46 protein-coding genes (1 of these 46 running past the window's edge) are annotated in these 57,671 nt (G+C 40.8%); 13 read left to right on the top strand and 33 right to left on the bottom strand.

What is annotated here, in order from left to right:
* Positions 1-339: 339 nt before the first annotated feature.
* Together ahpF and ahpC are read right to left on the bottom strand one after the other, a co-directional pair.
* Positions 340-1,932, bottom strand: a complete 1,593-nt coding sequence (gene ahpF / locus J3L16_RS07810; protein WP_207612342.1) for an alkyl hydroperoxide reductase subunit F — start codon at positions 1,930-1,932, stop codon at positions 340-342.
* Positions 1,933-2,017: 85 nt separating this feature from the next.
* Positions 2,018-2,581 carry an alkyl hydroperoxide reductase subunit C gene (gene ahpC / locus J3L16_RS07815; protein WP_207612343.1) on the bottom strand — a complete coding sequence of 188 codons (564 nt, stop codon included), beginning with the start codon at positions 2,579-2,581 and terminating at the stop codon, positions 2,018-2,020.
* A gap of 294 nt (positions 2,582-2,875) precedes the next feature.
* Here ahpC and J3L16_RS07820 point away from each other — a divergent pair, with 294 nt between their 5' ends.
* Positions 2,876-3,640 carry a hypothetical protein gene (locus J3L16_RS07820; protein WP_207612344.1) on the top strand — a complete coding sequence of 255 codons (765 nt, stop codon included), beginning with the start codon at positions 2,876-2,878 and terminating at the stop codon, positions 3,638-3,640.
* Between the two features lie 102 nt (positions 3,641-3,742).
* Here the strand turns inward: J3L16_RS07820 and J3L16_RS07825 are convergent, their stop codons facing one another.
* The 8 genes from J3L16_RS07825 to J3L16_RS07860 all read right to left on the bottom strand — a co-directional run bounded on the left by J3L16_RS07825 (position 3,743) and on the right by J3L16_RS07860 (position 14,136).
* Positions 3,743-6,727, bottom strand: coding sequence for a TonB-dependent receptor (locus J3L16_RS07825; protein ID WP_207612346.1), 2,985 nt, complete (start codon positions 6,725-6,727; stop codon positions 3,743-3,745).
* A gap of 287 nt (positions 6,728-7,014) precedes the next feature.
* Positions 7,015-7,284 (bottom strand): 30S ribosomal protein S15, encoded by a 270-nt coding sequence (rpsO, locus tag J3L16_RS07830; protein ID WP_207612348.1) that lies wholly within the window; start codon positions 7,282-7,284, stop codon positions 7,015-7,017.
* Positions 7,285-7,361: 77 nt separating this feature from the next.
* Entirely contained in the window at positions 7,362-8,297 is a 936-nt protein-coding gene (truB, locus tag J3L16_RS07835) for a tRNA pseudouridine(55) synthase TruB (protein WP_207612351.1), read from the bottom strand.
* Between the two features lie 9 nt (positions 8,298-8,306).
* Positions 8,307-8,708, bottom strand: coding sequence for a 30S ribosome-binding factor RbfA (gene rbfA, locus J3L16_RS07840; protein WP_207612353.1), 402 nt, complete (start codon positions 8,706-8,708; stop codon positions 8,307-8,309).
* Between the two features lie 71 nt (positions 8,709-8,779).
* Entirely contained in the window at positions 8,780-11,389 is a 2,610-nt protein-coding gene (gene infB / locus J3L16_RS07845; protein ID WP_207612354.1) for a translation initiation factor IF-2, read from the bottom strand.
* A 22-nt stretch (positions 11,390-11,411) separates the two neighbouring features.
* The gene (gene nusA, locus J3L16_RS07850; protein WP_207612356.1) at positions 11,412-12,908 is read right to left on the bottom strand and encodes a transcription termination factor NusA; all 1,497 of its coding nucleotides are present in this window, start codon (positions 12,906-12,908) and stop codon (positions 11,412-11,414) included.
* A 44-nt stretch (positions 12,909-12,952) separates the two neighbouring features.
* Positions 12,953-13,411, bottom strand: coding sequence for a ribosome maturation factor RimP (gene rimP / locus J3L16_RS07855; RefSeq protein ID WP_207612358.1), 459 nt, complete (start codon positions 13,409-13,411; stop codon positions 12,953-12,955).
* Between the two features lie 254 nt (positions 13,412-13,665).
* A complete protein-coding gene (locus J3L16_RS07860; protein WP_207612360.1) occupies positions 13,666-14,136 on the bottom strand; it encodes a GNAT family N-acetyltransferase in 471 nt (156 codons plus the stop codon).
* Positions 14,137-14,483: 347 nt separating this feature from the next.
* Between J3L16_RS07860 and J3L16_RS07865 the strand changes: the two genes are divergently transcribed.
* From J3L16_RS07865 to J3L16_RS07885, 5 genes are all read left to right on the top strand, one after another.
* Positions 14,484-15,293, top strand: a complete 810-nt coding sequence (locus tag J3L16_RS07865; protein WP_207612362.1) for a formate/nitrite transporter family protein — start codon at positions 14,484-14,486, stop codon at positions 15,291-15,293.
* An 82-nt stretch (positions 15,294-15,375) separates the two neighbouring features.
* On the top strand, positions 15,376-17,100 hold the full coding sequence (locus J3L16_RS07870) for a protein kinase (RefSeq protein ID WP_207612364.1): 1,725 nt from the start codon (positions 15,376-15,378) through the stop codon (positions 17,098-17,100).
* Between the two features lie 71 nt (positions 17,101-17,171).
* Positions 17,172-18,590: a 30S ribosomal protein S12 methylthiotransferase RimO gene (rimO, locus tag J3L16_RS07875; RefSeq protein WP_207612373.1), complete on the top strand. Its 1,419-nt coding sequence runs from the start codon at positions 17,172-17,174 to the stop codon at positions 18,588-18,590.
* A gap of 6 nt (positions 18,591-18,596) precedes the next feature.
* Complete coding sequence (locus tag J3L16_RS07880; RefSeq protein WP_207612375.1) at positions 18,597-18,833, top strand: FeoA family protein; 237 nt, start codon at positions 18,597-18,599, stop codon at positions 18,831-18,833.
* A gap of 3 nt (positions 18,834-18,836) precedes the next feature.
* Positions 18,837-20,657, top strand: a complete 1,821-nt coding sequence (locus tag J3L16_RS07885; protein WP_242698748.1) for a ferrous iron transporter B — start codon at positions 18,837-18,839, stop codon at positions 20,655-20,657.
* On the opposite strand, the gene kdsB is transcribed toward J3L16_RS07885, so the two are convergent.
* From kdsB to J3L16_RS07910, 5 genes are read right to left on the bottom strand one after another with little or no spacing between them, the layout of a single operon-like run.
* Positions 20,649-21,422 (bottom strand): 3-deoxy-manno-octulosonate cytidylyltransferase, encoded by a 774-nt coding sequence (gene kdsB / locus J3L16_RS07890; RefSeq protein ID WP_207612377.1) that lies wholly within the window; start codon positions 21,420-21,422, stop codon positions 20,649-20,651. The two genes, J3L16_RS07885 and kdsB, sit on opposite strands and share 9 nt — an antisense overlap.
* Positions 21,419-21,613 carry a Trm112 family protein gene (locus J3L16_RS07895; protein WP_207612379.1) on the bottom strand — a complete coding sequence of 65 codons (195 nt, stop codon included), beginning with the start codon at positions 21,611-21,613 and terminating at the stop codon, positions 21,419-21,421. The genes kdsB and J3L16_RS07895 overlap by 4 nt, the downstream gene beginning before the upstream one ends.
* The gene (gene lpxK / locus J3L16_RS07900) at positions 21,603-22,595 is read right to left on the bottom strand and encodes a tetraacyldisaccharide 4'-kinase (RefSeq protein ID WP_207612381.1); all 993 of its coding nucleotides are present in this window, start codon (positions 22,593-22,595) and stop codon (positions 21,603-21,605) included. The genes J3L16_RS07895 and lpxK overlap by 11 nt, the downstream gene beginning before the upstream one ends.
* On the bottom strand, positions 22,595-24,343 hold the full coding sequence (msbA, locus tag J3L16_RS07905; protein ID WP_207612383.1) for a lipid A export permease/ATP-binding protein MsbA: 1,749 nt from the start codon (positions 24,341-24,343) through the stop codon (positions 22,595-22,597). The genes lpxK and msbA overlap by 1 nt, the downstream gene beginning before the upstream one ends.
* A 48-nt stretch (positions 24,344-24,391) precedes the next feature.
* Positions 24,392-26,560 (bottom strand): DNA internalization-related competence protein ComEC/Rec2, encoded by a 2,169-nt coding sequence (locus tag J3L16_RS07910; protein ID WP_242698756.1) that lies wholly within the window; start codon positions 26,558-26,560, stop codon positions 24,392-24,394.
* On the opposite strand from J3L16_RS07910, the gene J3L16_RS07915 reads away from it, so the two are divergent.
* Together J3L16_RS07915 and J3L16_RS07920 are read left to right on the top strand one after the other, a co-directional pair.
* Complete coding sequence (locus J3L16_RS07915; protein WP_207612386.1) at positions 26,550-26,717, top strand: hypothetical protein; 168 nt, start codon at positions 26,550-26,552, stop codon at positions 26,715-26,717. The genes J3L16_RS07910 and J3L16_RS07915 overlap by 11 nt on opposite strands.
* The gene (locus J3L16_RS07920) at positions 26,710-27,228 is read left to right on the top strand and encodes a DUF2062 domain-containing protein (RefSeq protein WP_207612388.1); all 519 of its coding nucleotides are present in this window, start codon (positions 26,710-26,712) and stop codon (positions 27,226-27,228) included. Before J3L16_RS07915 ends, J3L16_RS07920 begins: the two co-directional genes overlap by 8 nt.
* A gap of 5 nt (positions 27,229-27,233) precedes the next feature.
* Here the strand turns inward: J3L16_RS07920 and J3L16_RS07925 are convergent, their stop codons facing one another.
* The 4 genes from J3L16_RS07925 to smc all read right to left on the bottom strand — a co-directional run bounded on the left by J3L16_RS07925 (position 27,234) and on the right by smc (position 34,673).
* On the bottom strand, positions 27,234-27,806 hold the full coding sequence (locus J3L16_RS07925) for a DUF2796 domain-containing protein (protein ID WP_207612390.1): 573 nt from the start codon (positions 27,804-27,806) through the stop codon (positions 27,234-27,236).
* A gap of 127 nt (positions 27,807-27,933) precedes the next feature.
* Positions 27,934-29,874, bottom strand: coding sequence for a BRCT domain-containing protein (locus tag J3L16_RS07930; protein WP_207612392.1), 1,941 nt, complete (start codon positions 29,872-29,874; stop codon positions 27,934-27,936).
* Positions 29,875-30,013: 139 nt separating this feature from the next.
* On the bottom strand, positions 30,014-31,180 hold the full coding sequence (gene zipA, locus J3L16_RS07935; RefSeq protein ID WP_207612394.1) for a cell division protein ZipA: 1,167 nt from the start codon (positions 31,178-31,180) through the stop codon (positions 30,014-30,016).
* A 22-nt stretch (positions 31,181-31,202) separates the two neighbouring features.
* Positions 31,203-34,673, bottom strand: a complete 3,471-nt coding sequence (gene smc / locus J3L16_RS07940) for a chromosome segregation protein SMC (protein ID WP_207612401.1) — start codon at positions 34,671-34,673, stop codon at positions 31,203-31,205.
* 129 nt (positions 34,674-34,802) lie between these two features.
* Here smc and cysZ point away from each other — a divergent pair, with 129 nt between their 5' ends.
* Entirely contained in the window at positions 34,803-35,546 is a 744-nt protein-coding gene (gene cysZ, locus J3L16_RS07945) for a sulfate transporter CysZ (protein WP_207612580.1), read from the top strand.
* A 1,321-nt stretch (positions 35,547-36,867) separates the two neighbouring features.
* Here cysZ and nlpI read toward each other — a convergent pair.
* The 13 genes from nlpI to moaB all read right to left on the bottom strand — a co-directional run bounded on the left by nlpI (position 36,868) and on the right by moaB (position 48,398).
* The gene (nlpI, locus tag J3L16_RS07950; protein WP_207612403.1) at positions 36,868-37,761 is read right to left on the bottom strand and encodes a lipoprotein NlpI; all 894 of its coding nucleotides are present in this window, start codon (positions 37,759-37,761) and stop codon (positions 36,868-36,870) included.
* A gap of 63 nt (positions 37,762-37,824) precedes the next feature.
* Positions 37,825-38,112: a DUF1244 domain-containing protein gene (locus J3L16_RS07955; RefSeq protein WP_207612405.1), complete on the bottom strand. Its 288-nt coding sequence runs from the start codon at positions 38,110-38,112 to the stop codon at positions 37,825-37,827.
* Positions 38,113-38,193: 81 nt separating this feature from the next.
* Complete coding sequence (pnp, locus tag J3L16_RS07960; RefSeq protein WP_207612407.1) at positions 38,194-40,320, bottom strand: polyribonucleotide nucleotidyltransferase; 2,127 nt, start codon at positions 40,318-40,320, stop codon at positions 38,194-38,196.
* 63 nt (positions 40,321-40,383) lie between these two features.
* Positions 40,384-41,292, bottom strand: coding sequence for a transcriptional activator NhaR (gene nhaR / locus J3L16_RS07965; protein WP_207612409.1), 909 nt, complete (start codon positions 41,290-41,292; stop codon positions 40,384-40,386).
* Positions 41,293-41,366: 74 nt separating this feature from the next.
* Positions 41,367-42,284 carry an alpha/beta hydrolase gene (locus J3L16_RS07970; RefSeq protein ID WP_207612411.1) on the bottom strand — a complete coding sequence of 306 codons (918 nt, stop codon included), beginning with the start codon at positions 42,282-42,284 and terminating at the stop codon, positions 41,367-41,369.
* Between the two features lie 31 nt (positions 42,285-42,315).
* Positions 42,316-43,344 carry a 5'-methylthioadenosine/S-adenosylhomocysteine nucleosidase gene (locus J3L16_RS07975; protein ID WP_207612412.1) on the bottom strand — a complete coding sequence of 343 codons (1,029 nt, stop codon included), beginning with the start codon at positions 43,342-43,344 and terminating at the stop codon, positions 42,316-42,318.
* Positions 43,345-43,389: 45 nt separating this feature from the next.
* Positions 43,390-44,286 (bottom strand): mechanosensitive ion channel domain-containing protein, encoded by an 897-nt coding sequence (locus tag J3L16_RS07980; RefSeq protein WP_207612413.1) that lies wholly within the window; start codon positions 44,284-44,286, stop codon positions 43,390-43,392.
* Between the two features lie 50 nt (positions 44,287-44,336).
* The gene (gene putP / locus J3L16_RS07985; protein WP_207612414.1) at positions 44,337-45,821 is read right to left on the bottom strand and encodes a sodium/proline symporter PutP; all 1,485 of its coding nucleotides are present in this window, start codon (positions 45,819-45,821) and stop codon (positions 44,337-44,339) included.
* Between the two features lie 82 nt (positions 45,822-45,903).
* Entirely contained in the window at positions 45,904-46,707 is an 804-nt protein-coding gene (locus J3L16_RS07990; RefSeq protein WP_207612415.1) for a thioredoxin family protein, read from the bottom strand.
* Between the two features lie 18 nt (positions 46,708-46,725).
* Entirely contained in the window at positions 46,726-47,172 is a 447-nt protein-coding gene (locus J3L16_RS07995; protein WP_207612416.1) for a molybdenum cofactor biosynthesis protein MoaE, read from the bottom strand.
* 2 nt (positions 47,173-47,174) lie between these two features.
* Positions 47,175-47,438 (bottom strand): molybdopterin converting factor subunit 1, encoded by a 264-nt coding sequence (gene moaD, locus J3L16_RS08000; RefSeq protein ID WP_207612417.1) that lies wholly within the window; start codon positions 47,436-47,438, stop codon positions 47,175-47,177.
* Positions 47,425-47,892: a cyclic pyranopterin monophosphate synthase MoaC gene (gene moaC / locus J3L16_RS08005; RefSeq protein ID WP_207612419.1), complete on the bottom strand. Its 468-nt coding sequence runs from the start codon at positions 47,890-47,892 to the stop codon at positions 47,425-47,427. The genes moaD and moaC overlap by 14 nt, the downstream gene beginning before the upstream one ends.
* The gene (gene moaB / locus J3L16_RS08010; RefSeq protein ID WP_207612421.1) at positions 47,889-48,398 is read right to left on the bottom strand and encodes a molybdenum cofactor biosynthesis protein B; all 510 of its coding nucleotides are present in this window, start codon (positions 48,396-48,398) and stop codon (positions 47,889-47,891) included. The genes moaC and moaB overlap by 4 nt, the downstream gene beginning before the upstream one ends.
* Positions 48,399-49,054: 656 nt before the next feature.
* Between moaB and J3L16_RS08015 the strand changes: the two genes are divergently transcribed.
* The 3 genes from J3L16_RS08015 (at position 49,055) to J3L16_RS08025 (ending at position 54,133) form a co-directional block, all read left to right on the top strand.
* Positions 49,055-52,105, top strand: a complete 3,051-nt coding sequence (locus J3L16_RS08015) for a TonB-dependent receptor (RefSeq protein ID WP_207612423.1) — start codon at positions 49,055-49,057, stop codon at positions 52,103-52,105.
* 163 nt (positions 52,106-52,268) lie between these two features.
* Positions 52,269-53,015, top strand: a complete 747-nt coding sequence (locus J3L16_RS08020; protein ID WP_207612425.1) for a HesA/MoeB/ThiF family protein — start codon at positions 52,269-52,271, stop codon at positions 53,013-53,015.
* Positions 53,012-54,133: a succinylglutamate desuccinylase/aspartoacylase family protein gene (locus J3L16_RS08025; RefSeq protein WP_207612427.1), complete on the top strand. Its 1,122-nt coding sequence runs from the start codon at positions 53,012-53,014 to the stop codon at positions 54,131-54,133. Before J3L16_RS08020 ends, J3L16_RS08025 begins: the two co-directional genes overlap by 4 nt.
* A gap of 14 nt (positions 54,134-54,147) precedes the next feature.
* On the opposite strand, the gene J3L16_RS08030 is transcribed toward J3L16_RS08025, so the two are convergent.
* Complete coding sequence (locus tag J3L16_RS08030) at positions 54,148-56,544, bottom strand: zinc-dependent metalloprotease (protein WP_207612429.1); 2,397 nt, start codon at positions 56,542-56,544, stop codon at positions 54,148-54,150.
* Positions 56,545-57,251: 707 nt separating this feature from the next.
* Between J3L16_RS08030 and J3L16_RS08035 the strand changes: the two genes are divergently transcribed.
* Positions 57,252-57,671, top strand: partial view of an EAL domain-containing protein gene (locus tag J3L16_RS08035; protein WP_207612431.1) — the 5' end (the start) only. The gene runs 1,851 nt beyond the window's last position; only the first 420 of its 2,271 coding nucleotides appear in the window; the start codon lies at positions 57,252-57,254; the stop codon falls past the right edge of the window.

The following is a 57,671-nucleotide window of genomic DNA, read 5'->3' on the forward strand; positions in this document are numbered from 1 at the left end:
GACTGTTTATTGGGTTCGCTACGAGTATATTTCTCTAGGTCTTAACGCTCGTACCGTATAACAATTTATTATACACCTACCTGTGGATAACAATTTTATCATTTTGGTCGGTATAGATTTTGTTTATAAATTTAATATATTGCTTCGGTGTATGTATGGCAAGGGTTTCGTACTTATGCCGTGTTTCACCAATGTATGAAAAGCGGCAAATGTCCGAAAAGTGCTGTTATAGGTACTGGGATAACGTTTATTATCAAATAACGCAGAAAAATCTAAATAGGATGGAATTATTGATGTGAAATAAAAAAGAGCCAGTAAAGATACTGGCCCTAGGGTAAATTATGCAACCTTCTCAGCGTCGCCTTCTTCGCTGTCTGCATCAAAAGCAAGTAAATATTCAAATGCTGACAACGATGCCTTAGCGCCCTCGCCCATTGATATTACAATTTGCTTATAAGGCACTGTGGTTACGTCACCGCAAGCATAAATACCTGGCTCAGATGTAATGCTCTTATGGTCAATAATCACTTCGCCGTGGTTAGACAAATCGACTACACCTTTTAAGAACTGGCTATTTGGTACCAAACCAATCTGAACAAATACACCGCTAAGCGCAAGTTCTTTTACTTCTTCAGTTTCGCGATCTTGGTACTCAATCCCATTTACTTTACCATCAGCCGCCTTAATTTCACGAGTAGCAACATTTTTCAAAATAGTAATGTTGTCGCGCTTCATCGCTTGGTTAACTAACACTTGGTCAGCTTTAAGTTCAGGTAAGAACTCAAATACCGTTACCGATTTCACTATACCGGCTAAATCTAGCGCAGCTTCGATACCAGAGTTACCTCCACCAATTACCGCAACATCTTTACCTTTAAAGAAAGGGCCATCGCAGTGTGGGCAGTAAGCTACGCCGTTACCTACGTTTTCTTTTTCACCAGGAACACCTAACTCTCTCCATCTTGCACCTGTTGCCACAATGATAGTTTTAGTTTTAATGGTTTCACCCGAAGACAGCGTTAACGTTTTAATTTTCCCACGTTGAATATTGTCTACTCGAACATGCTCTTTTAACGTAATGTCGTAGTCGTTCATGTGTTCCATCATATTCCCTACAAGCTCTGGGCCTGTAGTTTTTGGCACTGAAATTAAGTTTTCAATACCCATGGTATCTTTCACTTGGCCACCAAACCTGTCTGCCACTACAGTCACACTTAAGCCTTTACGGGCACTGTATATCGCCGCTGCTACACCAGCAGGGCCAGCACCTACAACAGTCACGTCTTGCAAGGGTAACTGTGCACCAGCATTGGCTTCTTTCAGCGCTGGATAGGTTTGAATTAATTTATCTAATAATGATGCGGCATCTACTTTACCGTTGGCAAATAACTCGCCATTTAGGTACACACTAGGTACACCTTGAATATCACGGTCTTCAATAAGCGTTTGGAAATGCCCGCCGTCAATCATTTCATTGGTAATGTTGTCATTAAGTAAAGCAAATTGATTCAACGCCTGAACAACATCTGGGCAGTTATGGCAGCTTAAACTAATGAAGGTTTCAAAATGCAACGGCTCTTGTACATTTTTGACGATATTCTGAACACTCTCGTCTAATTTAAAATCTGAGCCTGAGGCATGTAAGATTGCAAGGATTAATGAATTAAATTCATGTCCACCTGGAATGCCTGAAAACCGAATTCCTGTATCTTTGCCGTCTGCTTCCAATAAGAAGGAAATAGGACTACGCAGTAAATCGTTTGTATCTCTTTCAATTAACTCTAAATTGTCACTTACACCTGCGATATCAGAGAGGAACGACTTCAATTCGTCGCGCTTACTGTGTTGTCCACTTTGCAAAACAAAGTTAACTTTGTTCTTCATGTTTGCAGTGTAACCTTTCAATGCACTTAATATTTCTTGCGTTAACATAATACTATTCCTCTATTTTCGCGTCAGGGTAAATGTGCTCGGCAACCGCATTTTCAATGGTGCCGAGCAAGCTATTTACGCCTGATTAAATTTTACCAACCAAGTCTAATGATGGAGCTAGTGTTTCTTCGCCTTCTTTCCATTTCGCTGGGCAAACTTCCCCAGGGTTAGCTGCAACATATTGTGCTGCTTTAACTTTGCGAAGTAGGTCATCTGCATCACGGCCAATGCCTTCAGCAGTGATTTCCATTGCTTGTATTACACCTTCAGGGTCTACAAGGAACGTACCGCGGTCAGCTAGTCCCATTTCTTCACGCATAACGTCGAAGTTACGAGTAATTTCACCAGTAGGGTCGCCAATCATTGTGTACTTAATTTTACCAATGGTGTCTGACGCATCGTGCCAAGCTTTGTGAGTGAAGTGTGTATCAGTAGATACTGAGTAAACTTCTACGCCACGTGATTGAAGCTCTTCATATTTGTCAGCTACGTCACCAAGTTCAGTTGGGCATACGAATGTGAAATCTGCTGGGTAAAAGAAAAAGATTGCCCATTTACCTTTTACATCTTCACTGCTCACTTCAATGAACTCACCATCTTTAAACGCGCTTGCATTGAAAGGCTTGATAGTTGTGTTGATTAGTGCCATGTTTTGATTCTCCGTTATTTAAAATTAATGTGTAATGTTCAATTTGAACGTTACGTTAGTTACGAATTTAAAAGCGTCTCAGCTCGTGACTTGGACTAACTATAGAGGGATAATTTGCGCTTGGATAATAAAGAAAATCGAACGGCTCAATCGGATTTACCTATCGTTTAAGCTTCAACCGATTTATTGCTATTCTTCAAAGATGGAAAACCATTAGTAATTTCGCTAAACTGCTGTGGTGTCTGTGTTGTAGGGCATATCGAACAAGTACATACATTATGTAGCAGAGGCATCATGAGCAACAATTCTAAGAACGACGATTTTCTTACTATACGTCTTGACGACGAAGACAGACGAGACCGCCAACAAAGTAAAAGCGTATCGCCGCAATCAGCGCAATCGAACAGCGTAGTAAATAGCACTTCATCACCACAGAAAAGTGGTTTCCCGGTATTAGCAACATTTTCATTTATTGTTGCGTTATCTGCATCGGGTGCAGCTTATTACCTTTATGAACAGTCTTTAGCGCAGTCTGAAGTCATCAAATCCGCAGAAAACCGTATTCTGTCACTTGAACGTAAATTGTCTGCAACCGGCGAAGAGATTGGCGAATCAACCGTAGCCCTTCAAGTTAAAGTGAACGATTTAAGTGAAAAAACCGGTGAACTTTGGGAGCAAATGGATAAACTATGGGCATCAGCTTGGCGTCGTAACCAAAAAGAAATCGCCGATAACAATGCCAAAATAACCCGAGTTCAAAGTCAGCTATCTGAATCGATTGATAACCTAACTACTACAAGCAGCACTCAGCAAGGTAAAGTGAATTCTATCGAATCACAAACTACCGCCCTAGCAGATGAAGTACTGGCATTAAATGTTCAACTAGAACAACTTGTTGCTTCACAAGAAGCTGACGACGTCAAAGAACAATTGTCTATTTTTGAACAGCGAAATGATGCATTATCCCAACGCATAACCCAGTTAGAAAATGAAGTGAAAGCCTTGGCAACGAAATTAGTAAGCCAGCAAAACCAAACCTCTCCTTCTGTTACGCAGTAATGAGCTGCCCTTATTTAAAATAAAAACCCCCTCTAATAAAAGAAGGGGTTTTGCTATATAAAATATTATTAGACGACCAATTCTATTTAGAATGTAAAGCCATTAGAAACTCGCTTTTACATTTAAAAATACATTGGTTCCTGTATCAAATATGGTTGGGTAAGTGTTTCCGTTTCCAAATGTTGCTGGACCCGCACCTGAGAATACCGGCGTATCCTCTCCAAGCAGATTAAGTACACCTAATTTTACATTTAAATTATCTAAAACGTTGTAGCTAACAGTTACATCTAAATAGTTAACCGCATCCAAAGTTGACTCTAGAGTGTCTGTTTCATCAATATTGTCTGTTTCTCCAAAATGACGCCAAGTGCCGATTACATCAAAGTCCCAAGGCGTATTCCAAGTAGCTAAGAACCTATGTCTATACTCAGGGGATGGAACACGATCACAAGCATTACCAAATGACCCCGCACAATCTACAGCTTCAGCACCAGGAAATGAAGTCTCAGACAATTCATCTAAAATAGTCGATGCGTAATCTAGCTGTACTGAACCATAATCTTTAATATCAAAACTATAATTCACTTGTAAATCAACACCTGAAGTCTCCAATGAAGCGATGTTTATATTGGTTTGTTCAAAACCAACACCGGAAATACCCGAGCGAAGTGTGCCATTGAACGACGCTCGAGTAATCAAGTCACAGAAAGTTGCCTCACCAGTATTCAAACAATTATCTAAAATAGTTTGTGCTGGGATACCATCATTTATTGCGTCTTCAACCGAAATATCAAAGTAATCTATAGTAACTGACAGATTAGGTATTGCACTTGGTGTAATAACGACACCAAATGTGAATGTGTCTGCTGTTTCTGGGTTAAGCAGGGTGTTTCCTCCAGTAAGAGACTGAGTCTGACCAGCTAGAATATCGGGGATAGAGCCGAATTGTTCTGCGGTAACCCCTGTTCTAGCACATTCTTCAAATGTTCTGATAGGGGCGTTAGATGAGCAAGGATCAGAAATTTCAATCCCATTCGCATTCAAATTCGAATTAAGATCGGGAAGATCTGTATTTACTCCCTCAAAAAGCTCAATGACATTAGGAGCTCTAACAGCAACATTGTATTGAGTACGAAATTTTACATCTTCAATAGGCGCATAAGTTAACGACACTCCCCACGCATCAGTATCAAAGCTATTGGATGTACCATTTCCAGCAACATCATAATCAGAAAAACGATACTGCCCACGCAAAGTTAACTCTTCTATACCGGTTTTTTCACTGACTAAAGGCACTTCCAGCTCAGCGAAAAATTCAGAAACTTCAACTTCCCCCGCTACCGCTAATGTTGCTCCACCTACACCTGTGAAACCACCACCTTCAACTTGACTTATTTCGTCAGGAGTAGAAGCTAATTCATCGCGTCTAAACTCCACACCCGCTAATAGCGCGATCCCATTGTCGGTAAACGGAGAACTAATATTGTAATCACCCAAATTGGCTTGAATATCAGCACCAAAAACCAATTGAGATGTCTCACCATTGACTAGTCCAACGCCTTGAATAAAGTCTAATTGCTCTTCAGTTATTAAACTTTCACCACTTGCAGTACGTTGAAATGGGTTGTAAGGAACACATCCATCAGAAGTGTCGGTACAAACAATGTTACCATCGTCATCAGTTGTCGCTAACAATGCTTGTTGAACGTTTGCAACAATAAAGTCTTCGGAACTAACAGATTGATCGCGGGTTTCAGAGATTTGACCAAACGCCGACCACTGCCAAGTATCATCTATGTATCCCTTCAAACCACCTACAAAGCGCCAAGTAGAATTCTCCAAACGAGAGTTACGAGGCCCACCTTCAACATTTCGATGAGCTGCAGTTATGTTTTCTACGATGACATCATTTGCAATATCAGACTCAGAGCAGCCGAATACATCGGTAAACGCAATACCTTGATTACCTTGAATAAGTGGGTTACCACAGTTAATGTCAAAAACGCCAAAAGAAGCAGTAGGAGCAATTTGAGCGTCACTGGTATTGTTGGTATAAGAGAAATCGGCGTAAATCTCTAAATTGTCAGTGATATCATAGTGTCCGCGTGAGTAAAATGAGTAACGCTTGGATGGCCGTTGAAAGAAGTTTGCAGCTCCAAAATTAAACGTTTGAGATGGTCCACCAACAAAGTCAACCAATTCGCCATTTTCTTCCTGAAAAGCGTTAATAGTATTACCACCAAATAGCCTAAAGTTACCTGAACCTACGCAACCAAAACCGCCAAAACTTTGCTCACCAGAGGCTTGCCCAAGAGTACAGGCTGAAAAAACACGATCGGCTTGTACAATTTCATTTCTATCTTCATATGAAGCATAAATTGTTACGTTACCACGCCCATCAGCTGTATTAGCACCAAATAAAGCATAAACTAACGTTTCTTCTCCGTCCCAAGTCGAACCTGGTACAGGCTGATCCGCTGAATTTAAGACGTCTTCCCAGATACCTTCATCATTTGCGTTATAATTACTGCTAAATTGGCCACCTATTTCAACGCCTTCAAAATTACGTTTTAGTACAAAGTTAGCCACCCCACCTATTGCATCCGAACCATAAACAGCCGACGCACCTCCAGTTAATATATCAACGCTTTCAATCAACTGAGTTGGAATAATATCAACATTAGCAGGGCTTGTTTGCGACGACCCATAAGGTAGGCGTTTACCGTCAATAAGTACCAAGGTACGTTGAGCTCCTAAACCTCTTAAGTCGAGAGTTGCTGTACCTGTTGCGCCATTTGAAACTTCAGATGCTTGACCAGCAAAAACTTGTGGTAATACATTTAAAAAGTCTTCTACTCTTATGTTTCCTCGAACGTTCGCCTCTTCACCTGAGACGCTGAGAACAGGAGTACCCGCAGTAAGGTTTGGGTTGGCCGCAAGGCGAGAACCAGTAATTCGGACGACTTCAACATTTTTTTCTTCAACGTCAGGTTCTTGAGCGTATAAAGACGTTGAAAATAAGGCAGAGGTTGTTCCAGCTATACTTGCTAATTTAATAGCAAATGCTAGTTTTGAGCGTTTTATCATAGTATGTGTTTCCCTTTAATTTTTTACGTAACATCCTACTATTATGTTTTTATGTATAGGTATGTGTGGAAAAAGCATTTCGGGTGATACAAATGCGACAATATCTCGCAAAGCCATAATATCCGTATGAAACTCGAACAGTCAATGAGTTTTTAAAATCAAATACGGTAGATGTATTACACAGTTGATGTAGGTTCAACCGTAAAGCAGGTATAAAAAAACCCTATAGCCAATGGCGATAGGGTTTTTTATTTCACTCGAAAGTGAACTTATGCAATAACCTGGTATTAACGACGTAAACCAAGGCTTTTGATAAGAGCAGAATAACGCTCGCTGTTTTTACCTTTAAGGTAATCTAAAAGCTTACGGCGTTGGCTAACCATACGTAATAAACCACGACGTGAGTGGTGATCTTTCTTATGATCAGAAAAATGGCCTTGAAGCTTATTGATGTTGTGAGTAAGAAGTGCAACCTGAACTTCAGGTGAGCCAGTATCGCCTTCTTTTACAGCGTAATCTGAAATGATTTGTGCAGTTTCTGTTTTAGTTAGTGACATAGTTATCTCCAATTGATTAATGTTGAGCCGATCACTAATTCAGCCCAACGATGAGAACCGCGCATTATACGGTTCTTTTAACTAGAAGCAAGGGGATCCTCATAAACCACCACTCTCTTAGGTTGAATACTTTTATCGGCCTGATACTCACCCACACCTAAAAAGCGCTCATTGTGATCGTACACCCGTACAAAATCACCCACTTCAAAATCGCTATTAACAGGGAATGCGTTACCGTGGCCAAAGCGTTCTGTCACCACATCATCGACATGAGTCAACGGAAGTTGTTCCGTTGCTGTGTCCATAGGTAACAGTAAGGCATCTAATCCCTCTAGCCCTTCAGATTCTACTATCTGTTCGAGCTGTTCGATGGTCATCATTTTTTCATTGGGATAATGAGCCACTTTAGTTCTATGTAATTTGGAAACATAGGCACCACACCCTAAGTTTTCACCTAAATCATCGACTATGGTGCGGATATAAGTGCCTTTACTGCAATGAATCGTCATACTGACAAAAGGCAAATTAATACTGACATCAGTGATAGAAAAAACCGTTATGTCTCGCGCTTCCCTGGGAACTTCAATGCCTTGTCGAGCATAAGTGTAAAGTGGTTTACCTTGATATTTTAACGCCGAGAACATCGAAGGTACTTGTTTACTTGTTCCTTCAAATGCCATCACTGCTTGCACAATCGTCTCTTCATCGCAGTTAACTTCTCGGGTACTCACCACCTCACCATCTGCGTCACTTGTGGTCGTTCGAATACCAAGCTCTGCGGTGACTTCATAGGTTTTATCTGAATCGAGTAAAAATCGAGAAAACTTGGTTGCTTCACCTAAGCAAATAGGCAACATTCCCGAAGCAAGAGGGTCTAATGCTCCTGTATGTCCTGCTTTTTGTGCTTGATAAAGCCAGCGTACTTTTTGTAAAACATGATTGGACGATCCTCCAACCGCTTTATCCAACAGAACAATACCGTTAATTACACGGCCTTTTTTACGACGCCCCATACTGCTCTGTTATTCCTCGTTAGACTCGTTAGATTCATTGCGTTTTTTGTCGTCTTCAGCAATCGTTTGCGACACCAAGCTCGAAATACGTAAACCTTCAGATAAGGAACTATCTGAATGGAAATGCACAGCAGGAACCGCTCGCATTCTTAACTTTTTCGCCAAAATAGAACGGATGAAGCCTTTATGTTCATCAAGTTGCTTCATGAGTTCTTTGGTTTGAGCATCATCTTGACCATAAAAGGTAACGTAAACCTTTGCATGGGCTAAATCTCTTGATACTTCTACGCCAGATACCGTAATAAACGGTAAATCAGCCACTTTATGCTTGTATTCATTTTGCAGAATACTGGCAATCTCTTTATGCACTTGTTGAGAAACACGATCAGTACGAGAAAATTCTCTAGCCATCTTGTGCGCTCCTTATTAATTTGTAAGATAAAAAAGGGGCCAACAGGCCCCTTTATATAAAGTTAGGTTACTTAAATTTCGCGCTTAACTTCAATTATTTCAAAGACTTCGATTTGGTCTCCGACTTTTACATCGTTGTAGTTCTTAACGCCGATACCACATTCCATACCGTTTCTTACGTCTTGAACATCGTCTTTAAAGCGACGAAGAGACTCCAACTCACCTTCATAAATAACAATGTTATCGCGAAGAACACGTATTGGATTGCTACGCTTAATAACACCTTCAGTTACCATACAACCGGCAATCGCACCAAGTTTAGGCGATTTAAAGACATCACGTACTTCAGCAAGACCAATGATTTCTTGTTTAAAGTCTGGCGAAAGCATACCACTCATCGCTTTCTTCACTTCGTCTATCAAATCATAGATAACGCTGTAGTAACGCAAATCAGTCTCTTCAGACTCAATAATACGACGTGCTGTTGCATCTGCACGGACATTAAAGCCAAGTACAATTGCACTTGATGCTGCAGCTAAGCTGGCGTCAGTTTCAGTGATTCCACCAACACCAGAGCCAACAATATTCACTTTAACTTCGTCAGTAGAAAGCTTAGTTAACGAGTCGCTAATGGCTTCAACTGAACCTTGAACGTCGGCTTTAAGTACAACATTAAGTTCACTTACGTCACCAGATTCCATGTCAGCAAACATGTTCTCTAGCTTCGCTTTTTGTTGACGAGCCAGTTTCAATTCACGTTTCTTAGTATGGCGTTTAGCGGCTACTTCACGGGCTTTACGTTCGTCTTTTACAACTAACGCATCTTCACCCGCTACAGGCACACCTGATAAACCAAGCACTTCAACTGGGGTTGAAGGACCCGCAGCTTTCACTTCTTTACCATTTTCGTCGCGCATTGCACGAACACGGCCATACTCTTCACCACAAAGAAGAATGTCGCCTGATTTAAGCTCACCTTCTTGTACTAAAACTGATGCAACTGGACCGCGTCCTTTATCTAGACGAGACTCAATCACAATACCGCGAGCAGAGCCCGTTGATGCAGCTTGTAAATCAAGTAATTCTGCTTGTAGAGAAATTGCTTCTAACAATTCATCTACGCCTAGACCGGTTTTCGCTGATACAGCAACAAACTGATGCTCACCACCCCATTCTTCAGAGATAACTTCTAACTGAGACAACTCAGTTTTAACTCTGTCAGGGTCAGCAGCTTCTTTATCCATTTTATTTACAGCAACAATCAAAGGTACACCTGCTGCACGAGCATGTTGTACGGCTTCTTTTGTTTGCGGCATTACACCATCGTCAGCAGCAACTACAATAATAACGATATCTGTTGCTGTTGCTCCACGAGCACGCATTGCGGTAAACGCGGCGTGTCCAGGTGTATCTAGGAAAGCAATTTTGCCATTTTCAGTTTCTACGCTGTAAGCACCGATATGCTGGGTAATACCCCCGGCTTCACCATCGGCAACTTTTGCACGACGAATGTAATCAAGTAACGACGTTTTACCGTGATCAACATGACCCATTATTGTTACAACAGGAGCACGTGTTGATTTATCACTTGATGTGCTATCAGCCATCAATTCGTCTTCTAGCGCGTTGTCGTTAACCAATTCATACTTAGTACCCATTTCTTCAACAACAAGCACTGCTGTATCTTGGTCTAACACTTGGTTAATAGTAGCCATCTCACCCATTTTCATCATGGCTTTGATAACTTCATTCGACTTCACTGCCATTCTGCTAGCTAGTTCGCCAACAGTGATAGTTTCACCGATTTTAACAGTACGCTCTACAGGTTGAGCTGGCTTGTTAAAGCCTTGTTTCAAATGTTCACCTGCATTTTTCTTAGACTTTTTACGACGACGAGAAGAACGCTCAATTTGCATATCTTCTTCATCTTCCGCTTCTTGTGCATAGCGGTTAGAGTGTAGATGTACTTCTTCAGCTTCAGCTTTTTTACGGCTGGCTTCTTCTTCTTTCCAGCGGCGAGAATTCTCTTCCGCTAGTTTACGCGCTTCTTCAGCCGCTTTTTTTGCGTCTTCTTCAAGTTTCTTTTGTGTTTCTTCTTCTTGCGCTTTACGTAATCTTTCCGCTTCTTGTCGCGCCTGTTCTTGCGCTTTGCGTTCTTCATCTGTCATTGTAGGCTCAGACTTCTTACGCTCTTCAGCTTCTTTCTTAGCTTGTTCTGCACGCTTAGCACGCTCAGCTTCAGCTTGTTTTTTAGCTTCAGCGGCTTTTTTCGCTTTTTCTTCTGCTTCTCGTTTAGCTTCTGCTTGTTTACGCTCTTCTTCCTCACGTAGCAAACGCGCTTCTTCTTCTTTGCGCTTTGCTTCTTCTTCAGCAAGCTTTTGCTCTTCTACATCGGTGCGCTTCACGTAAGTGCGTTTTTTGCGTACTTCAACTTTCACTTCTTTCGACTTACCTACGCTCAACGTACTTGTTGTTTTACGCTTAAGCGTCATACGCTTCGGAGCTTCTGAGCCAGTGCTACCATGTTGTTTACTCAAATGGTCAAGCAACTGCCTTTTTTCGTCTTCAGTTACATTTTCACCGGCATTCTTTTTGATACCAGCATCCACGAACTGGGACACCAGGCGGTCAACCGTTGTGCCAATATCAGCGGCAAGCTTTTCGATCGATACTTCTGCCATTGCGCGTTTATCCCCCGCTCTACTATTCTTCTTCACTGAACCAAACGATGTTACGAGCAGCCATAATTAGCTCTCCCGCTTTTTTCTCGTCTAGTTCTTCAATGTCGCTGATTTCATCGGTACCTTGCTCTGCAAGTGCTTCAAGATCAGCTATTCCTCTACTCGCTAGTACATAAGCAACGTGACGTTCCATACCTTCTAGGTTAAGTAACGCTTCTTCAGGCTCTGAAGCTTCTAATGATTCTTCAGTTGCCAATGCTTTTGTAGTCAATGCAGCGCGAGCTCTGTTTCGAAGTTCTTCAACAGTATCTTCGTCTAAACCGTCAATGGTAAGAAGTTCCGCTGCCGGAACATATGCAATCTCTTCTAGTGTTGTAAAACCTTCGTCCACTAAAATAGATGCAAAGTCTTCGTCTATCTCTAACCCTGTAACAAAAACGCCAATCACTTTCGCGTTTTCTTCTTGATGTTTGGTATTCAAGTCAGCCACTGTCATTACGTTCAGTTCCCAGCCAGAAAGCTGACTAGCAAGGCGTACGTTTTGACCACTGCGGCCTATGGCTTGAGCAAGGTTATCCGCTTCAACCGCTACATCCATAGTATTGCTGTCTTCATCAACAACAATAGATGCAACTTCAGCTGGCGCCATTGCATTAATAACGAATTGTGCAGGATTCTCATCCCACAGTACGATATCAACACGCTCGCCGCCAAGCTCACCAGATACAGCTTGCACTCGTGAGCCACGCATACCAACACAGGCTCCAACAGGGTCTAGGCGTTTGTCGTTAGTTTTAACGGCGATTTTCGCTCTTGAACCAGGATCCCGTGCGGCTGATTTAATTTCTAATGTTTCTTCTGCAATTTCAGGTACTTCCAAACGGAAAAGCTCAACCAACATGTCAGGATGAGCACGGCTAATAAACAGCTGTGCGCCTCTCGCTTCTGGACGAATAACGTAAAGTAAACCACGTACTCTATCGCCTGGTCTGAAGGTTTCTCTTGGCAACATATCATCGCGGAAAATAACACCTTCAGCGTTATTACCTAAATCAATAATAATGTTGTCACGGTTTACTTTCTTAACCGTACCGGTAACAAGCTCGCCCACTCTATCTTGGTATTCAGCAACCATTTGAGCGCGTTCTGCTTCACGGACTTTCTGAACGATAACTTGTTTAGCAGTTTGCGTTGTAATTCTATCGAACGTAACCGATTCAATTTGTTCTTCTACAAAATCGCCAAGTTGAATGTCCGGCTCGTCAATTTGTGCAGCAGAAATTGTCATTTCCGCGAAAGGATTTTCTTGTTCCTGGTCGTCTTCAATAACTAACCAACGACGGAATGTATCGAAATCTCCAGTTTCGCGATCAATACATACACGGACTTCAATTTCGCCTTCATTTTTTTTCTTAGTGGCACTTGCCAATGCAAATTCCAGTGCTTCAAAAATCTTTTCTCTAGGCACTTGTTTTTCATTGGAAACCGCTTCTGCTACTAACAGTATTTCTTTATTCATATTTGCCTCACACGTTGCTCTTACTACGAGAGCGCCTTGCGTTCCTAGTCAAACGTGGGAACGAGATTACCTTTTTCTATATTAGATACAGCAAGTAAGAAAGATTCTCCGTCAACATTGACATTGATCTGTCCATTTTCAACTGTCGTTAATGTTCCTTTAAAATTCCGTCTATTATCCATGGGAACAGATAAACGAACCGAAACCACTTCACCAACAAAACGTTGATAATGTGCTTCCGTGAACAAAGGTCTGTCCATGCCTGGAGACGAAACTTCCAGGTTGTATTCTGTATTAATTGGGTCTTCAACATCCAAAATTGCGCTTACTTGATGGCTAGCATCTGCGCAATCGTCTACTTCAATCCCATTTTCATGATCAATATACACACGCAGCGTACTGTGCTTACCAGCTCTTACGAACTCAATACCGACCATTTCAAAACCAAGTGCTTCTACCGCGGGGGCAAGCATTTCAGTTAATGTTTGTTCAAGCCTTGACAAACAGGTTCTCCAAAAACAAAAAAAGGGCGAATCGCCCATTACGTAAGGACTCGAAATACAACCAAAAATAACAAAAAAGCTCCGACATACGGAGCTTTAGAATCAAAATCTGTAATATCATCGATGACCCGTGCACCAACTAGCGCGTTACTGTCCGAATAACTTCTCTTAACAGAAACCGAAGGGAGCCCGCGCTTTAATGTACCGTAGTATACTGCAACCCGACCATCAATCGCAACCTAGATAATTAGAAATTACGTCAATACCTCCAATTTCATATCTAAGTGCATGATGCCATCTTCATCATAAGGCTTGGTAGTTTGTTTAAAGCCAACAGATTCATAAAAAGGCTTTAAGTAAAGCTGTGCTCCTATTTCTATATCTTTTTTTGACCACTGTTCTTGGCAGGTTCGAATTGCATTATTCATAAGCGTTCGCGCAATACCTTCGCCTCTACAAGATTGATGCACCGCAACTCGCCCAATGCTAGCCCCATTATAAGAAACACCTGGCGGTAGGCATCTGGCGCAAGCAACAAGTTCCCCGCCGTTAACGGTATATGCCAGTATATGAATAACCTCACTACTTGTATCTTTGTTATCTATATCTGCATACACACAGTTTTGCTCTACCACAAAAATCTCTGAGCGCAGCCTTAATAATGCATAAAGCTCTAAATTAGTTAGTTCATTAAAACGCTTATAGAGCCATTTTATTTTATTCATTTTTTATTTTCCTCATGACTTTTTATTCACTATTTACGCATAATTAAAGCGCACCAAAAAAGGGCAGTTAAGCACCAATTGTGCAGAAATGAATATTTTACGTCTAAAGCCCCTACTAGCAACATGGTTTTTACAGGCTTTTATTAAATGTAACAAAATTTATTCATACGGGGCCTCATCTAGGTTAGATGAGAATACATAGTGAATATAAATATATACTTTCCCAATTTTTTACATTGGCACCTCATTTGCAATTACCCCTATTGTGAATAAACGAAATCCCGTTTATTCATATATTTATCAATTTATACCCGCTAACAATTTCACAATAATAAAGGAGCAATTGAATGGCGTATTTAGAACCCAGCGAGTTTGCCACAAAAATGGTCGATTCGGGTGAGCAAAAAGTATTTATGTCTACCCAAGACACTATTATAAGAGCGTTCATGGCTGGAGCAATCCTCGCACTTGCAGCGTTTTTTGCTATCACAATAATCACAAAAACCGGTAACCCTCTCATAGGAGCACTCTTGTTCCCTGTTGGTTTCATCATGCTGTACTTGATGAAATTCGATTTACTTACCGGTGTGTTTACGCTTGTTCCACTTGCACTTTTAGATAAGCGCAGAGGATGCACCGTAGGTCAACTCTTCCGTAACTGGGGACTTGTATTCGTAGGTAACTTTGCAGGCGCGTTAACTGTTGCATTCTTTGCTTCATTCATATTGACCTATGGCTACCAAATTGATGGTGGTGCCGTTGCTGCTAAAGTAAGTACTATCGGTGAATCTCGTACGCTTGGTTATAAAGAACAAGGTGTTTTGGGTTGGTTCACAATTTTCATTCGTGGCATGCTATGTAACTGGATGGTATCTATGGGTGTTGTTGGCGCGATGATTTCTACGTCTGCTGGTGCGAAAATGGCCGCGATGTGGATGCCAGTAATGTTGTTCTTCTACATGGCTTTTGAACATTCAATTGTAAACATGTTCTTGTTCCCATTCTCAATGATCATGGGTGGTGACTTCACTGTGTTTGATTACCTACTTTGGAACGAGATCCCAACTGCATTAGGTAACCTTGCTGGCGGATTCTTGCTTGTAGGCCTGCCGATTTATTGGACTCACGTTCGTACTAAGAGCGAACGTACACTATAATTTTTACATTTAAAGTAAAAAGCTAAAGACAACCGAGCCCTAGTAGTCAATACTTAGGGCTCTTTTTTTATCCGTTGATATCATGACTGAACTACCTAAAGTAATCATTGGGCAATATAGCCAAAAAGGCAGAAAAAAAATCAATCAAGATGCCTGTAGATATCATGTACCTAACGATCCCTTCCTAAGCACTAAGGGCATTGCCATCTCACTTGCTGATGGAATTAGCAGTAGCAATGTTAGCCAAGAAGCAAGCAAAACCGCGGTATCTGCTTTCATCGATGAATACTACAGTACACCTGAGTCATGGAGCGTAGAAAATGCAGGAAATTGCGTTCTTAACGCAATGAATTCTTGGCTTTACGCGCAAACTAAACGAAGTGACTTTAAATACAACATTGAAAAAGGCTATGTATGCACTTTCTCCGGCCTAATAATTAAAGGAGCGAAAGCCCACCTTTTTCATATAGGCGATTCTCGTATCGTTCATATACGAGACCAAAAGCCTAATGTTCTGACAAAAGAGCATCGTACTTATGTTTCAAGCCAAGAATCTTATTTAAGTCGCGCTATTGGTATGCGCGAAGAATTGAAAATTGATTACACCACCATGTCTTTGCAAGATGGCGATCATTTTCTATTAATGACCGACGGAGTATATGAAGAAGTTTCTGCAGACGATGTTACACAAGTCCTCAATAATCACGGTGATGATCTAAACACCTGTGCTCGTATGCTAACCGAAATAGCCTATAAAAACGGCAGCGCAGACAATCTTACTGTTCAGATACTCAAGGTAGATACACTCAGTGACGACAACTCGGTTGATTTACACGAAGACATGTCAGAGTTACCCCTTCCGCCTTCTTTAGAAGCAAGAATGGAGTTCGACGGCTATGTCATTGAACGTAAACTCTATAAAAGTGCCCGTAGCCATGTGTTTTTAGCTACCGACAAAGAAACTGGCGAAAGTGTTGTACTGAAAACACTGGCTGCTGAATTAAAAGAAGATTCTGCGGCAAGAGAACGATTTTTATTAGAAGAATGGATAGCGCGAAGAGTCAACAGCGCAAACTTATTAAAACCTTGTTTAGCAAATCGAAAACGGGCTTATTTTTATATCGCCACTGAATACATTGAAGGCCAAACCTTATCACAGTGGATGACCGACAACCCATCGCCAAAACTAGAAGTCGTTAGGGACATCATAGAACAAATAGCAAAAGGCTTATTGGCACTGCATAAAAAGGAAATGCTGCATCAAGATTTACGGCCTGAAAACATCATGATCGATAATACAGGCACAGTAAAAATAATCGACTTTGGCGCAGTGCGTGTAGCGGGTATAGATGAAATACACGCAACTCCACCTAGCCCCGCGATTCTTGGAACCGCACAATTTACAGCACCTGAGTACTTCCTAGGTGAATATGGCACCCCAGAGTCTGATCAATTTTCTCTTGCGGTTATCGCTTATCAAATGCTGTGTGGCAAACTGCCCTACGGAAACGAAATTGCGCGAACACATACCCGTTCACAACAAAAAAGATTGAAATACCGTTCAGTATTACACGACGATTTACCTATCCCTGAATGGGTCGATTTTGCACTGCGTAAAGCCCTTCACCCAGAACCACTAAAACGCTATGAGTATTTAAGCGAATTTGTTTACGACCTACGCCAACCCAACAAAACGTTTTTAGCCAGAACCCGCGCCCCCATAATGGAACGCAATCCCGTTGTATTTTGGCAAACTGTGTCGTTTTTACTGATGCTAGTTATTATCGGCTTACTGTATTGGCGATAAGAGTGATAAAACAGCAAATACCCTGTATACTGCGTGCCTAAAAATTATCGCCCTAAAAATCAAGGCATAGCATGACAGTAAACCAATTTGACCCTAAACAGACAACCACGATGGATACCCCTAAAAAGGTCATCGAGGAACAAGCAAGTGCTGCTAAAAACGGTCAAGCTGGAGGCTCTCGTATAGGCTTTGTAAGTTTGGGCTGCCCTAAAAACCTTGTGGATTCTGAGCGTATTCTTACTCAATTAAGAACAGAAGGTTACGAGGTAGTGCCCACCTATAACGATGCTGATTTGGTTATTGTTAATACCTGTGGGTTTATTGATGCCGCCGTTGAAGAATCTCTCGATACCATAGGCGAAGCGTTAAAAGAAAACGGCAAAGTCATTGTTACTGGCTGTTTGGGTGTAAAAGAAGACGATATTCGTGAAATTCACCCGAATGTGTTGGCGATTACGGGTCCTCATGCATATGAAACCGTAGTGAATCAAGTACACGATCACCTGCCAAAACCTGAACATAACCCTTTTGCCGATTTAATTCCTAACCACGGCGTTAAACTTACCCCACGGCATTACGCTTATTTAAAAATTTCCGAAGGATGTAACCACAGATGCACGTTTTGCATCATCCCTTCAATGCGCGGTGATTTAGTCAGCCGCCCGGTAGGCGATATTCTGGATGAAGCTGAACGGTTAAAAAAGGCCGGAGTAAATGAACTACTTGTTATATCGCAAGATACCAGTGCCTATGGCGTTGATGTAAAACACCGCACTGGATTTTGGCAAGGTATGCCCGTAAAAGCCCACATGCAACAATTGTGTGAAAAGCTCGGTGGTATGGATATGTGGGTTCGACTGCATTATGTGTACCCCTACCCTCATGTAGACGACCTTATTCCGTTAATGAATGAAGGGAAAGTATTACCCTATTTAGACATTCCCTTTCAACATGCCAGTAAGCGTATTTTGCGCTTAATGAAGCGCCCTGGCAGTGCTGAACGCGTATTGGATCGCATTAAAAAATGGCGAGAAATATGTCCAGAATTAATCATCCGCTCGACATTTATTGTGGGCTTCCCTGGTGAAACTGAAGAAGAGTTCGAAGAACTACTGACCTTTATAAAAGAAGCACAAATTGACCGCGCAGGATGCTTTGCCTACTCTCCCGTTGAAGGAGCTAAAGCAAACGATTTACCAAGCCCAATAGATGAAGATATTAAACAAGCTCGCCTTGCCAAGTTTATGCAAGTACAGTCTGAAATTAGCGCAGCCCGCCTACAAGCCAGAATTGGAAAAGAGTACCTTGTGGTTATTGATGAAGTCACATCAGAAGGTGCCGTAGGGCGTTGCTTCGCAGACGCACCTGAAGTAGACGGCGTTGTTCATTTAAACGGTGTTCACGACGTGAATGTAGGCGAACGAGTCTGGGCTGAAATCATACATGCCGATGAACACGATACTTGGGCTGTGTTAAGCGAAGACGAGTAATTGGTAATGAAACTTTGGGATTTACAAAAAAATCAACACGCTTTAATTACTGCAATGAGTTCCTCAATCAATGATGAGGTTATTCACCGTTTACATGAAATGGGCCTAGATATTAACAACCCAGTATTGTGCGTTAAGCGCGGTCCTATGGGTGGCCCTATTGTCATTCAATTAGGTGATAGTGTGTTTGCTATCGAACACAATCTTGCGTCCAATATCTCCGTATCTGTCATTAAGGATTAACCCTTGTCGTCGTCAAATATTCTGTTAGTGGGTAAACCTAATTCAGGTAAAAGTCTGCTGTTTAATCAGCTTACAGGAATGCGCCAACACGTTGCTAATTACCCTGGTGTCACCGTTGAAATAAAACGAGGCCGTTGCAACGAATTCAATGTACTCGACATGCCTGGTACCTATTCATTAAAAGGCATGAGCAAAGACGAATATGTCGCTATTGATGAAATTAGCCGAGCAATGTCAGATGAAAATACCCGCCTTGTGGTTTGTGTATTAGATGCCACTCGACTAGAGCGCAGCTTAGTCATGGGGTTACAAGTTCAAAAGCTTGCGTTACAGCACGACAAAACCCTGTTATTTGCCCTTAACTTTATTGATGAACTCACTCGCATTGGCGAATCCATTGACGTTAACGCACTATCTGTAGCCTTGGGTAGTCCAGTATTAGGCATATCCGCTCGCACCCTCGAAGGGATACACGAATTTAAAACGGCTATGTTAGGCATTGCCGCCAATCCAAGTTCGTCTAAAATTGATGAACTCGCGATATCTGATAAGTCAGTAATAGAACAAAGTAAAAACCTTAACAAACGTTTCGGTTTACAAAAAGATGTCATCCTTCGAGATCAAAACCGCATAGACAGCTTCATGTTGAATTCTTGGTTTGGTGGTTTAGCCTTTATTGCAGTGATGTTTGTGTTGTTTCAAAGCATATTTACTTTGGCGACGCCTTTAATGGACGGCGTTGAAAACGGTATTGGCTTTGTGGCTCAATTGGTCACCCACTATTTACCCAAGGGGATTGTGTCTGACTTCCTCAGTGACGCAATTTTTGCAGGCTTAGGCTCATTTTTAGTCTTTGTTCCCCAAATTATGGTGTTAACCCTTATTATTGGCATTTTGGAAGACAGCGGCTATTTAGCCCGCGCTGCATTGATGTGTCACCGCCCTTTGAGCTTTTTTGGTTTGTCTGGCCGTAGCTTTATTCCCTACCTTTCCGGTCATGCTTGCGCGATACCCGCCATTATGGCGGCTCGCACTATCGAATCTCCCCATAAGCGCTTAATTACAATGTTAACTATTCCTCTGATGTCGTGTTCTGCACGACTGCCAGTTTATGCCTTGCTGATTGCCGTATTAGTTCCTGCGAACCAAAGCTTTTTAGGAATATTTAATTTACAAGGCGCTGCATTTTTCGCTTTGTATTTTATGGGTATTGTTATGGCGCTACTGGTAAGCCAATTATTGAATCGCTTTTTGCCAAAAGATTTTGAGCAGACCGATATGCCTTTTATTCTTGAATTACCTACTTATCGGCTCCCTCATTGGAAACCTCTCTTCCAACGCGTGATAAACAGTGCAAAGCAGTTTATTGTAAAAGCAGCCCCTATTATTTTCTGGGTTTCCGTAGCCATTTGGGTATTAGGTTATTTTCCACTTAACAGCACATTAGAAAATTCATGGCTAAGCGTTATTGGTCAATTCTTTGAGCCTATCTTTACACCTATGGGGCTAGATTGGCGTTATGGTATCGCCATACTTGTGTCATTCTTAGCTAGAGAAGTGTTTGTAGGCGCATTGGGAACCATGTTCAATATGGACAATGCCGAAGACGACGTCGCTGGCTTAGCCAACCGAGTGCAAGCGGACGGGTTAACCCTAGGCGCAGGTTTAGGCTTGGTGCTGTTTTATGTTGTTGCTCTTCAATGCGTAGCAACGGTAGCCATTATTAAAGGTGAAACAGGCAGTAGTCGATTAGCCTGGGGAGTTTATATAGCGTACGCACTCCTTGCCTACGCCATTGCGGTATTAGTGAATACTTTATTTTAACCTTAGTTGTTCCAACAGTCGTGTTAAATCGTCAGGTGTATCTATACCTGACGGCGGCGGCGCAACCGCATCATCAACAACAATGGTGTCGCCATACCATAGCGAGCGCAGTTGTTCTAAAGACTCTATTTTTTCTATAGGCGAAGGCGTATAGGCAACATATTGCTTAATATATTTCACTGAATACGCGTAAATTCCAATATGTCGACGTAATAGGGTTAAATCAGCTTTACTTGGGTCGCTAATATCGTCCAACAGAGCTTGTCGTTCAAAGGGTATCGTTGCTCTTGAAAAGTATAAGGCATGGCGTTTTTGGTTCGCCACCACTTTTACTGCATTGGGGTTCACTGCCTCTTCACGGTTATCCAAAGGCGCACACAATGTGGCCATATGCCCTTCTGAGTCAGAAAGTAATTGCGCCACTTGTTTAATATTTTTTGCAGGAACAAAAGGCTCATCGCCTTGTACGTTTACGATAATCGTGTCTTCGGGCAATTCAGCCTTCACAACGACTTCGGCAATACGCTCGGTACCGGATTCGTGATCTGGACTTGTCATTACTACCTGACATAAACCCGCTACGGCGTTAGCAACATCAGGGTTATCTGTAGCAACAATAACGCTTTCAGCCCCCGATTCAAGTGCTCGCTCTACAACGTGCTGGATCATCGGTTTGCCGTGAATATCAACCAATACCTTTCCCGGAAAACGGGTGGAGCCAAAACGCGCAGGTATTACAACGGTAAAAGGACTTTGCTTACTCACTCGATGGCCTTTAATTCTTCACTGGATAAACTGGTTGCTTCCGATTCTAACAACACGGGAATGCCGTCTCTGATTGGATAACTTAACCGCTCAGCGCGAGAAATTAGCGCGTCTTTGTTTGCGGAAAGAACCAGCTTACCTTTACATACTGGGCAAGCTAAAATGTCGAGTAATTTAGGGTCAAACGCCATAACAATCTCTGAGTTTAATAGCTAAGTTTTCTTTTAATGCTCTGGGTAGCTTAGCGTCTACTTCCAGATACCAACAATTCGAATGCGCAAAAGGCTTACATTTCACTGCGTCTTTTTCTGTCATTACCGTCACTCCCGAAGGAATATCGGATTTAGTGTATACATGATGATCGATAAATTCATGGGTTTCAATGTCGTTCAAGCCTATGCTTGATAAGGTATCAAAAAACCGTTGTGGCGCGCCTATTCCCGCCATTGCTTGCAATTTTTCTTGTTTAGCGCCAGAAACAAACTCTTCAATTGAACGAGTGATATTGGTATCAACAATATTCACAAATCGCGTTGTCGCAAGCGACATTGAATAGGCATTTTCAACATAAGGGTTGTCGCCGTTATGAATTACAGCATCAACGTGTTTTAAGCGCCCTGCCAATTCTCGTAAAGGCCCCATAGGAAGAAGCCACCCATTGCCAACACCGCGATTGTCCATCACCACCCATTCAATATCACGCTTTAACCCATAGTGCTGGAGGCCATCATCACACACGATCACATTACAACCAACATCGGCTAACGCCTTTGCTCCTCTTGCCCTTTTAGGATCAATGATGACTGGGCATAAATTCCGTAATGACATTAATTTTGGCTCATCACCGACCAAAGAAGCAGTGTCTTGCTCTGTTACCTTATGAGGGAAGTTTTCACACGTACCACCATATCCACGACTTAAAATACCTGGTTTGTAACCCAGCTCTATCAACCATTCAATGGTTTTAAGCACCAGCGGTGTTTTGCCATTTCCGCCCACAGAAATATTCCCCACCACAACAACGGGTACGCCAGGATGAGATGCTTTTTTTACCCCTGAGCTAAACAATAATTTTCTAAAAGAAGAAAGCAGAAAAAACAATAGCGTCAAAGGCAATAGCAACCAACGCAGCGGATGCTTGTTGAACCAACATTGGTATATAAAACTGTGCACTATTCACCAAACTGCAAAGCATGAAGCTGGGCATACACGCCTTTTTTCGCTAATAATGTGCTGTGAGAGCCTTGTTCTACAATTTGGCCTTGGTCAATAACCAAGATGACATCGGCAGATTCTATGGTTGATAATCTGTGAGCCACAACAATGCTAGTACTGCGCTTTTGTAGTTCTTCTAACGCCTCTTGAATATAACGCTCAGACTCAGTGTCTAATGCAGAGGTGGCTTCATCTAATATCAAAATAGGTGCATCAAGCAATAGCGCTCTTGCAATGGCAATACGTTGTCGCTGACCACCTGATAGTGCAGAACCGTTCTCACCTACCAGTGTATCAAGCCCATCTAGATAGGCATCGGCAAATTCAGTTACATGTGCACGGCGTGCCGCTTCTTCAATTTGCTTTCGGGTAACCTTATCTTTGGCGCCGTAGGCAATATTATTCGCAATGGAGTCGTTAAAAAGAATAACTTGTTGAGACACCAAGGCAAATTGGCTTCGTAAATTACGCAGTGTATATGCATTGATATTTACGCCATCAATACTTATTTCGCCTTGCTGAGGGACGTAAAATCGGGTTAATAAAGACGAGATAGTCGACTTACCACTGCCTGACTTACCCACAAGGGCAATAGTTTGTCCGGCTTTCACGTTAAAGGAAACATTATCTAGAGCAAGATCCACACTATCAGGATAAGAAAATCCCACTTGATTAAAACACACTTCGCCTTTTGTTCTTGTGGTTTCAGTGGTGCCCGCATCCACTTCCGATTCTTGATCGAGAATATCGAAAAGACTACCGCATGCTGCTAGACCTTTTTGTATTTCGCTATTTACCGTCGTTAACTGCTTTAATGGCTTAAGCAACATCACCATGCAAATAACTACATTGATAAAAATACCCGCGGTGAGCTGCTCTGCCATGCTCGGGGTACTAGCAATAAACAATACCGACGCCAGCGCAACCGAGGCAATAATTTGAATAGACGACACGCTTAAAATCTGTGTAACACTGAGTTTCATGGTTTGCTGACGGTTGTGGTTATTCTTATTTTTAAACCGTTGCTTTTCATATTCTTGGCCACCAAACATTAATACTTCTTTGTGGCCTTTTACGGTTTGTTCCACTGATGACGTTAAGTTACCCATCGCTTTTTGTATGGTTTTACTCACGCTGCGAAAGCGTTTTCCCACTACCGACACAATTACCCCAACAACAGGCCCTATTAACAGGAAAATTGCAGATAATTGCCAAGAATAATAAAACATGGCAACCAGTAAGCCGATAACCAGTGCGCCATCTCTGACTACAATGAGAATGGCTCGCCCTGCAGCATTAGCCACCTGTTCAGTGTCATAGGTTACTTTGCTGATTAAACTGCCCACAGGGTTTCTGTCGTGAAATGAAACCGGTAAATGAATGTATTTTTCAAACAACTGCTGGCGCATTTGCATAACAACTTGAGACCCCACCCATTTCAATGTGTAAGTTCCCATAAAATTAAAAACGCCTCGCAAAATAAATAAAGGCACAATCGCATACGCAGCTAAGCGCAGATAACCATAGTCTTCGTTTGCTAGCGAATCGTCGATAATAGGTTTTAATTGTGCGATAACAAAGGTGTCTAAAGCGGAATAGCCCACCATTCCAATAATGGCAAAGACGAAAAGTAATTTGTACGGTTTGAGGTACCCAACAAATCGACGTGTGTGATTTTCTTTCGCGTTAATGTTTTTCGTTTGCATAAATACAATTACTTATCCAGATGCCTATAGTGTACCTAATGAAAGCCATTATCGCGACTTATACCAGCGCTGATTCATATCATCAAACCAAGTTTCTACATCAATCTTTTTATTATCATCGGTTGTATCAGACATAGAAAACTGAATAAAACCATCTTCTGCTGTGGTGTAAATAACGCTATCGATGTTTCTATACCGACGAACAACCTCTTGATGAGGAAACCCCCAGCGATTTAGGTAACCGTTTGTAAAGACAACATATTGGGGCGATACAGCGTTAACCCAAGGGGCAGTAGATGATGTTTTACTGCCGTGGTGAGGCGCAATAAGGATATCTGCGTGTAAATCCACATCACTGCTGAGCAATTGGTTTTCCGCTGCTTTTTCAATATCACCAGGAATTAACACACTAATGTTTCCATCAGTTATATGCATGACACAAGACAAGTTATTTTCTGAAAGAGTGTTGTTTTTTACATCGTTTTCACTTGGCCAAAGTACCTTCACATCCAGTTTCCCTACTTTCCAATGTGCCCCTTTCACACACCCCTCGTAAGGAGAAAGCCAGCGCTGGACAATGCGATTGTCCGATAAAAAACCTCTCCCGCCAGCATGGTCATTGTCTAGATGGGTTAATACACCAAGGGTATTTTTTGTAAGTTTATGAGCAGTTAAAAAAGGCGAAATAATGGTTTCCGCCGCGCTGTTTCTATTTCGGTAAGAAGGCCCAGTATCCACTAACATGGCTTGTTTACCTGATTGAATAAGCATTGAACTACCTTGCCCCACATCAAACACTTTAACTTGCCATTTATCTGACGATGATAAAGAAAAAAGACTAAGTCCAATGCTTAAACACACAAATAGCAGACCGTGAATGCGATATCGAATGCCCGGTATCATTAATACAACCAGCAGAAACAATAGTGCTAACCATACCCCGCTAAACGTCACGATTGAATTTGATAACGTTGGCACTGAATCTAAAAGCATCATAAATTGATGCAGCATAGCACCCAGCATATCCGCTAACGTGTTTCCCAGTGAAGGGAATGACATCAGCATCAATAACGTAATACACCCAAGGGGAACAACGACAAACGAAACAAAAGGGATTGCGAATAGGTTAATTAAAAAACTAGCCCAATGCAGTGATTGAAAAACACTCCCCGTCGCCAACATCATAAACCCACTAAGAAAAAACTGAAGCCGAACTAGGTTCAGACACTTTTGCCAAAACGTATGCGCAGGGCCCTGAAAACGCCAAATAAGTAATAGCAGTATGAATACGGCAAAAAAGCTTAAATATAGGCTAATCCCCAAAGACGATAAGGGGAAAACGAACAGGCACCCAGCTAATACAAGTAAGGCTCCTTGGTTTGCTTGCATCGAATGATTTCTCAGAACAATAACAACATATAAACTCAGTGCAATTGCAGCTCTCACCAGTGTTAATGGAAAGCCACACAAACTTACAAAACCCCAAGCGAAAAGCAGTGCCAATAACTGAGGCGCATTGGCAAGAAGAACACCACTCTCCCACCGAACCAACCTTCTAAAGGTAAAAAAAAGCCACTTTGAAAGCCAAAGACACAGCATATACACCACAGCCATATGTAGCCCAGATAAAGTAAATAAATGAGCCACACCTGTTTTTTGCAACAAGGCCCAATCCGCCTCATTTAATTTACTTCTATCTGCCAATAATATTGCGTTAAGCCACTTTTCTCCCTGCGGTGTTCCTTGAGCTAACCTATGACGAATACGATAACTAAGGTTTGTGGTAGGAATTAAAAGTTCGTTGTCGTCGCATTTAACAATGTATCCCGTCGCTTGAATGTTTTTACTCACAAGCCAACGCCAGTAATCAAACGCAAAGGGGTTTTGTAATCCGTGAGCGGGGCTTAAACGTACGCAAAGTCTCACTTTTTGCCCTTTTTCAAATCGTTGATAAAGGTAATAACCGTTGACCTTTGCATAAAAACTCACCGGCTTTTCGTCAAACACGCTCACGTCGAGAATGAATTTGTGAATATCTTCTGCGTATTTATCGTCTACAATACTGGCTTCAATTATTACGTTTTTCTTAATTTTTTCTTTTGGTAGTTGCCATGAGTAGTAGCTATGCCCTACACTCGCCATCCAAAGTACGCCAAGTAAAATACCTAGGAAACTCCGGCTGTAATTGTTTTTAGGGAATAGTACAATGAGTAGCAATATTGTGATTAATAGCAGTAAGCAATGGAACGCAGTAGGTAAAAAAGGCCAAAACTGTGCGCTTAGTGATGCTAAAGTGAACCCAAATGCTATCATCCATAATGCATTTCCCATTGAAACCACACTTAATCTTGTTTGTATGAGTGAACATGCCTAAAAAGTTTATTCGACGTTTATTGCCCGATCACAAATCGATTGTGAACAACAAAGCCTTAAAAATTTTTGGCTCATTACTCCATGAGCCAAATTTGTGGCATTTGAACCGCCGTTCAGCTTCTGGTGCGTTTGGAATTGGACTTTTCTTTGCTTTTTGGCCAGTACCATTTCAAATGTGTTTATCCGCTTCTGCAGCCATTTCTTCAAAAGCAAATTTGCCTTTGTCGGTTGCAACCGTTTGGATCACAAACCCTTTTACTATGCCCCCCATATTCTACGGAGCCTACAAATTAGGCGCTACTGTACTTGGGACCAAACCAAGCGAATTTGCCTTTGAATTAAGTTGGTCATGGTTACTCGATAGCGCAAGCTCAGTTGGCCCAGCTTTACTTGTGGGCTGTGCTATTTGCTCAGTGACTTTTGGTTTGATGGGATACTATGGGTTAAATGCAGTATGGCGTTATGCAGTCAAAAAATCGTGGCAACACAGACGTGAAATAAGAAAGAAGTAAACCATTCAACTTTTTAACATTTTCTTGTTAGAAAAATAAACAGTCGTGCTAGACGCAGAAAGCTCTGCTTTCCCGTTACCCAAATTAACTTTCCAATCTACATCAACAGTGTAAAACCCCAAGAATGTATCAAATAACGTTAAATCAAGCTGATTTATTTCATCAGCACAACTAAACATTAATGTAATTTCTACATCTGTGTTTTCATTAACATACGCTATATCATTAAGAGCGTAGATATCCCTTAGGTGTTGTTTAGCGCCATACTCACTACTAAATTGATACTCTTTAGGAATAAGTACATTTAGCTTAGTCATATTACATTGCTCAGGTATTGAGACAACCGCAGAAGAATTATTAAGTAATAGCAGGCTCGACTTTATATGCGCCTTTAGTTTTTGCGATCTTGGTATTGTGTCCATATTAAACAAATCTAATACAGGCATATTTAGCTGCATATACCAAGATGTATCACTTTGGGTAATAGTTAGCGTGCCTTTTCCATGCAGTTTCGTACTGAGAAGAATACAAAAAAGAAACAGGCAACTCGACACACCGAGTTTTCTACTTACTTTCATAGGCTTTAAAATACTATTACAAAGTCACAATGTAATAATATAGCACAAGAAAATCAGTAGTCGGATGTAACTCATTCTGAAAAAATAACGAGTTAACGCTATTTAACCTGATTTTGGGTTACTTCTTCTATGACAACAAGGCAAAATATTCATTTTCGGAAATAACGGTTACACCTTTGTCTCTTGCTGCGTTAATTTTATTTTCACCCACTTTATCACCCGTCACTAGATAATCGGTTTTACCCGATACCGACTTACCCACTTTAGCGCCAAGAGATTTCGCCTCTTTTTCCATATCACTTCGAGAGCCTTGAGTCATAGACCCAGTAAAAACTATTAGCTTACCTGCAATGGCTGAATTGGCACTATCCATGTCACTAACCTTAGGCGTCGCAGTTAAATTAAAACCAAGGTCATAGACCTTAAAAAACTCTTCTTTAATGTTATCCAAGCCTTCCACTATAGCCTCTGCACTAAGCTGAGCGAAACCGTCAATTTTCACCATTTCTTCAACACTAAGGCCAAACAACTCTGTTATTGTATGGTGTTGTAATAGCTTTTCACAGTTTCCGCCAGCCAACCGGCTAACGCCAAAAGCAGCTAAAAACCGCCAATCTTCTATTTCTATTTCGCGGCTTGCTCGTAACTGGTCAGCTAGGTTTTGTGCTGTCTTTTCACCAAAGCCATAACCCACGAACTTACTGTCTTGTAGGGCGTAAATATGGTGGATGTGTTTAACCCCTAACTGAGTTAGCTTTTCAATGACCTTAGGTCCAAAGCCATCTACATTGCCAAGGGTCTTAAAAAAGTGGATCAGCGTATTTTCACTTTGCGCAGGGCAATCGGATTTGTTCGGACACATTAAATGGTCGGATTCCCAAATGAGATGCGCATTACAACTCGGACAATGCTCTGGAAGCTCAGCTGTTGCAGGTTTAATCACAGCCTCTATTTTAGGTATAACCAGTCCACTTCTAACCAGTTTTATAATCGCCCCAGGCCCTACTCCATTGGTTTTCACCATATTGTAGTGATGCACAGTGGCACGGCTCAATGTTGCTCCACTTAGCTTAGTAGGCACAAGCTCTGCCACTGGTGATATTCGTCCTGTTCTTGATGTTTGTGGTGTGACTTTTACCACTTCGACTTCAGCAGACTCATGATTCACTTTAAAGGCGATTTGCCAACGGTGAAATTTCCTTGTGGCCCCCATATGGGCTTTAATTTCTTCGTGGGTGGTTTCAATAATCAATCCGTCTATGTCGTAATCGACCACATCCCACATTTTCTCCAGAATGTTCTCAAAATCCGAGAGCAATTCATCTATGCTGCCCGTCCACTTGTCTAATCCGGAAAAAGGATAAAAAACACAGGCGCCATCATCGATGGCCTTTTGAATATCTTCGTCTATTTTCTTTTCAGCAATAATGGCGGCCTGAATATTCCTTGAGTTTTCGAATTTGCTACTTAAAACGTCATCAAAGTAGCTTTTCTTAATAACAATTTCACCGGGCCCTAATCCTTTCCCTAGGCCTTTAGCCACTTGTAAACCTCTCTCAAATGCCCGTGTAATATCTTGCCCTTTATTACCGTCGCCTCTGGTATATAAAATCTCTCCATCATCATAGGCTGCATACCCATCTAGTTTTGGCGTGATCTTTAACGCAATTTGAGAAGCGTCTATACCCAGTTCGAGGCCTGCTTTAACTAACCTTTCTGTCCATTTTTTAATTTCTTCAAACGAATAGGCTTTATCGGTAGAAAGCATTTTTTGAGGTAATGTGATGGTTTTGCTATCAATAAGAACTTCGGGTTCAACCGAGGTTAAAAACGGGTTTTCAGGATCTATTTGAGTAAGTTTCGCACTAAGATTATCGTATTTTTGATCATCGAAAATCGGAATACCCGCGCGGTACAAGGCATTAGCAACTTGTAAAACGACAAGTAAGTCATTTGCCGAGTCGTGGGTTTCCGCCTCTAACAAAACTTCAATTTTTTCTAAGCTAACGTCGAGTTCGAGCTTTTCAGTAACGGCTGCTTGTTGTTGATTTAATAAAGAGTCAGTCACTACGATTTACCTTTGTTCAATAAGGTGCACATTTTATAGCGCACCCTAGCGATTGATTTAATTGTGAATATGAATAGTACGAACAGAAATAAAACCAACACGTACGTACATGTTGGTTTTATACGGTTAACAAACGAGGCTAAATTGTACTTTTAGAAATAATACGCTGACGCTCAAATTCTCTTATTTTTTCAACGTATTGTTGAATGCCCTGTTTCGTTAAGATTGAGCGTCGACCGTCAAGTAGTTGCCCATTAAATTCATCTGCTACTTTACGCGCCGCATTATGCATCATATTAAAGACTTGATGAGGGTCTCCCTCTATGGGCAATACCATAAACAAAGAAATACCCTGAGTACTAAAAGTTTCTAAATTATCAATATCAAATACACCTGGTTTAACCATATTGGCTAAACTAAACAAAACAGGCCCTTTGCCATTCGCGTTTACATGACGGTGGAAAATATCATGTTCACCAAATTTAAACCCTAAAGTTAATAATAAAGGTAACAACGCCGCACCACTGAGTGATTCGCCTTCTGCTGCGCGAACATTAATGGCCAATACTTCACTTTGAACTTCCTCTGGTTGTTTAGAGGTCGTTACGTTATCACTTTCACCTAACTGAGGTGATGAGTCGTCAAAATCAATGTTCATTTGATCTTTACCCAGGCTTGGCTCTTGTCGTCTTTTGGGCGCAGCTCTATGTTTAACGACTTTTTTAGCTGTAGTTTTTGAATCAACATCAGTTGACGGAGCTGCAGGTGTCGCTGAAAGTCCGAAATCCGGTTCACTTTTTTCTTCTTTCAACAAAAATTCAGGGGGCTCCGGAATATCATCGGCTTCAGCTTTAGTAGTTGCTACACTCGTCATATGTGGCTTAGGTTGAGTTACCACACTTGCATACATGGGTGGTTCTAGCTCTTTTTCTATAAATGCCGGTTCTGTATCCTCAACAGTATCTATATCCGAAATAGAAGGTACATCGCCCATTAAACTCTGAGTTTCGGCCTCGTCGTCAACACTCGTCTTGATTTCGTCTTCTATTTCAATAGAGTCGTTCTCGCTTTCCGTTTCATCGGGATAAGCTTCAGTATTTGCACTAGAAATTACACGAACATTACCTACACCAAGCTCATCAAAACCGTCGTTAAGTGAAGACTCTTCAGTATTCAGTGGTTCTATTCGCTGATTGTCATCTCGTTCAGGTATTTCTTCTTGGCGGCGCATTTTCCAAATACCATGAATCAATACCCCTAATATGGATATTGTGCCAATTATAAAAAATGCTAAACGTAGTTCCATTCTTTATCCATTATTTAGTGAATTAGGTTTGCGCCATTGATACGGCTTCGTCAACGTCTACAGCAACCATTCGTGAGACACCAGGTTCTGCCATAGTAACGCCAGTTAATGTATTCGCCATTTCCATCGCAATTTTATTATGCGTTATATAAATGAACTGTACCGATTGTGACATTTCGGAGACTAGGTTACAAAACCTTCCCACATTTGCATCGTCTAACGGTGCATCAACTTCATCAAGTAAACAAAACGGCGCAGGGTTCAGTCGGAAAATAGCGAAAACTAATGATAAAGCGGTCAGTGCTTTTTCTCCACCACTTAAAAGGTGAATTGTACTATTTTTCTTTCCTGGGGGTCTTGCCATTATGGTTACCCCAGTTTCCAATAAATCGTCGTCGGTTAACGCTAGGTACGCGCTACCACCCCCAAACACCTTGGGAAACAGTGATTTTAAATCAGTATTAACTTGTTCAAAGGTTTCACCAAAACGATTACGTGTTTCTTTGTCTATTTTACGTATCGCACTTTTTAAGGTATCCAGAGCATTATTGAGATCTTCATCTTGCTCATCAAGGTGCGCTTTCCGTTCAGCTTGTGTTTTAAATTCATCAATCGCAGCAAGGTTAACTGCGCCTATTTGGGCAATGGCTACTGAGACACTTTCTAAATTTTCTACCCACATATTTTCATGCGCATCTTTGGGCATCGTCTCACGTATTTCTTCTACCGACTTATTTTCGGATTTCAATTGTTCTAAAATAGTCGTTGTCCTTGCTTTTACTCCCTCTAACTCTAAAAGCAATTTCTCTCTATTTTTTCTTTTCTTTTCAATTGCATTTTGTATATTTTGAATGCCTTCCTTAGCTTTTAAAATATCACCATCGAGTTGTGAAATGGCCTGTTGAAGCTGTATTTTCTGTTCTTCCTTCACACCTTTCTCTTGCAGCCAGCCTTGTAACTTTTCACCATTGTCAGACTCAGAATCATTTAATAAATTCATGTCTTTTACCGTATTGGCAATTTGCTCTTGGTACTCTTTTAACTGTTCCCGCAAACGCATTTGTTCGTTTAGTTGCGCTTCTCTCTGAGACAAATTGGTTTGCTGAGATAAGTTTAACTGGTGTTTTTTATGCATCACCACATCGTACTGTGTTCGCGTGTCCGCGATATTTTTTTGTAGCACTGCGCTTTTAGTCTCAGCATCTTGCTGTTTTATTTCTAATGCCAATATTTCCTTATCTAGGCTTTCGACTTGCTCAGAGAGTGACGTTAATTGCGACATTTCTTGGTCAAGCAACTCATTTTGCTGTTCAATATCGTCAGCAATTTTATTGCGGCGTTCATTTCTCTGCTTTAACTGCAATGTCAGGATATGCTGATTTTGAGTTATTTCTGTTACTTTAAGCGCTATAGATTCAAGCTCTTCGCTGATTTGACTAGTAACGTCAATTGCAACGTGCTCTTGTTCAATGAGCTTTTCAACAGACTTTTCTTGCGCTTTTAATTCAATGCTTAAACGTTCAATTTGCGCTTTTAACTTCGACATTTCAACTTGGCGTTCCATTGCCCCTGTGGCGCTATCATGTGCTCCCACTACCTTCCAATAAGGAGACAACCAAACACAATCTAAGGTAAGAACACTATGGCTTTGTGCTAAATCATTTTGAACTATTTCATCAAGCTTATCGCAAGCATCTTCGAATGAGTCAGCCAAATATATTTGAGTGAACCAAAAAGGAACAGACTTACTGGTTATTTTGGTTGATAAGGTTCCTGTGGGTTTGTTCGTCACTAAGCTATGATTAAATACAGCTAATCGCCCTTTGGGTAAGGTTTTATTTACTATTTCATTTTCATCACAGTTCATTAGTAACGGCGAGCTATAGTGAGATAGCACTAATTCCACAAGTGACTCATATCCACTTTCTACTTTTAAGTGCTGCCAAAGCGGCGTTAGGTTTGAATCTAACAGCTCTCTGTCGCTATCTTTGTCAATTGAGGCTAATCCTGACAAGGTTGCATTCAACGTTCTAATTTTGTCAGACATAGTGTTGCGAAGAGATTCTTGCTCTTTTCTTTTAACCCTCAGTGCCTCTTCGGTTTGTTTTGCACGTAATTGGGTTTCAGTTAACTCTAGGTGCTTCGATTTAAGATCATTAAGCTCTTTTTGAAGGCTATCATTTTGCTCTTCTAGTTCAGCCCCTTGAATGAATGACAGCTCCTCATTAAGTTCTCTTATCCGCTGTTGTGTGCGCGTTTGCATAGACGTAGTCGATTGTATTTGGCTATGTCTTTCCTGCGCTTCTCTTTTTTTGTCATGATAACTGGCGTCAGCCAGCCGGCGGACTTGCATAAATTCTTGGAAACTAAACTCAGCAGCATCTCTTTTTGATAAAGCGACTTCATGCTCATCTTCAATACGAGCTAGTTCAGGCTCTGCGTTATTAATAAGCTTATCAACCGCACTGAGCTTTTCACTCGCTTGCTGGAATAAAGAACGACTATGAGATTGTTTTTCATCGAGTTGTTTAAGGCTAGTATTAAGCTGATCTACTCTCTCTGTTTTGAATAAAGCCGCTTCTTCTACACGGTTCACCTGGGTTGCTAATGAAAACAGCTTTTCTTGAACAACATCTAATTCCATTTTTCGTGTTGTTTGTAATGTAATCAATTTTTCTAGTTGAGCTTCTTCGTGGTGTAATTGCGCTTTTAGTGATTCGTATTCGGTATCCACTTTTGCGCAGGAAGAGCGTATTTCAGCCATTTTTTGTTCTAACGCCATGTAGCGAATTAGCGCTAATTCGCTTTTTAATGTCCGCTCTGTGGCTTTTAGTTCTGTGTACTGTTTAGCCGTTTGAGCTTGTTGCTCTAACTTATTAAGTTGTAGGCCCAACTCAGATCGCACATCAGATAAACGCTCTAAGTTTTCTAATGTATGGCGAATACGAGTTTCCGTTTCTTTTCGCCGTTCTTTATATTTAGACACCCCAGCCGCTTCTTCTATAAAGACTCTAAGCTCTTGAGGTTTAGATTCAATTAACCTAGAAATCATGCCCTGCTCGATGATGGCGTAACTTCTTGGGCCTAATCCTGTTCCTAAAAATAAGTCGGTGACATCTCTGCGGCGGCATTTAGTGGAATTTAGAAAGTAATTGGACTGACCATCTCGTGTGACGAGGCGTTTTACCGATAACTCAGTGTATTTTGCATACTCTCCGGTTAACCGTTCCCCCGCATTTTCAAAAATGAGTTCTACGCTGCACTGACCTAACGGCTTTCTATTTGTAGACCCGTTGAAGATAACATCGGTCATAGCATCGCCGCGCAGATTTTTCGCGCTACTTTCTCCTAATACCCAGCGCACTGCGTCAATGACATTAGATTTTCCGCACCCGTTCGGCCCCACGACAGCAGTCATGCTATTGGGGAAAGGAATGATAGTAGGCTCAACAAACGATTTGAAACCGGCAAGCTTGATTCGCTTTAAACGCATAGACGCCAATCTTTATTATTATGGGCTGAATGTAACAAAGTTAATCACTAGTAACAATTATCAATTTGGTTCAAACAAAACATCTGTGTAGAATTGTGCGATAAATGGCAATATGTATTGGGTAACACAATGAATCACAGTGGTTTTCATTATTTTTTTCTTGGCTTTTCTTTAATCAGAACAAAAGGCTTAAAACGTTTTGTTTTAATTCCCCTTGTCATTAATTTAATTTTATTTGGTACTGCATTTTCTTGGTTATTTAGCCATTTAGGGGAAAGCATCGAGTGGATCCTCAGCTTCATTCCAGACTATTTGTCATGGCTGAAAGATGCCTTGGCTTATATCATATGGCCTTTAGCGGTAATCACCGCCTTATTCACCTTTGCATTTTTATTTAGCACCATTGCCAATATTATTGCAGCCCCCTTTAACGGCTTTTTGTCTGAGAAAGTGGAGCGGCACCTAACCGGACAAAGTATTAATGATGACGGGTGGTTAGATTTAATAAAAGACACACCAAGGTTGTTAGCACGGGAGTGGCGAAAAATTGTCTATTACGTACCACGAGTTCTCATATGTTTACTCGCATTGTTCATCATTCCGGTATTTGGACAAGTAATATGGTTTTTATTTGGAGCTTGGATGATGGCAGTACAGTATTGTGATTACCCCTTTGATAACCATAAAATTGATTTTAAGCCTATGCGTCAGCTGCTAAAAGAAGACAGAGTAACAAACGTATCATTTGGCATGTGCGTCAGCGTGACATCCTTCATTCCAATTGTGAACTTGGTGGTTATGCCTGTTGCCGTTTGCGGCGCTACAGCTTTGTTCGTAGACAAATACCGCAACACTGGGCGCATTCCACGCTGACTTTTAATAACGTCTCGCCACAGTGTTAAATATAATTCTGGAATATGGTTACTGTCGTGATATTCCATAAAGGTGATGTCTGAACTTGGCTTAAGGGCTTGAACAGAAGAGTTATTGCAGGTTGAAGCCGTATATAACCCAGAAAAATACGGCGACTCTTGCCATAACTTCATTTGATCAAGAGGATGAATATCTAAGATGAATTCATTGTCGTGAATAAACAATAGATTCGTCGCGTTAATGTTACCGCAATAAGCAGCGGCTGCATTTTCACTGAGTGCGTATTCATCAACAAACCCTGAGAAATGAGCTAGCTCATGTACAAAAACACTGTAACTGTCTAAAGCATCGAGATACATAACTCCATTTTGGACATTGGCTTTGCCTTTTTTTCCTATAACAACAAGGTGAGAGGCCTGTGTTTTTGTCACCCACTGTGAAATATTAGTTAAGTTGCAACCCAGCCTATGGCTATTTTCATAGTTATCTGAACAAACTAGCTGCTCTTCCAACCAAACTGGTTTAGACAGACAAATGCCCAAATCAGTCAGTCTCTTATCCTGATAAAAACTATCAACAATGGTTTTTCCTTTAACCATGGCATCTAGACTGTCACCAACAACCAAAATGGTTTGTAAGCATGCTTCGTTAAATTCGATAGTGGGGAATTGTGAGGATGGCCCGTACTCATCGATAACAAAAAGGTGCTTTTGTGCTATTTTGTTACCTTGTTTGGAAGCGTCACTAAATAGCTGTTTACTGCGCTCTCTTTCGCCTTCATTCCACAACAGCTTTGCAAGAGAAACTTGGCTTGTAACGTCACTTTTCGCAGTGATTTCTAGCCATGGCTTAGCCTGCGCAGTTTGTTGATTAAGTAAATACCAATCAGCTAGTGCAATTTGTGCAACTAGCGTTCCTTGATTTGCTGATTGAAGAAGCCATTTTTCTTTTTCTGAAGGTGTATTTAAGGTCAAGGCATATCTGAATTGAGCAATAGCAAGCCCTTGCTTAGCAGCGATTTTCAACCATCGATTTTCAGACTGCTCACTGGCACCATTCAAGTAACGCTGCCACGCAGTTTCACCACCATCCATGGACATCAGTTTGTCTAACCAGTAAGGCGTGTTCGAATCTAGTGCTAGGGTCCGTAATTTGTCATCTGCATTAGGAACGTCTAATTGAACCCCTTGCCAATAATACTCAAGAGGCAAACTCCTAACTGATTGCTCAATTTGAAACTGAATTAATGACTTGTAGTTAGGTTGGCTGCTTGATACCAAGCAGCATAAAGCGACAACCAATGACAGCTTTATTATAAGCTTCATGGGTTAGCGACAATAGACTCTCTAATTTTAGCCATTTCTAAGCGAGCATACCTATGTTCGACATATTCATAAACATTAGTACTTAATGACAATTTGAAGTAGTTTAACGCAACACCATGGTTACCTAAAAAAGCATGGTATTTACCTAAATAGAAATAGGCTTCGCATAAACGCTGAGTTAACTCTGAAGAAGACGTTACACCTTGCACCAGATGGTTAAATACATCTATCTCTGAACCTAGGTCTAAATGCAAATCAATAATGGACACAGCCCAATGGTCGCTGCTTAACGCTTGTTTACGTTTTAGTAATTCTAATTTCGCCGCTAACGCATCAACTTCTGCACTGCCGTGGTATGCCCACAACACTCTAAACGGATCAGATGTGTCTTTTCGATAAAAATCATCTAAATCTGCAGCACCCAGTTCAGGTCGACCAGCATAATATAAAGCAATACCTCTATTAAGTAGCGCATAATCATAGCTCGGTTCTATATCTAGAGTTGAATCAAATGCTTCATAGGCTCGGTCAAACTCGCGCTTTTGTATTAAGTGAACCCCTAATGAATTGTACGCTTCGGCCATATCTGCCTTTAAATTAACGGCTTGAGAAAAATCAAATTCCGCCAAATTAGGTAGGCCCGCTCTGTCGTAAACAATACCGCGCTTATAAAACAATTCCGCTCGTTCATCATCGGCTAAACTAGGTTGCAGTAAAATTTGATTATACCTTGCAATGGCAAACTGTATTCTCTGATCCACAGGTAGCGGCTCTGCCAATAGTAAGCCTTGCGTCAAACCTTCTGTTTGTTGAGACGTACTCGTTGCACATCCAGTTGAAACCGCTATAAACAAGAATACAAAAATAACTGCGAAGGTTTTATTTCCCATGATCACCAAACTAATTTTATTTTAATAACATACTGATAACGAAAATCAGTCTATCCCATTGCATTACTTATTTCGAGCACTGAATGCAGCCTTTTGCTCTTCTGTAGCAGGTAATTGGTACTTTTCTTTCCATTCATCGTATGGCATTTTATACACAATTTCCCGGGCTCCATCATAGTCTATTTCTACATTTTCTTCTTCTGCGGCAGCAACATACCACTTCGCTAAACAGTTACGACAAAAATCAGCCAAAATCATTAAATCTATATTTTGTGCCTCTTTGTGCTCATCTAAATGAGCTATTAACTTTCTAAAGACTGCAGCTTCAATATTTGTTTGTTTATCTGACATCACAATACCCTGTTTAATTCAAACTTAATTTCAAAAACAAAAAAGGGCGTTACCGCCCTTTTTTCTTAAACACAATCTAGCTTATTCGCTATCTGGTTGCTCTGTTTTTTCCTCAGCTGGCTGAGGCTTTTCAAGTAACTCTTTAATACTTAAACGAACGCGGTTCTGACGGTCGATTTCCATCACTTTTACGTCAATTTGCTGACCTTCTTTCAGATAGTCAGTGACTTTATTTACACGCTCATGTGCAATTTGTGAAATGTGTACTAGACCTTCTTTACCAGGAAGTACTTCAACAAACGCACCGAAATCAACGATACGCGTTACTTTACCGTCATAGGTTTTTCCTACTTCGATTTCAGCAGTCACTTGCTCAATCAAACCAATTGCAATATCAGACTTCGCTTTTTCAGTAGCAAAGATTTTGATTGTACCGTCATCTTCGATTTCAATGTTGGTATCAGACGCTTCTGTAATTTGACGGATCATTGCTCCGCCTTTACCAATTACATCACGAATTTTGTCTTGGTCAACTTTCAATGTATAGATACGAGGAGCGAACTCAGATAGCTCGTCTCTGTGTCCACCAATTGCTTTGTCCATTACGTCAAGAATATGCAAACGCGCTTCTTTCGCTTGCTTCAATGCAATTTGCATGATTTCTTTAGTAATACCTTCAATTTTAATGTCCATTTGAAGTGCAGTAATACCACCGGTCGTACCCGCTACTTTAAAGTCCATGTCACCTAAGTGATCTTCATCACCTAAGATGTCTGAAAGTACAACAAAGTTGTCATCGCTTTTTACTAGACCCATTGCAATACCAGCAACAGAAGCCTTAATTGGTACACCTGCATCCATAAGTGCTAGTGAAGTACCACAAACTGACGCCATTGAAGATGAACCGTTAGATTCAGTAATTTCAGATACCACACGTACAACGTATGGGAAATCTTTTTCATCAGGCATAACCGCTTGAATACCGCGTTTCGCCAAACGACCGTGACCAATTTCACGACGCTTAGGAGAACCAATCATGCCAGTTTCACCTACACAGTATGGAGGGAAGTTGTAATGCAACATAAAGCGGCTGTCAGTACGACCTTTCAGCTCGTCGATCATTTGCGCATCGCGCTCGTTACCGAGTGTTGCAACCACAAGTGCTTGGGTTTCACCACGTGTAAATACCGCAGAACCGTGAGTTCTAGGTAATACACCTGTTGATACGTCTAGAGCACGGATCATCGCAGGATCACGACCATCAATACGAGGCTCACCCGCTAGAATACGTGAACGAACCACGTCGCTTTCTAATTCGTGAAGCATTTCTGATGCTTCTTTCGCATCTTGTTCTGCGTCAGCTTCGATTAAAGCAGCAAGTGCTTTTTCTGTTACTGCAGTAACAGCGTCTTTACGTACAAGCTTGTCAGAGATTTGGTACGCTTCAGTCATACCTTCACGCGCTAGTTCACTGACTTTTTGTTTTAGTTCAGTGTTTTCAGCTTCTGGTTGCCAATCCCACTTTTCAGTGCCAACTTTAGCAGCAAATTCAGCTACGTTATCAACCACAGCTTGCATTTGCTCATGACCAAACATAACAGCGCCAAGCATTACGTCTTCTGAAAGCACATCAGCTTCAGATTCAACCATTAATACCGCGCCTTTAGTTCCAGCAACAACTAAGTCTAGTTGACTGCTTTCTTGTTCTTCTGCACGAGTGTTAAGGATATATTCACCGTCAGAATAACCAACACGCGCTGCACCTACTGGTCCATTAAACGGCATGCCTGAAATAGCAAGGGCCGCTGATGTACCAATAAGAGAAATAATGTCTGTAGGAATATCAGGATTTGCTGATACTACAGTAATAACAACCTGAACTTCGTTTTTAAACCCTTCTGGGAATAATGGACGAATAGGTCTATCGATTAAACGAGCAGTTAAGGTTTCGCTTTCACTTGGACGCCCTTCTCTTTTAAAGAAGCCGCCAGGAATTTTACCTGCTGCATAAGTTTTTTCTTGGTAGTTAACAGTTAGTGGAAAGAAGTTTTGATCGGGTTTTGCTTCTTTTTTACCAACAACAGTCACTAAAACCGTTGTATCGTCCATGCTTGCAAGTACAGCAGCAGTGGCTTGGCGAGCAATTACGCCCGTTTCTAATGTTACAGTATGCTGACCATACTGAAATGAAGTTGTAATAGGATTCACTCTTTGTCCTTTATTTAATTAATTATTAACGCTAATTATCGCGGCGCATAGTATAACTGTGAATTAGCCGCAATTAAAGATTTCGTCGCGCGCAGAATCACAAACTGCGCTAATCGCTGGATGTGTGACCTTTCTTTGTGAAGAAATAGCATAAAATCGCTGTTTTATTTCTGTGGTACGACCAATAATTTCAACCCCAAAGCTTTCACAAACCTCTTTTTCAACTGCAGTGGGCATAAAAAACGCTCCTAATCCTGCATGACCAAATGATTTAATTAATGCACTATCATCAAATTGGCCTTTAATAACGGGCGATAAATTGTGCTGTATACACCACTGATCAAAATGCTGTCGAATAGCATATTGCCCAGTAGGTAACAGCATAGGTGTGTTATTTAAAAAATGGGGGAAATCGCCTTTCAGTTGAGATACTAATTCTGGCACTGCAAAAAACGACAGACCGCATTCCCCCAAGAAGTGATTATACGCTTTGATACTGTATGCTGAACTCAGTGGCGTGTCAGAGATCACCATGTCAACCTCTTGCATCGCGAGTTCCGCTAAAATGGCATCAATAGGCCCTTCTTTACAAGTTAAAGAAATGTCATCACAGCGAGATAACGCAGGCTCTAAAATTTTCCAAATCAATGTTTTAGGTATGGTACTTGCGACACCAACTATGAATTCAGAATTGCCTTGAATACCATTGCCTCGCAGCACATCAGATAATTCTTTCCCAAGGGAAAAGATATCATCAGCATAACGTAAAACCAATCTACCTGTTTCGGTTAATTGCAACCCTCGACCAACACGGTCAAACAAAGGCTGATTCAATCGTCCTTCGAGCAAGGCTAACTGTCCGCTTATGGTTTGCGGCGTTATATGTAAATACTGCGCTGCTTTAGCGATACTGCCTTCTTTGGCAATCACCCAAAAATAGTGCAAATGTTTATAATTCAGACCGTCGTTCATCAAACTCGCTCAAATCACATCATCAGTTTTTATTATATCTAAAAATCAATGACACTTCATTTTTACCGAGCATTTTACTTAGGAGTATGACTTTCTAACCATTTAACAGCCTCTACCATAGGGCGCTGTTGGTCATTTACAGAAAGTGCTACATGGTTTGCTTTTTTAATCGATTTATAACGACTTTGAACTCCAGCTTTTAACAGTACGTCATGCATATATTCGGATTGTGCAATGCTAACATCGTCATCATCTTGACCATGTATAAAGTACATTGGGGGATCGTCTGCATCAATATGAGAAATGGGAGAGGCATTTCTATACATATCAAATATCGGGTGGTCAGCGGGTTGATAAGTCAACACCTTGCCTACATAGGCACTGAGAATTGCATGGTTATCCGTATTTTGCTCCCGGGCGCTCAACAAATCAAACAACCCTGAAACAGGCACAACTGCTTGAATACGGCTACTTTCTCGGTTTATCTGATCAAATGCATGGGTATCTGCAACATCATCGCTTACTGCGAGTAAAGTAATTAAGCTTGCACCTGATGAATGTCCCATTCCGCCAACCCAATGTTCATCAATGTTAAAACGTTCTGCATTATGACGAATGAACTGCACAGCTCGTTGTACATCTCTGAGTTGATATTGCCACGTGAACTTTGGTGCTAACCTATGATTGATTGAAAATACGGTAAAACCCGCATCATAGGCTGGACCAAACATTTGCCGAGTCTCCCCCATCAAGTTAGGGAAGATGTTTTGTTCAAGTAAATGGGTGTCTAATGATTTAAGCGGAATGTCGTCATACTCTCCTTGAGCAGTAAAACCAGTGCCCATAACAAAGACCACAGCATAACCATTTGGCTCGGGCGGAGAATACACATCCATTAGCAAGGCACTACCGTGATCCATGCCATAAATCACATTTTCTTGAGTAGGTATTAAATATTCAGTGTCAGACGCCAACACGTCGACACTGAACATTCCTATTACCAGGAAACAAAGTTGTTTGAACTTATTTATCACTGATGACGATCTTATCAAGCAAGCCAAGTAAAAACTGTGTGCCTGTACCTGACGCGATGGCATCAAATACATTCTCAACATTCTTACCTTGTTGACCGCCCGCTAAATCACTTACCGAACGGATAATGATCCAATCGATATCATTTACAAAACACACTTGACCAACAGCGGCAGATTCCATTTCGGTAACTTGTGCGTTAAATACACGGCCTAACCAATTGCGATAATCTGCATTGTCTAGAAAAACGGAGCCTGTAACCCCATTTCCACCAACTTCAATTTTAATTGGCGTGCCAGATGGCATAGTAATTTTCGCATTGTCAGCAACTTCTTTTGCCATAGCAACTAATGACTCACTTGCGCTGAAATAAGGCATTTGACGCGGCGTATCCCACCCTTCTTTTATCACAGCCATTTCTTCAGGATGAATAAAACCATAATTTTCATACTTAGGCGCATGTTCATCTGTCGCTTCACGGGCTTTATAACTTGCAAGGGCTTGCTCGTAGTAATCAGGTAGAATAAATTCACCTTTGTTCTTAGGGTCTGGGTTTATATAAACTGATTCATCGTGAAAGTACCAACGCTCAGGGATCGCAATATCTCCTGGGGTAAACTTAGGGTTAACGGCTCCCGCTATTCCCATCATGACCACCTTATCAATAGGAAAGTAATCAAAAGCCATTTGCATTGTCATAGCTGCGTTAGGTACGCTAATTCCAGTAGTAAAAATAACAACGGGCTCGCCTTTGTATTTACCTAATTGGTACTTTACGCCTCTAAAACGCACTGTTTTCTCTATTTCAGCATCATCAAGTTGAGCAAACGCTTTATCTATCGCTTCAATCTCTGGTTCGTATGCGGCAACAATCGCAGTCCAACCATTTTTTACATCAAATGTTCTAGGACCATATTCCGATGTTGCTTCGCTATCTTGCGCGCAAAACGCAACACTTGAAAACAAAGACAGAACTGACAAAACCACTAGGGTTTTTAAATGTACTAACGGACTACTCATTACTTAATACCTTTTATCTTAGTTTTTTAAAATTGGAACTACGGTTTATTTTGGTGCGCCTGTTACATTAGATTCAGACGACTTTAATTGTTTATCAACTCGGCTTAGCTCTTCATGCCAAAGCAACATCCAATCAGCACTGATATTCTGTTCTAATTCTTCTGCGCGATCGGTTGGACAAAAAATAGAAACGTCGACGACCAATTTAGCATATTGGTTTGTATGAATCGTTGCGACAGGAATGATACTAATAAATTCTTGTTCTAGGCTACGCTCAATTAAACTTTTATATCGAATTGCCACTTCTTTAAAATCCGCACACCTATGAGCGGCGCGATCCATGAGCTGAGGAATTAACGAATAGGCATTTACCGTTGGCTCGTTAACAATAGAGAATTTATGCAAACGGTATCTGCGCATAAAATTAAGGTTTTTGATCACCCGAGTAATGATTTGATTATTGGGAATGTGTACGTGTCTTCCTGTGTATTCCATATGCGCAGAATTCACTTCTAGCATCGAGGTTTTAGCCCAATCAATTTCAACCACTTCCCCCACTTGTTGGTCTATCTGCACCCAATCTCCAACCCGAAAAGGCCGGGAAAAAATATAGTAAATAAAACCGATAAAACACTGAATGTACTCTCTTACTGCAAGAACAATTGCAACCATGAAAGCTGCAATTGAAATCGCTAAGTTGTGTACTTCAGAAGACCAGAACATAATTAAAATAACAACCAAAAGAGCATTAGCTAGCTGCTTGGTCAAGTTAATTTGATGCCGCCTATCTTCACCGCGCTTTTTGCTTCTTAAACGTATGATGTGAATTAGAGTTCTTTTCGCCAGTAAATAAAAAAATACAATTAGAAATGTCACAAAGAACTTATAGTTCTCTATGTAAATAGACGACGTAGAAACAAACTCTTCAAAAAACGTATTCACTGGTTTTCCATTATTTTAGGAACGAATATTACTAATGTGCTGTCTCAGATTTAAACAACAGTTTTTACTTTATCAAATTCAGCTAACACGGCTTCATCTGACTGCTTACTAAATACATTCACTATCGCTATGGTTAAAGAACTCACTATAAATCCAGGAACAATTTCGTACATGACAGAACTCATCGCTTTGCCATCACTAAGAACAGGCAGATAAATCCACAATAAAACAACAACCGCGCCACTCACAATTCCCGCTATTGCCGCTTTATGGGTTAAATTTTTGCTATACAAACTAAATAACACTAAAGGGCCAAACGCAGCGCCAAAGCCAGCCCAGGCATTGCTGACTAAGGACAAAATTGAACTAGATTGATCAAATGCCAATAGCAAAGCAACGACAGATACTCCTGCAACACCGAAGCGGCCTAACATAACTACTTTGTCGTCTGACAGTGATTTTTTGCTTATCACTCGATATATATCTTCCGTTAACGAACTTGCAGAAACTAAAAGCTGAGATGAAATAGTACTCATAATGGCGGCTAAAATTGCAGCCAACAAAAAGCCGCTAATTAAGGGGTGAAACAACAACTGCGACAACACAATAAAGATGGTTTCAGGGTCGTCCAATGCTAAAGAAAATTGATTCGCATAAGCCACACCAACAAAACCAGTAAACAAAGCACCAATCAAAGTAACAAGCATCCACGACATGCCAATATTTCTAGCAATACTGACATCGGCTACCGAACGAATCGCCATAAAACGTACGATAATATGAGGTTGACCAAAATACCCGAGCCCCCAACTTAAGGTTGAAACAAGCCCGACAAGGGTTAACGATTCGACGCTAGCAGAAAATGGGGGTATAGATTCAAATGCAGCACTCGACACTTGTGCACCAGAATCGAACTCTAAATAGGCCACTAAAGGCACAAGTATAAGTGCAACGAACATGATGCAGCCTTGAACAAAATCAGTCAGGCTAACCGCTAAAAAACCACCTAGTAATGTATAACAAACTACAACGCCTAAGGTCACAAACAAGCCGAATTGATAACTTAATCCAAAAGCACTTTCGAATAACTTTCCGCCTGCGACCAAGCCTGAAGAAGTGTAAAGGGTAAAAAATAAAACAATAATGACTGCAGACACCATACGAACACCGAGTTTATTATTACCAAAACGGTTGGCAAAAAATTCGGGAAGCGTAAGAGAATTGTTCGCAATTTCTGTGTATACACGTAGTTTCGGAGCAACATAAATATAATTAGCACATGCGCCTATCACAAGACCAATACCGATGTACATTGCGTCAAAGCCCGATACGAACATGGCACCGGGTAATCCCATTAACATCCAGCCGCTCATATCAGAAGCTCCAGCAGACAAAGCGGTAACCTGAGGATTTACGTTGCGTCCACCCAAAAGATAGCCAGAAATGTCATTGGTAGATTTACGATAGGCAAATAAACCAATGCCTAACATAACTGCAAAGTAAACGCCTAATGAGATATAGCTCTCGATTGTCATGGGATAACAAGACCTTGAATTTTAATTATTTTGAGAGCACATAAGAACAAGCTCAGTACACAATGTCAATTGACTAATATGACTATTCACTAACTGTCGCTTGTTCCCAGCTGAACGGTGCGTACTCAGGAAAAACAAGATGACTGTCTGTTCCTGTTTCACTCGCTTCTTTTGTTAATTTGATGATGTCTTTTTGCAACGCTAAACGAAAACGCCTTACTTCTTTCCAAAGTGAAGCAAATTCGTCGGGCGCTTCTCCGGCGTCGCTTTGCGCCAGCATTGGAGAGATTTTTGCGTAAGCTCGAGTAAGCTTTTCAGTTTGTTTACTAGCAAACGCGTTAATAGCGTTAAACGTCTCTTTTTTCAATTCAACATTGCTATCTAATTGAAACCGCTCATCTGAAAAATAATCTAGGTAATCTTCTAGGCTAATACTTGCTGCGAACGCCCAAATATCCATAGACTCGCCATTTAACAACTGCTCTGATTTTGGCTCGATTACCATTACCGTTGGCGTGGCAAAATAAGACGGATAACCAAATCGTTGCGTGATGTCTCGACGATCTTGTAAATACCCCACATCAATAAATACGGTGTGGTATTTATTCTCAATAACATCGAATAGCTTTTCATTAGAAAAACGAGATGCAAGTCCTCGGCTATCATGACACCACTGTGCTCCAAGCACTAGAAGAAGTAGTTTATTTTGCTGTATTGCCTCATTTAGCGCCTCATTTACATCAACCATTGGGTTTACAACAGGATTAAAAGTAAACTGCTCTAAAACAGCATGACTGTCGCCATCTGCATAGACTTGAAAAGTCAAAAGCGCCGAACACATTCCTGATAACAAAAAGATAATCCTAATAAAACCTTTACTACTCACGCCTTTCTCCTTTGTTATTTACCATCGGCTCGCTGCAATTTTATCTGAGTCTTTAGCGTCAACCCAAATAGCTTTACCATCCATCCACTCTTTTTTCCAAAGTGGTACAGATTGTTTTAGTACGTCCATAGTATACATTGCCGCATCAAACGCAGATTGTCTGTGATGCGATGCTGCCCCAACCCATACAATAGGTTCATGATTTTCGATTTTGCCGACACGGTGTACAACAACCAGTCGGAGGCAATGAAACTTGGCTCTACTTTTATTCGCTAATTCTTGCAGTGCATTTTCTGTCATACCAGGGTAATGCTCAAGCTCTAACCCATCTAACTTGCCTTTCACATTAAAATCACGCACAAACCCGGTAAATGTGACAGATGCCCCAGCCCCGCCCAAATCGGCATTGAAGTCGCTATTGAGCTGATTTAAATCCAATGAGGAAAACGTCAGGTGACTATTCAAATCTACCCACCTGTGACGGGCGGGAAAAAAGCAATTTCATCGCCGTAGTTAATAGTATGAGTACCATCTACCATGGTCTGATTACACGCCATTACTACAGGCCCAGATAAAGCCAAGGCAAAGTTATCTCCTTTAGCTTCGATTCTGCGCTTTAATTCATCTAAGGTTTCATTGTCGGTAATAGTTTCCGTTATCTCGTCTAATCCTATCTGCTCCCTAACTAAGGCGAAAAACTTAATAATGACTGTGTTCTTATTTTCGGTCATAGTCACTTTTACCTCCGCGCTTTTTAACTAAGGTCACCTTTTCTATCACCATTTTTTTGTCTATGGCTTTGCACATGTCATATAAGGTCAGTAAGGCAACATTAACACCTGTTAAGGCTTCCATTTCCACACCCGTTTGACCGCTCAACTTACACAAACAAGACACACTGATACCGTTAGTTTCTAAAGAAAATTGAATATCAACTTTACTTAACGCTAGCGGATGGCAAAGAGGAATTAAATCGGCACAACGTTTGGCCCCTTGAATACCCGCAATACGTGCGACTGCTAATACGTCACCTTTTTTTAAGCTTTGCTGTTTTATAGCCATTACCGTTTCAGGCGCCATAGAGATAAAGCCACTTGCAATGGCTTCACGATGACTCACAGGCTTGTCTGACACATCTACCATAGAGGCGTTACCCTGTGCATCTATATGAGTAAAATCACTCATAGGTGATGCACAAAATTGCAAGGTTTATGCTCGCTATCTAATTGTTCTTTTAAAATTTTTGTCCATGCTGTTTTACATGCTCCAGTAGAGCCTGGTAAACAAAAAAGCAAGGTTTTATTTGCAAAGCCTGCGAGCGCTCTAGATTGAATAGTAGAGGTGCCAATTTCTTCAAAACTGATTTGACGAAACAACTCACCAAATCCATCTATATTTTTGTCGAATAACACGCTTAACGCTTCTGGTGTAGAGTCTCGGCCACTAAAGCCGGTACCGCCAGTAACTAATACAGTTTGTACTTCTGGATCCGCTATCCACTTTGATATTATTGCTCGTAAAACATAAACATCATCCTTTACCAGATCTCTAGCGACTACTTTGTGGTTCGCCTCTAATGCAGCCGAAACTAAATAATCGCCTGATTTATCGGTATCTAACGATCGCGTATCGGAAACAGTAAGTACCGCGATGTTAAGTGAGTTTGTATATTCTGTACTCATAGTATCCATCTTTCTCTTATAAAATGACTAATGATATTACCTATAATGTACACCTTCATCACCATGGCCTTCAATCACAAAACGGTATTAACCTTATTTACTCAGTTTTTCAGCAGACGCCCAACACCATTAATTAATCACGTTTTTAATAACCAATCCACAGGAGGTAGTTCACTCTTGTAGGAATTTGGGGTTGATTCACCTCCTTCCCTTCTTAGTTGCCAACCAATTAGTAAATAAATTGTATTATTGGTCTGCCAATTACTTTTTTTAACCCGTTAAATCCACTGCAAAACGTCACATCCTAATAACGATCAAATGATAAATTCCATCAAAATCAAGGTTTAACATAATTGGTAAACCAGAATAAAAGACTATTTAAAGCGCCTCAACAAAAACATAACCCAATGATTTTAAAGGATTATTGTTTATTAAACTTGGTTAACCTTTTCTATTACCAAGACTCACCTCAAATAAAACCTACAAAAAAACAACAACTAACACGATATTCACAACAAAAATAAACAAATTGGTAACATTTAATTGTAAACCACTTGTAAATATATTATAACTATAAGTGAAAAGTGTAACAATATTTGAATTTTTAATTTACAAGCAATACACCCTGAACCGTAGTAAAAAAGATAATTAAGGAAACCACAGTGATGAATAATAGAAAATTCCATCTCTCAGCGATTAGCGCGGCCGTTTTATCAATTACAGGACTTGCCTCAACGAATCTTTACGCTCAAGAAGCTCCAACCGGCGAAGAAGAACAGCTCGTCGAAATTGTAGAAGTAACAGGTATCCGTTCAGCACTGGCAGGAGCCTTAGCAGAAAAAAGAAGTTCCAGTAAATTGGTTGAAGTTATTTTAGCCGAAGATATCGGAAAACTGCCAGACCAAAACTTAGCGGAAGTATTAGAAAACGTTACCGGTATTCAAATCACCCGTACTGCAGGTGTTGGTACTGGCGTTCAAATTCGTGGTACTAACGATAACAGAACACTTATTAACGGTGTTTCTACCGTTAGCTCAAGCACCGCAAGACAAGGAATAAGTTTTGAAGATTTGAACCCTGCGATTATTGCTGGGGTAGAAGTAACCAAGTCTCCTGATGCGAAAAGCATTGAAGGCTCAGTAGGTGGTATTGTAAATTTACGCACTATTCGCCCATTACAACTCACAGAAACCTTGGGTTCAATTCGTATTCAAGGTGAAGACAGTAGTTTAACTACTGATGGTGTACAGCCTCGATTATCTGGAGCCTTTGGTAAAAATTGGGATACCGATTCCGGTAAATTTGGCTTTGTAATCAGTGGAAGTTATACAGAACAAGATGTTTCATCTTTCAGGCCTCGTGTAGATCGCGATGGTGGCCTGGTAGAAAATGTAAATGCAGAAGTTATACGATTAAATAGTGATGGAGAACCTGTTGTTCAAGATGTTGCCCCCGTAGCACAAGATTTCGATTTCGTGGGTGTACAATTCTTAAACCAGGAACTAGAAAATTTTGAGTTCGAAACAAAGAACCTTTCAACATCATTTGAATATGCGCCAAATGACAACTTGAAATTCTTCTTCGATACATTGATTACTCGTCAAGAACAACGTCAAGACAGTACTCGAGTTCAAGCATCAGGCATCAGTGCATTTCGTGATACTAGTTTGCCGACCGCTTTTGAAACTGTTGATTTTGGCTCTTTAGATGGCCGAGACTTAGGCAGTATACAAGTAGCAACACAAGGCACAATTGAGCCTAATTTAAGCGTTGATGACGACGATCCAAACTTGCGTTTTAACAGTGATACAAATGGCCGTGTTACCGATACAGAGCTTTTCCGAATTGGTGGCGAATGGCAAGGTGATAACTGGGCAATCAGTGCGGAAATATCAACTGCGCAATCTGATAGCGAATTTCCACAATTGAACACCCAATTAAATTTCATAAACCCAAATGCGCCGTTAGACGGACTGGATGAATTTGGAAATACTACTGCCAGTACAAGTAACGACAACGCCGTTCCATTTATTTACGACTTAACTGGTGGCGATTTAACATTTGGTATTAACTTTGATTCGCCTTTCGCACCGACTGTTGAACAACTACTTGACCCTAATAATGTTGTGTTAGACCAAGTTGATATCAGTGCAAGCACTCTTGAAAACAGTGATGATGCATTTCGTGTAGATTTCACTTACTTCTTTGATATTCCAGTACTGACATCTGTGGATTTTGGTTACCGTTACAATAAGACAGAGAATGAAGTTGTGTCAGTCAGTGATCGTATTGGCGGGTTTAGTCGATTAGTTGATAGTCCTAATGGTTCTCTTTTTGAGGAGTTATTAGTTGCTGGACCTAGTAACTTTGGCGATGCCGACGGGAGAGAATTGGCACTTAGAAATTTCCTAATTGTCGACCCAGATCGCGCATTTGACGACCAGGAAGGTGTATTGGCAATATTAGAAGATGCAATACGTCAACATGGCGGTAATCAAGATTTTGCCAACTTTACTCCAAACGCCAATGCCTCATTTAATATCGAAGAAGAAACTCATGCTCTGTACGCTCAAGCGAATTTTGAAGCCGGTATTGTAAGAGGCAGCATTGGTGCTCGTTACATTGAAACTGACACTGATTCGTTGGGTAACACCACAATTGATGGCGTTATTTCTCCTGTTGTTACTTCTGGTACCTATGATTTCTTTTTACCTCGTGTAAACATTATCGTAGAGCCTCATGAAGATGTTGTATTGCGTTTTGGCGCAGGTAAAGATATTAACCGTCCAGACTTCAGTTTCTTAAATTCATCTGTAACTTTCGGCACCAACGAAAATGCAGCGCTGAATATAGGAAACCCAGAGTTAGCGCCTGAAGAGGTGGTATCATTTGATATTTCTGCTGAATGGTATTTTGCGCCAGGTGCATTTGTCAGTGTGGGTTACTTTGAAAAAGAACGTACTAATATCTTCGTGCAACAGATAGATTCAGCTGAGGTGTTTGCAAGTGGCTTTAGAGACACTGACCCTAGCTGCCCAGGTGGTGGTGTATTCAACCCATTAGCACAACCTAATGTATTTGGCCCAGATGGTGCACCAAATGGCCTTTGTGTTGATGCGAATACACGCCTAAATGACCCTGAAGAAACAACGCAAAGCGGCGTAGAAGTAGCTTTCCAATACGATTTATCAAGCTTTGAAGATAAATTAGGTTGGGCGTCAGGTTTTGGTGTTATCGCTAACTTTACCGTTCAAGATTTTGAAGGTGGTTCACTTACAAATAGCTCTGCGACTCGCGGTACTGATATTTTCAACGCCATAAACGGTGTTTACGATATTAGAGAATTTGAAACAATTGAAGCAGTACAAGGTTTAGTTGATTTCTCTGAAACTGCCTACAATGCAACAATATTCTATGATAAGTACGGTTTATCAGCACGTGTACGTTATACATGGCGTGAAGCATTCCGAACCTTTGATACGGCAGCGGGCGCTTCAACTAATAGTACCTTGGGTTTCCCTGTTGTCACTCATGACCGTGGCCAGCTAAATGCAAGTGTGACTTATGACGTGAATGAAAACCTTAATATTGGCATTGAAGCGATTAACTTAACTGAATCTGACATAACCCAATCTTGTGTTAATGAAGATGCATTACTTTGCTTCCAGGGTTTAACTGACCGAAGAATTACTTTCGGTGGTACTTACCGCTTTTAAGTAATACTCAAATCAATATAAAAACCTCAGCTTTGCTGGGGTTTTTTATTTTATGGGCTGTCTTACCCTAGTAATCCGTTTTTTATGAGTGTATAAATCTAATTGAATTAACATTCACCCAACGACTTCAACTAGTCCAATCAATAGCGCTGTTATACATTACATGAAATTCGATTTAAAACGTTACGATAGGCAAATTGCCCTCCCCCAAATAGATTTAGATGGTCAAGAGGCATTAGCTAATTCTCATGTTGTTATTGTTGGCCTTGGCGGTTTAGGGTGTGCAGCAGCACAATCACTTGCCTTGATGGGCGTTAACAACCTTACTTTGATTGACCCAGATACAATAGACAAATCGAATTTAGCTCGACAAAGTTTATATACGGAGGATGATATCGGTTGTTATAAAGTCGATGTTGCCAAACAGAAATTGGTAAATTTCAACCCAACAATCGAAATTCAGTCTTTTTCTACTGAATTTAAACAAGAATATTTACATGATGTACCTTTAGCTAAACCCAGCCTCGTTATTGATTGCACAGATAACCTCAACACTCGGCTATTCGTAAATGCGGCATGTAAATCACAACTGGTCCCACTGATTACTGGCGCCGCAATACGGTTTGAAGGCATGGTTGCCTGTATCTCCCCTGAGGAGGATGCACCTTGTTATGAATGCTTATCAAAAGTATGGCCAGATCCCAATGAATCTTGCGTCGAACGTGGCATTTTCGGTCCCGTGGTTACAATTATAGGGCACTATCAAGCCATGCTTGCAGGGCAATTAATTGTGGGTTTAAAAACCCCTCCGCCTGGTGAGGTTCAATTTTTCGATGGTTTAAATCATACATGGCGTACAATGCGCTTTAACCAATCGCAGCTCTGTAGTCTTTGTACAAAATCACTATGAACAAAAACTTAACTAAACAACATATTAGCGTTGCGCAAAATGCATCTGGCCGAAATTTAAATGTGCCTGTTTACACAATCACAGACAATATACCCGGACCAAAAGTGTATATTCAAAGCAGTATTCATGGTTCTGAAGTACAAGGTAATGTGGTTATTCATCACCTTATACAAGCGCTAAAAGAAGAAACCATTTACGGCGAAATAGTACTGGTCCCCAATTGTAATCCAGTCGGAACTAACATAAAAGCAGGCGAATATACCCTTGGCCGTTTCGATCCGGTTAATGGTACAAATTGGAACAGAGGCTATTTTTACGATCCACAACTCGTTGATGAATTCACTGAAACCATCACACCTGAAGAATCCCTAGACTCAATCAAGCAAAGGTTTCGTTTGCTATGGCAACAAGCCATACATGACAAACTCAATCAACCTTGGGGCTTAGGCTTAGCCCAACAGTTAAATTTGCGCTTACAACAATTAGCTAGCGATGCTGACATTGTTTTAGATTTACACACAGGCCCAGTTGCAACACGGCACATTTACATTCCCGAATATGCAAAACAAGCTGCCCATCAATTTTCATTTCCCTATTGTATTTTTATCCCTAACTCCTTTGCTGGAGCACTCGACGAAGCGAGCTTTTGTCCCTGGTGGACATTGGCATTAACTTTAGAGCAACGCTTTGATAGAAAAGTTAAATTTGAGGTAGAAGCTTTTACTTTAGAGCTTGGTAGCCAGGAAACTCTCAACTTTAATCAAGGAAAAAAAGACGCCCAAAATATTCTGGGTTATTTAGCCGCAAAAGGTGTTTTAAACGCCACCCAATTTATGCCTCAGTCGATCACTCGTTATGGCGTGGAGCTAGAAAACTACAAAGTCTTATACACTGATTTTGGTGGCATGGTTGATTACCAAGCTAAACTCGGCAAGGTAGTAAAAAAAGGCCAAACTATGGCTAAAATACTCAATATTGATGATATGGACAATGAAAAAGCCATGCAAACGTTACGGGCACCTTGCGACTTAATCCCTATATTGCACTTCCCTTCAGCATCGGTGTTAAGCGGTACCCAACTGTTCAAGTGCTTCACCCAGTTCTACGAACTGGGTTAGCATTACAATAAAATTTAAATAGGTGAGCCTGGGGGCATAGGTTGAGGCTGGTAATCCACAGGCCACTCCCCTGTTTTCCAAAACACGTCAAAGTGGCGCTTTAACACTAATATTTCATGTTTAGGGTAACCACTTTTTCCGCCTTTTTTATCTAACCACGTATCAAGTTCAGACAGCGACAAAGTCAACATTTGACTTGCTTCTGGAGAAAGCTGCTTATCTTTAATTGCGTTCAGCACACTGTACAACGAAACCCATCTTAAACGAGCTGACAGCGGATCACTAGAGTAGCTCTTCCAATGTGTATTTAAAATCATCTCTGCCACTTCTTGAACGGTAGGGATATCCCCATCATATCCATGCTGTAAACTTAAACGGTTAAGTCTTTCTGGGTGTAAAGTAAGGTTCAGCGATGCATACGCAGCAGCCTCTGCAGCTGTTAATGGATCAAATGCTCTACCTGTTCGAGACGCAAAATCTTCTCTAGACGCTTGGTCACCATAAGCAAAGGGAGGTATAAGATTTACAATAGTATCAGGAATACGTAAAAACTCTGCTGTGGAGGCTTGTACTAATCGAGACAATGCTTGTGTTTGTATATCAGCAGAAACAAAGCTAATGCCGACAAGCTCCTTTTCTGCTAGCTTTTCCTCATAGCTATAATTAACGCCACCTAGCTGTTTAGCTATCGCATCAAGCTGGTAACGATGCAGTAAATAAATAGGGATCAGTTTATGAGTTAATGAGGACGCATTTTCTCCCACTGCAAGCGTGTTAGTGCCCATTGTACTCAATGCTATTTTTCTTACATTAGCTAAGTGATCGAATTCCTTAATTGGATCGGCGCCGTTATCCCACAAATGACCATCTGATGTACTATGGCGCCCTTGGCGGCTGTCAGGATCAGATTTATATGCAATCCCTGAATTTAGAATGGCTTTTAAAGAATGTTCAACGCCTTTGCTTTCGTCATCATTGGTACCGTGGTCTTGGTAACCATAGGCAATAACCAACTTGTCCCACTCTCCAATGCCATGAGCATAGGCATCATCTAATGATATTTCGCCATCACTTATTCCTATCTTAGGATGTGGATAATCCATCACTGATGCTCTACCAAACTCACTAGCGGCAAAGTTATGTGCCAGTCCTAACGTGTGACCAACTTCATGAGCCGACAATTGCCTAATACGATCCAACGCCATATTTTTTTGCTTTTCTGTATCATAAGGCGGCTTTTTGAACGGACTCGTAAGCCCAAGAGCGATAAGGTAATCTTGACGGACCCTAAGTGATCCTAGCGTAACATGGCCTTTAATCAATTCACCTGTACGAGGATCCACAACAGACGTACCGTACGACCAGCCTCTTGTAGCTCTGTGTACCCATTGAATCACGTTATACCTTACATCCATTGGGTCTGCATCAGCGGGAAGAACTTTTACCTGAAAAGCATTTTTGTAACCCGCAGCAGAAAACGCTTGATCCCACCACTGTGCTCCTTCTTTTAAGGCAGACAAAACAGGCTCTGGAATACCCGGGTCAAGGTAATAGACTATAGGCTCAACTGCTTCACTAACCTCAGCTTGAGGATTTTTCTTTTTAAGGCGATGACGAACAATGACTTGTTGTTCAATATTGTCTGTAATTGGCGCGCTGTAGTCGTAATAACTGTGTTCCCAAAACCCTGACATTGGGTTAAATACGCGCGGAACATAATTGTCATCAGGTAAGGCAATAAAAGAATGGTGCAAATGCACAGTAATGCTAATAGGATCGGGAGTAACTTGACGAACATAGCGACCTGGCGATGTACCTTTGAAGGTAACAACCGCTTCTAGTTCTGTATTGCGCTCAAAGCTTTTTGTTCGTTTTGAAAATACCGCACTACGGGTTTTATCAACGCTAAAACTTCCTTGCTCAGTGTTTTTCAATCGTGTTTGAATACCGTGAACATCAGATAATAAGTAATCGGTATAATCAATTAAAATAAAGTCGGAATCTTCTGATTTTATTTCAAATCCAGCAATAACTGAGTCAGCAAACGCTTCATCAACACTTTGTTTTTCCGCTTCATTTTTTGCACTAGCGCGGTAGCCCGTATTTTTTTGGGTAAGTAGTACTTTATTGCCATAACGAACAAACTCTACCAGCCTTGTGTCGCCAAGCTGGCCTCGATCTAAGCCAATGTCATTTGAACCAACACCTCTGGGTAAACTTGTTTGAAAGATATACTCTGCGCCTGTTTTTGGGATACTAAGCAAGACCTTTCCCGTTTTGTCAGAGTAATGTAAGTCTAATAATCCCGACTGAGTTTCCATCTCCTCTACCATAGATAAACGATTTTCGTCTTGTGACGCACTCAGTTCTGATACGCTCAGAAAAAGGCTTATTAGCAAAAAATATTGCATTAAAGGCCTTTTTATCTTTCCTGGTTTTATACCAACCATAATTGTATTTCCTGTTATTTATTATTATCTGCTTGTTTTTTCAGTACCCAACAACACTCAACGTACTCGCATAGAGTTTATCTAAGTTAATAGGCTTTAGACGCAGTAATACCAAAATGAAATGTAGCCCCTGAAATTCTCGTACCAAAACATGCTGTAACCATAGCAATAATATTTACATTATAATTAATGCTTACATAAATATTCGAAGGCGCCTCAGCATAGCGAGAAAAACATCATTGCTCAATCCAGAGCTTAAACCTATTCTCCTTTCGAGCCCATGTTTATAAGGGACTGAGGTAATATTCCCACTTTATCGCAAAAAACAACGCATTCAACGAATTAGTACACAGTGGAAATTCAAAAATCACCTCGCACACAGCTCGTAGTATATGGATGTGCGTTATAGAGACTTTCTAGTATAATTAATGAACGAAGGTAAAAATCACAAAATAAATTGTGGTAACCATAAAGAAAAAAAGTACATTTTGTTAACTCGCCATCAAAGACTTACTCAAGTACAAGTTTGCTATACTAACTAATAGTAATAAGTAAGCTTTAAGAAAAACGACATTATTTGGTATTAACATTTTTTAATTAAATGCCGATAACGACACCTAGCTCGTCTCATCATAAACGAATAAAATGTTTCTAATGCGATTATTAAAGTGACAGAAAAAAATAGAAAAAACAATAATTTATATCATTCTGTATTTAAAACCCTAAGTTTATTAGTGTTTTGGATAATTGCCGTTGGCATATTAAATAATATTTTAGCGAAAGAACTCGCAAGCTACCCTCAAATTATAAACATTGCAGGTAAACAACGAATGTTAAGTCAAAAAGCGGCTTACATTGCAGTGTTTAAACTGAATGAAGAGATGCAAAAAAAAGAATTTAACGCTGTTAAACAAGAGTTAATCGACAACCACCATTTTCTTACTCGAAACTTAAAAACCAATGAACTATTTTTGTTTTATTCGAAGCAGGAAATTGGTGATAAGTTAATAAACTATTTAGATTTACTCGAGAACTACAGCCCTATTTTAAATAGTCTTAGCGATAACCACAGCGTTGTAGATAAAGAA

Origin of the sequence: Alteromonas sp. 5E99-2, from assembly GCF_017368475.1 — a bacterium.
Taxonomy (GTDB): domain Bacteria; phylum Pseudomonadota; class Gammaproteobacteria; order Enterobacterales; family Alteromonadaceae; genus Alteromonas_F.

Excerpts from the sequence above, each read along its gene's own strand:
- ahpF (WP_207612342.1), bottom strand. The coding sequence starts at position 1,932 with ATGTTAACGCAAGAAATATTAAGTGCATTGAAAGGTTACACTGCAAAC.
- ahpC (WP_207612343.1), bottom strand. The coding sequence starts at position 2,581 with ATGGCACTAATCAACACAACTATCAAGCCTTTCAATGCAAGCGCGTTT.
- J3L16_RS07820 (WP_207612344.1), top strand. The coding sequence starts at position 2,876 with ATGAGCAACAATTCTAAGAACGACGATTTTCTTACTATACGTCTTGAC.
- J3L16_RS07825 (WP_207612346.1), bottom strand. The coding sequence starts at position 6,727 with ATGATAAAACGCTCAAAACTAGCATTTGCTATTAAATTAGCAAGTATA.
- rpsO (WP_207612348.1), bottom strand. The coding sequence starts at position 7,284 with ATGTCACTAACTAAAACAGAAACTGCACAAATCATTTCAGATTACGCT.
- truB (WP_207612351.1), bottom strand. The coding sequence starts at position 8,297 with ATGGGGCGTCGTAAAAAAGGCCGTGTAATTAACGGTATTGTTCTGTTG.
- rbfA (WP_207612353.1), bottom strand. The coding sequence starts at position 8,708 with ATGGCTAGAGAATTTTCTCGTACTGATCGTGTTTCTCAACAAGTGCAT.
- infB (WP_207612354.1), bottom strand. The coding sequence starts at position 11,389 with ATGGCAGAAGTATCGATCGAAAAGCTTGCCGCTGATATTGGCACAACG.
- nusA (WP_207612356.1), bottom strand. The coding sequence starts at position 12,908 with ATGAATAAAGAAATACTGTTAGTAGCAGAAGCGGTTTCCAATGAAAAA.
- J3L16_RS07860 (WP_207612360.1), bottom strand. The coding sequence starts at position 14,136 with ATGAATAAAATAAAATGGCTCTATAAGCGTTTTAATGAACTAACTAAT.
- J3L16_RS07865 (WP_207612362.1), top strand. The coding sequence starts at position 14,484 with ATGGCGTATTTAGAACCCAGCGAGTTTGCCACAAAAATGGTCGATTCG.
- J3L16_RS07870 (WP_207612364.1), top strand. The coding sequence starts at position 15,376 with ATGACTGAACTACCTAAAGTAATCATTGGGCAATATAGCCAAAAAGGC.
- rimO (WP_207612373.1), top strand. The coding sequence starts at position 17,172 with ATGACAGTAAACCAATTTGACCCTAAACAGACAACCACGATGGATACC.
- J3L16_RS07880 (WP_207612375.1), top strand. The coding sequence starts at position 18,597 with ATGAAACTTTGGGATTTACAAAAAAATCAACACGCTTTAATTACTGCA.
- J3L16_RS07895 (WP_207612379.1), bottom strand. The coding sequence starts at position 21,613 with ATGGCGTTTGACCCTAAATTACTCGACATTTTAGCTTGCCCAGTATGT.
- msbA (WP_207612383.1), bottom strand. The coding sequence starts at position 24,343 with ATGCAAACGAAAAACATTAACGCGAAAGAAAATCACACACGTCGATTT.
- J3L16_RS07915 (WP_207612386.1), top strand. The coding sequence starts at position 26,550 with ATGAGTAGCAATATTGTGATTAATAGCAGTAAGCAATGGAACGCAGTA.
- J3L16_RS07920 (WP_207612388.1), top strand. The coding sequence starts at position 26,710 with ATGCCTAAAAAGTTTATTCGACGTTTATTGCCCGATCACAAATCGATT.
- J3L16_RS07925 (WP_207612390.1), bottom strand. The coding sequence starts at position 27,806 with ATGAAAGTAAGTAGAAAACTCGGTGTGTCGAGTTGCCTGTTTCTTTTT.
- zipA (WP_207612394.1), bottom strand. The coding sequence starts at position 31,180 with ATGGAACTACGTTTAGCATTTTTTATAATTGGCACAATATCCATATTA.
- smc (WP_207612401.1), bottom strand. The coding sequence starts at position 34,673 with ATGCGTTTAAAGCGAATCAAGCTTGCCGGTTTCAAATCGTTTGTTGAG.
- cysZ (WP_207612580.1), top strand. The coding sequence starts at position 34,803 with ATGAATCACAGTGGTTTTCATTATTTTTTTCTTGGCTTTTCTTTAATC.
- nlpI (WP_207612403.1), bottom strand. The coding sequence starts at position 37,761 with ATGGGAAATAAAACCTTCGCAGTTATTTTTGTATTCTTGTTTATAGCG.
- J3L16_RS07955 (WP_207612405.1), bottom strand. The coding sequence starts at position 38,112 with ATGTCAGATAAACAAACAAATATTGAAGCTGCAGTCTTTAGAAAGTTA.
- nhaR (WP_207612409.1), bottom strand. The coding sequence starts at position 41,292 with ATGAACGACGGTCTGAATTATAAACATTTGCACTATTTTTGGGTGATT.
- J3L16_RS07970 (WP_207612411.1), bottom strand. The coding sequence starts at position 42,284 with ATGTTCAGTGTCGACGTGTTGGCGTCTGACACTGAATATTTAATACCT.
- J3L16_RS07975 (WP_207612412.1), bottom strand. The coding sequence starts at position 43,344 with ATGAGTAGTCCGTTAGTACATTTAAAAACCCTAGTGGTTTTGTCAGTT.
- putP (WP_207612414.1), bottom strand. The coding sequence starts at position 45,821 with ATGACAATCGAGAGCTATATCTCATTAGGCGTTTACTTTGCAGTTATG.
- moaD (WP_207612417.1), bottom strand. The coding sequence starts at position 47,438 with ATGACCGAAAATAAGAACACAGTCATTATTAAGTTTTTCGCCTTAGTT.
- moaC (WP_207612419.1), bottom strand. The coding sequence starts at position 47,892 with ATGAGTGATTTTACTCATATAGATGCACAGGGTAACGCCTCTATGGTA.
- moaB (WP_207612421.1), bottom strand. The coding sequence starts at position 48,398 with ATGGATACTATGAGTACAGAATATACAAACTCACTTAACATCGCGGTA.
- J3L16_RS08015 (WP_207612423.1), top strand. The coding sequence starts at position 49,055 with ATGAATAATAGAAAATTCCATCTCTCAGCGATTAGCGCGGCCGTTTTA.
- J3L16_RS08020 (WP_207612425.1), top strand. The coding sequence starts at position 52,269 with ATGAAATTCGATTTAAAACGTTACGATAGGCAAATTGCCCTCCCCCAA.
- J3L16_RS08025 (WP_207612427.1), top strand. The coding sequence starts at position 53,012 with ATGAACAAAAACTTAACTAAACAACATATTAGCGTTGCGCAAAATGCA.
- J3L16_RS08030 (WP_207612429.1), bottom strand. The coding sequence starts at position 56,544 with ATGCAATATTTTTTGCTAATAAGCCTTTTTCTGAGCGTATCAGAACTG.